Source organism: Microbacterium sp. DWRC1-3, from assembly GCF_049896645.1.
GTDB classification, from domain to species: domain Bacteria; phylum Actinomycetota; class Actinomycetes; order Actinomycetales; family Microbacteriaceae; genus Microbacterium; species Microbacterium maritypicum.
In genome coordinates, this window is sequence record NZ_JAFCUS010000001.1 from 1,698,703 (window position 1) to 1,754,553 (window position 55,851).

Sequence of the window (55,851 nt, forward strand, 5' to 3'; positions counted from 1 at the left end):
GGTGACCTCGAGGGCATCCTGGCGCGGCTCGCACGTACCGGTGACCGGCACGACGAAGGCCAGCGACACGGCGTGCTGCCGGTCGTCATGGAAGGCGCTCACGCCGGGCATCGGGAAGTACTCCGCGACGGTGAAGGGCAGCGGCTGCGGCGGCATCAACGGGAAGGCCATCGGACCGAGGTCGTTCTCGACATGCCGGAACAGGGCGTCGCGCACCGTCTCCCCGAAGCGGACGCGCCCCGACACGATCGTGCGCGTCATCTCCCCCATCGGCGTGGAGCGCAGGAGGATGCCGATCTCAGTCACCTGGCCGGAGCCGTCGGTGCGTACGGGAATCGCCTCGACGTAGAGCATCGGCAGACGGCGTCGCGCCTCTGCGAGCTCGAATTCGCTCAACCAGCCGGGGTTCGCATCCGGGGAGGGCGGGTTCGACTCCCGGAAAGCGCCGAGACCTTCGTCGTCGGGCTCCGGCTCGGGATCAGGTGTGCGGACCGCCATGTGTCCTTTCTACCAGCCGCCTTCCTGAACCGACACCGTGTGCACGTCGGTCGCCCCTGGCAGGATGACGATGTGAGCGAGAACCTGACGATCGACGACACCGCGACCAGATGGTCATCCCCCGACCGCGGCGGGATGCCGCTGCTGGTCCTGCTCCACGGCTACGGTGCCGACGAGCACGACCTGTTCGGACTCGTCCCCTACCTCCCCGAGGGCATCGCCGTCGCATCCGTCGCTGCGCCCCTCGCACCCCCGTGGCCGATGCCAGGGCGCTCGTGGTATCCGATCGAGGGACTCGACGGGCGCAGCTCCGCTGCCGTCACCCTCGCGGCGGAGTCCTTCCTGCGCTGGCTCGACACGGCGGCGACCGAGGCTCCCTCGATCGCGCTGCTCGGCTTCTCGCAGGGCGCGGCGGTGTCGCTGCAGGCCCTGCGGCTGGCACCCGAGCGGTTCGGCGCGGTGGTGGCGCTGAGCGGCTATGCGTCCCCGGGAGAGCTTCCGAACGACGACGCCCTGGAAGAGCTGCGCCCACCCGTGTTCTGGGGCCGAGGAACGCACGACGACGTCATCCCACCCGCGCTGATCGATCACACCGCGCAGTGGCTGCCCACGCACTCAGAGCTGTCGGGCCGGGTGTACACCGGGCTCACCCACAGCATCTCCGAGGAGGAGCTCATCGACGTGCACCGGTTCCTCACGAAGTGGCTCGACGGGGTCGCCGCGAGCTAGCCACATCGTCGTCATCGACGACCGAGTCACGAACCGACACGCCCGGGGTTGCGGGAATGCGACACGCCCGGGTATCGTCGGGGAGTCCTGTCCGCCGTGTCTGGAAGTCCTTTGATCTGATCCGTCGCCTCCGCGCTCTTCTTCCCGCGCGCTGACCCGACGATCGCCGACTCCACGGCAGACCCTCCCCTCCGCATCCTGTGACGCGTGTCACGAGCCGGTAGGGCTCGGTGTCAGTGCACCCATGCACTCGACAGGAGACACTCATGTCAACCCCCACCGCTCTTCACCCATCGGTCGTGCTCGACCGACTCACCTTCACCTGGCCCGACGGCTCGATCGCGCTCGACGGCGTCTCGGGCGCGTTCGGCTCGGGACGCACCGGCCTCGTAGGTCGCAACGGCGCGGGCAAATCCACGCTGCTGCGGCTGATGGCAGGCTCGCTCGAAGCCACATCGGGTGCCATCACGGCATCCGGCGAGGTCGCGTACCTTCCGCAGCAGTTGACTCTCGACGTCGACCGCCGCGTCGCCGAGCTCCTCGGCGTGTCCGCGGCACTCGACGCCGTGCGGGCGATCAGCGCGGGCGACGTCGACCCCGTCCACTTCGATGCGGTCGGCGACGACTGGGACATCGAGGCGCGCGCCGAGGCGTCGCTGGCGGAGGCCGGGCTCGCTCCGGAGTTCCTCGACCGCAGGGTCGGGGAGCTGTCCGGCGGCGAGGCCGTGCTCGTCGCGATCGCCGGCATCCGCCTGCGCCGTGCACCGATCACGCTCCTCGACGAGCCGACCAACAACCTCGACCGCGACGCCAGGACCAAGCTCGCGGCGATGGTGCAGGCCTGGAAGGGCACGCTCATCGTCGTCAGTCACGACCTGTCGTTGCTCGAGCTGATGGATGACACCGCCGAGCTGTACGCCCAGACGCTGAGCGTGTTCGGTGGCCCCTATTCGCAGTGGCGCGCCTGGCTGGACGCCGAGCAGGATGCTGCGAGACAGGCCGAGGTCACCGCCGCCCAGGCGTTCCGCAAGGAGAAGCGCCAGCGGATCGAGGCCGAGGTGAAACTCGCCCACCGCACCCGCACCGCGAAGAAGGCGGAGATCGAGAAGCGCGTCCCGAAGATCGTCGCGCACGGCCGCAAGATGGCCGCCGAGGTCTCAGCGGGCAAGCTCCGCACCGAGGTCGGGGCGAAGGAGGATGCCGCACGATCGGTGCTCGACGAGGCCGGGCGACGTGTGCGCTCCGACGCCTCGATGAAGATCGAACTGCCCGACCCGCAGGTGTCGCGCAGCCGCCGTATCGCGACGATCGGCGATCACGAACGGGCCTGGGTGATCCAGGGGCCGGAGCGTGTCGCGTTGATCGGCCGGAACGGTGCCGGGAAGACCACGCTGTTGGAGCGGTTGATCGCCGCCGGTGTTCACGACTCAGGGGAAATGACCCCCGTCAGGCCGCAGGGGCGGGAAGGAAGCGGATCCGAGACGGAAGTCCTGAGGTCCGTACGGCCAGCCCTGCATGCCGAAGCCCACACCGATCTGATCGGCTACCTGCCGCAACGCGTGGACGGCCTCGACGAGCGGCGGTCGGTGTTCGAGAACATCGCCGCCGCGGCGCCGCACGTGCCGGAGAAGGAGCTGCGCAACCGGCTCGCCCGTTTCCTCATCCGCGGGGCCACCGCGGAGCGTCCGGTCGCCGCCCTCTCCGGCGGCGAGCGCTTCCGCGTCGCGCTGGCGAAGCTGCTGCTCGCCGACCCCGCACCGCACCTCGTGGTGCTCGACGAGCCGACCAACAACCTCGACCTCGACACGGTCGACCAGCTCGTCGAAGCCCTCCGCGCCTACCGGGGCGCGGTGCTCATCGTGAGTCATGACGATGCGTTCCTGCGGCGGCTGGATCTCGACCTAACGCTCGAGATCGATGCGGAGGGCGCGCTCCAGGAGGTCTCACTGGAAGCGTGATGCGCGGGAGATCGGAGAGGCGGGTGTCGGGGAGAGGGCCTTCCCGACACCCGCCTTCGCCGGACCCGTGCTGTCAGACCACCCCGGCCTCGTAGGCGAGGATGACGGCCTGCACGCGGTCGCGCAGATCGAGCTTCAACAGGATGCGGCCGACGTGGGTCTTCACGGTCGACTCGGACACGAACAGGCTCTTGCTGATCTCGGTGTTGTTGTGGCCCTTGGCGATCGCGAGGAACACCTCGCGCTCCCGCTCGGTCAGCACCCCCAACCGCGGATCCACCGTCTCGGACTCCCGGGGCAGGCGTGTGGCGAACAGGTCGAGCATCGATCGGGTCACACGCGGCGAGACCAGGGCGTCACCCGCGGCGATCGCTCGGATAGCGGTGGTCAGCTGCCCGGGAGGCGTATTCTTCAGCAGGAATCCGCTCGCTCCTGCGCGGAGGCTCCCGAACGCATACTCGTCGAGGTCGAAGGTCGTGAGCACCAGCACGCGGCTCGACGGCGTGCCTCTGACGATGCGGCGGGTCGCCTCGATGCCGTCCATCTCCGGCATCCGGATGTCCATCAGGATCACATCGGGTCGCAGATCCGCGGCCATGTGCACGGCCTCCGCACCGGAAACCGCCTCGCCCACCACCTGCATGTCGTCCTCGGCGTCGAGCACCATTCGCATACCGCGCCGGATCAGCTCGTGATCGTCGACGATGAGGAGTCGGATTCGTTCCTCGGTCATCGCTGTTCCTCCTGCTCGGGGATCTCCACCCGCACGCGCCATCCGCCGCCGGGCGCGGGGCCCGCCTGCACGGTTCCGCCTGCGAGTCGTGCACGCTCCCGGATTCCGAGGAGGCCACGTCCCGACCCGACGGATGCCGCTGGCGGGCCCTGCCGTCCGTCATCCGAGACCTCGACCATCAGGACCTCTCCACGGAAGTCGAGGTTCACGAGCACCTCGCGCGGATCCTTCGCGTAGCGCAGCGCGTTCGTGAGCGCCTCCTGCACGATGCGGTGGATCGTGTTCTGCAGAGCCGGTGATGAGGGCGCCGCTCCCTGCGTGCGCACCGTGACCGGCAGCCCGGCCGTGCGGAAGGTCTCGACCAGAGCGGTGAGCTCGCTCAGCCCGGGATTGGGGCGCAGCGGACTCTGCTCGTCCGCGTCGACGGTGTCGTCTCCGAGGGCTCCCAGCAGCTGCCGCATCTCGATGAGAGATTGCCGACCGACCTCGCCGATCTCCTGAACGGCACTCCGCGACCGCTGGGGGTCCTTTTCGGCCAGCGCGCTCGCACCGTCCGCGAGAGACACCATGACCGACACGCTGTGCGCCACGACATCGTGGATCTCGCGGGTGATCCTCGCACGCTCGGCCAGTGTCGCGATCCTCGCCTGCTGGTCGCGTTCGCGCGCGAGCTGGTTGGCGCGGTCGAGGATCGCCCCGATGTAGCGGCGCCGGTCACCCACGGTCACTCCGAGGAGTGCGGCGATCAGCATCACGACGAGGAAGAGCAGGCTCACCGCCACGGAGAACGAACCGCCGAGATCGCCCCGCCGCAGGCCGTCCAGCAGCGGGAACACGAGGATGCCGCCGAGGACCGTGATCCCGAAGGCGATCCAACCACTGCGGTTCGAGCGATAGACGAACACCGCGTACAGCGCCAGGGCGATGCCGATCGGGTCGGCGGGGGTGTCGATCACGATCGTGATCGCCGCGACGATGACGAACACCGCGAAGGTGATCCAGGGACGATGGCGCCGGACGAGCAGGCCCGCGGCGCCGACGAGCGCGAGGATCAGCGGGATGAGAATCGGTGGGAGCGGCGACCACTTTCCCGACGACAACGGGGTGACCAGCACCCAGAACCCGCTCAGAAGGAGATAGAAGAAGGCGAGCAGCCCGTCGAAGAGCCAGGGGTGACTCCCCCAGAACCGCCGCACCACTCCCGGTGGCCGTGGCAGGTCCACCGCACGGACCCCTCCATCGCCGGCCGGTGCTGACTCTCGCATGTGACGACTCTACGCACCGCACTCGCGGCTCCCTCAGCGGGAGACGGCGACGAGAGAGATCGTTCCCGTGCTGCGCGCGGTGCTCCTGTGGACTTCGACGGCCTGCAGCACCGGCTTCCATGTCTTGCGCCGCACCCGCCGCTGCGCGACCGCGGTGTCCATTCCGAGGATCGCGAGCCACCCCATCCCGATGGTGGTCGCGACGAGTTCGAGGATGCTCCCGATGTCGGTGCGGAACTGCAGGAGCGAGAGGATGCCGCCGGCCGCCGCGATCGCTGCGGTGGAGGCACCGGCGCCGAGCGAAAGCACCCGCAGCGTCCGTCGACCCTCCAAGAACGAGACCTGGAGCATCGCGAAGGCGGCGAGCGCGAAGGCGAGAACGGCGACGGTCGTGTGCACGAGGTCCTGCCACGTGAACGCGGGCCCGACCGGCAGCGGGCATCCGGTCGTGCACGTGACCTGCGAGGCCACCAGGAACAGCGACGACGCCATCGCCACCGAGAACGACGGCGACCAGACGCTCAGCCACGGCACCGTGGAGCGCAGCCCGCGCGCGGCCCAGGCCACAGCGAAGCCCCCGACGACGAGCAGGAGCAGCGCGAGTTCGAACCATCCGGCGGTCGGCTCGCCGTCTGCGCCGAGACCACTCACGTACAGGACCCGATCGATGCTCAACCTGGCGATCCAGATGATGCTCAGCGCGACGGCGACGAGCACGCTTCCGACGATCGAGGCGATGACGCGCAACGCGGTTCCTGCGGGATGGGAGACGGTGTTTCCGGTGGGCATAGGGAGACGGTATGAGCGCAGGCCGCCCCGTCGCGTCGGCCCGAAGTGCCCACTGCGCCGGGGCGTCGTACTGCGGTACGACGCCCCGGCGCAGGTGGCCTGCTCGGCCGGACAGACCTCGGCGACCTCGATGAAGGTGTCGAGGTCGCCCTCCGCCGACATCGTCACGACCCCGATGTCCCCGGCCTGCACGAAGATGGAGGGATGAGCGATGTGCTCGACCGCTTCACCCCCGCGACGCAGGACTGGTTCCGGGGTGCCTTTCCCGCGCCCACTCCCGCTCAGGCGGGCGCGTGGGACGCGATCTCCGCAGGCAAGCACGCCCTCGTGGTGGCCCCGACCGGCTCGGGCAAGACGCTCTCGGCCTTCCTGTGGGCGATCGACAGCGTGTTCCGCGAGCGCATGGCGGAGACCTCCGCGCCTGCGAAGGGCGAGCCGCGCACGCGCATCCTCTACATCTCCCCGCTGAAGGCGCTCGGCGTCGACGTCGAGCGCAACCTCCGCTCCCCGCTCATCGGCATCGGGCAGTCGGCGAGACGGCTCGGAGTGCCCTCGCCTGCGGTGACGGTCGGCGTGCGATCGGGCGACACGACCTCGAGCGACCGGCGCAAGCTCGTGTCAGATCCGCCCGACATCCTCATCACGACCCCCGAGTCGCTCTACCTCATGCTCACGAGCCGGGCGGGCGAGACCCTGCGCGGGGTGCACACCGTGATCATCGACGAGGTGCACGCCGTCGCCGCCACCAAGCGCGGCGCACACCTCGCCGTGAGTCTCGAGCGTCTCGACTCCCTGCGCCGCGCGAACGGCATCGAGAAGCCGGCACAGCGCATCGGGCTCTCGGCCACGGTACGTCCGATCGACGAGGTCGCGCGGTTCCTCGGCGGGTCGGCTCCGGTCGAGATCGTCGCACCTCCCGCATCCAAGACCTTCGAGCTCGGCGTGGTCGTGCCGATGGACGACATGACCAACCCGCCGCCCCCTCCCGGTGTGCCAGGGGATGCGGCCGATGCCGAATACTCCGAGGTCACCGGATCCGTCTGGCCGCATGTCGAGGAGGCGATCGTCGACCGCATCCTGCAGAACAACTCGACCATCGTGTTCGCCAACTCCCGCCGGCTCGCCGAGCGCCTGACGGGCCGACTGAACGAGATCTACTCCGAGCGCATCGGCATCGAGCTGCCGCCGGCGACCATACCCGCCGCCATGATGGCGCAGGCCGGAGCCACCGCGGGCGCCGATCCCGTGCTCGCGAAGGCGCACCACGGGTCGGTCTCGAAGGAGCAGAGAGCTCAGGTCGAAGAGGAGCTGAAGTCGGGGGTGCTGCGCTGCGTCGTGGCGACGAGCAGTCTCGAACTCGGCATCGACATGGGTGCGGTCGACCTCGTGATCCAGGTCGAGGCGCCCCCGTCCGCCGCTTCGGGCTTGCAGCGCGTCGGCCGCGCCGGGCACCAGGTGGGCGAGATCAGTCGCGCCGCGCTCTTCCCGAAGCATCGCGGCGACGTGCTGCACACCGCGATCGTGACCGAGCGGATGCTGGCGGGCAAGATCGAGGCCATCCAGGTGCCACGCAACCCGCTCGACATCCTGGCCCAGCAGACGGTCGCGGCGAGCGCGCTCGGCGCCATCGGCGTGGAGGAGTGGTTCGAGACGGTCCGCCGGTCGGCGCCCTTCCAGGCCCTTCCGCGTTCGGCCTACGAGGCGACTCTCGACCTGCTCGCCGGCCGCTTCCCCTCCGACGAGTTCGCGGAGCTGCGGCCGCGACTGGTGTGGGATCGCGACGCCGGCACCTTGACCGGACGCCCCGGTGCGCAGCGCATCGCGGTGACCAGTGGCGGCACGATCCCCGACCGCGGCCTGTTCGGGGTCTTCGTCGCCGGCGAGACGACCGGAGCACGCGTGGGCGAGCTCGACGAGGAGATGGTCTACGAGTCGCGGGTGGGAGATGTGTTCACGCTCGGCACGACGAGCTGGCGGATCGCTGAGATCACCCACGACCGCGTCAACGTGATCCCCGCCTACGGCCAGCCCGGCAAGGTGCCGTTCTGGCACGGCGACGGCATCGGCCGACCGTTCGAACTCGGCGAGGCGCTGGGCGCGTTCTCCCGCGAGGTGTCGGCGGCCACCCCCGAGAAGGCGGCGCAGCGACTCATCGATGCCGGGCTCGACGAGCAGGCACGGGCGAACCTCATGGCCCACCTGACCGAGCAGCGCGAGGCGACGGGCACGCTGCCCACCGACCGCACCCTGACGGTCGAGCGGGGACGCGACGAGGTCGGCGACTGGCGCGTCATCCTGCATTCCCCGTACGGGATGAAGGTGCATGCCCCCTGGGCGCTGGCGATCAACGCGCGGGTGCGCGAGCGTCTCGGCGTCGAGGGGTCGGCGGTCGCGAGCGACGACGGCATCATCGTGCGCATCCCCGACGCCGAGGCCGAGCCGCCCGGCGCCGAGCTGTTCGTGTTCGACCCCGACGAGCTGGAACACCTGGTAACCGAGGAGGTGGGCGGTTCCGCCCTGTTCGCCTCCCGGTTCCGCGAGTGCGCGGCGCGCGCGCTGCTCATGCCGCGCATGAACCCGAACAAGCGCACGCCGCTGTGGCAGCAGCGGCAGCGGTCGGCGCAACTGCTCGAGGTGGCCAGACGTCATCCGACGTTCCCGGTGATCCTGGAGACGCTGCGCGAGGTGCTGCAGGACGTCTACGACCTCCCCTCACTGCGCACACTCGCGACGTCGATCGCGGATCGCCGCATCCGCCTGGTCGAGACCGAGCCCGGGCAGCCGTCGCCCTATGCCCGCGACCTGCTGTTCGGCTACGTGGGCGCGTTCATGTACGAGGGCGACTCCCCTCTCGCCGAGCGCCGAGCGGCCGCGCTCTCGGTCGACCCCGCGCTGCTGGGCGAGCTGCTGGGCACGGTCGAGCTGCGCGAACTGCTCGACCCCGATGTGATCGCCCAGTTCGAGCGCGAGGCCCAGCGTCTCGACCCCGATCGCCGGGCACGCGGGCTCGAGGGCGTCGCCGACCTGTTGCGGATGCTCGGGCCGCTCGACGCCGACGAGGTGGCCGCGCGCCTCGACCCCGAGTCGATGGCCGACACCTCGGCCGGAGCGCTGCTCGACGAGCTGATCACCGCGCGCCGGGCGATCCCCGTCACGATCGCCGGCACGAGCCGCGTCGCCGCGATCGAGGATGCGGGGCGTCTGCGCGATGCGCTGGGAGCGGCGCTGCCCACCGGCATCCCTGTGGCGTTCCTCGAACCCGTCGCCGATCCCCTCGGCGACCTCGTCGCCCGTCATGCCCGCACACACGGCCCGTTCACCACGGATACCGTCGCCACGCGGTTCGGACTCGGCGCCGCCGTCGCCCGGCACACGCTGCAACGCCTCGAGACCGCAGGGCGGATCACGAGCGGGTACTTCCTGCCCGAGGCGGCCGGCAGCGCAGACGCCATCGAATGGTGCGACACCGAGGTGCTGCGCCGCCTCCGGATGCGCTCGCTCGCCGCGATCCGCGGATCGGTCGAACCCGTCTCCCCCGAGGCATATGCCCGATTCCTGCCGGACTGGCAGCACATCGGACGACCGCTCGAAGGCGTCGACGGCGTGCTCACCGTGATCGAGCAGTTCGCGGGCGTGCCGATCCCCGCGAGCGCGTGGGAGTCGCTCGTGCTCCCCTCCCGGGTGCGCGACTACTCGCCCGCGATGCTCGACGAGCTGACGGCCGCCGGAGAGGTCATCTGGTCAGGCCACGGCACGCTGCCGGGGCGCGACGGCTGGGTGTCGCTGCATCCGGCAGACCTCGCCCCTTTCACCCTGCCGGAGCGCGACGCCGAGATCGCGTCCGATTCCCTGGAGTCGCGCATCCTCGTCGCCCTCGACGTGGGCGGTGCCTACTTCGCCGGGCAGTTGAAGGAGATGGCGGCGGCCGAGAACGAGCAGTCCGTGCTCGAGGCGCTGTGGTCGCTGACGTGGTCGGGCCACGTCACCAACGACACGTTCGCCCCGATCCGCTCCCTTCTCGCGGGCGGCTCGCAGGCGCACAAGGTCAAACGCCGCGCTCCCCGTGCCCGCACCTACCGTGGCGTGTCCTTCACGGGTGCCGCAGCTCCCCGGCCGCCCTCGATCGGCGGGCGTTGGTCGCTGCTGCCCGCACTCGAGACCGATCCCGCCCGCCGGGCGACCGTCACCGCCGGGCTCCTGCTCGACCGCTACGGCGTCGTCACCCGCGGCGCCGTGCAGGCCGAGGGCGTTCCCGGTGGTTTCGCCCAGGCCTACCGGGTGCTCGCCGGTTTCGAGGAAGCCGGCCACTGCCGCCGCGGCTACGTGATCGAGAAGCTGGGAGCCGCGCAGTTCGCCGCCTCCGGAACGGTCGATCGTCTGCGCACCTACGCCGGACTCGCCGACCCGCCTCCCCGCAAGGCCGTGACCCTCGCGGCGACCGATCCCGCGAACCCCTACGGTGCTGCGCTCGGCTGGCCCAAGCTCGACGGGGTGTCGCACCGCCCCGGGCGCAAGGCGGGCGCTCTGGTCGTGCTCGTCGACGGCACCCTCGTGCTCTCCCTCGAACGCGGCGGCCGCACGGTGCTGTCGTTCAGCGACGATCCCGAGGTGCTGCGCGCCGCAGCCGCCGACCTCGCGACCACCGCGCGCAGTCGCCGCCTCGACACCCTGACCGTCGAGAAGATCAACGGCGAGGGCGTCTATGGCACGGGACTCGCCCTCGCCCTGCAGGAGGCCGGCTTCGTGGCGACTCCGCGCGGGTACACGCTCCGCAAGGCCGTCTGAGCGATGCACCTACGCTGGAAGCCATGATCCGAGAGTTCGCGACCGGCATCCGCACCCTGCTGCGCGGGTTCGGGCTGTGGCGCACCAGGCCCGGTCTCATGATGCTCGGGCTGATCCCCGCGATCATCGCCGTGGTCGTGCTCGCGGCCGCCCTCATCCCACTGGTGCTCAGCATGCCGTCGCTGTCCGTCTGGCTGACCCCGTTCGCCGAGGGGTGGTTCGAGCCGTGGAGGGGTCTGCTGCGCGCCGCCGTGGGTCTCGTGATCGTGGCGGCCGCACTCGCGCTCGCCAGCGTCGTCTTCAGCGCCCTGACCCTGACCATCGGCGACCCCTTCTACCAGCGCATCTGGCACGCGGTCGAGGTCGACCTGGGCGAGGCGCCTCCGGCGGACGGCGGCAGCTTCTGGACAACGCTCGGCGAGGGGCTCCGGCTGATCCTGCTCGGCATCCTGATCGCGATCCTCGTGCTCCTGATCGGCCTCATCCCGGCGGTCGGCGGGTTCCTCGGCGCCATCTCCGGTGTGGTGCTCACCGGTCGGCTGCTCGCCCGCGAGCTCACGGGGCGCGCCTTCGACGCGCGCGAGCTCAGCCCGGCCGATCGCGCCGCCCTGTTCTCGGGCAGCCGGGCGCGGGTCCTCGGTTTCGGCGTCGCGACCCAGCTCTGCTTCCTGATCCCCGGCGGCGCGGTCGCGATCATGCCCGCAGCCGTCGCCGGCAGCACCATGCTGGCGCGGGACATGCTCGCCCGCACGGGCGCCACCGCACCGAGCCTGCCGGCAACTCCGCCACCACCCGCAGCACCGCAGGCACCGCAGGCACCGCACCCGCCCCACGCGCCCCTCGGAGCGCCCTGATGCCCGAGGGTGACACCGTCTTCCGCACCGCACGGCGCCTCGACGAGGCCCTGTCGGGTGCGGAGGTCACCCGATTCGACCTCCGGGTCCCCCGGTTCGCGACCCTCGATCTGACCGGACAGCCGGTGCACGGTGCACTCGCGCGCGGCAAGCACCTGCTGCTGCGTGTGGGCGACAGCACACTGCATTCGCATCTGCGCATGGACGGCGCCTGGTTCGTGTACCGACCCGGCGAGAAGTGGCGCCACCCGGCCTTCAAGGTGCGCGCGATCGTCGGCACGGCGGACCGCGAAGCCGTCGGCGTGGACATCGCCGAGATCGAGGTCGTCCCCACCCGGGACGAAGACCAGCTCGTCGGTCATCTGGGTCCGGATCCCCTCGCCGCCGACTGGGATGCGGCAGAGGCGGTCCGGCGCCTCGGGGCCGACACCCGCAGCATCCATGTCGCCCTGCTCGATCAGCGCAACGTCGCGGGATTCGGAAACGAGTACGCCGCAGAACTCCTGTTCCTGCGGGGAATCCTGCCGACGACGCCGACGCCGGAGGTCGATGTCGCCGCCCTTCTCGACCTCGGCGTGCGCACGATCCGGGCGAACCGCGATCGCGCCGACCGTACGTTCACCGGCGTCAATCGCGGCGGCCAGACCACCTGGGTGTACGGCCGCGCCGGACGCCCGTGCCGACGCTGCGGCACCCTCATCAGACGCGGTGAGCAGGGCGCAGATCCGACCCGAGAGCGCGTCACCTTCTGGTGCCCGTCCTGTCAACGCTGACAACATCCATCCGCGGGAATGAATCCGACCTCGCCGTGGTTGTTGGTATATCCGGAGAACTCCGGAGCACGGGAGGAATCGTGGGCAAGAACTACGTCGACATCGAGAACGACCAGGGCGCGACGCTGCGGTACCGCAAGCACGCGAACGGCCGGGGTCTCGTCGCGCATGGCGCGAAGGTGCACCCGAAGGCGCATATCGAGGCGGGTGCCTATATCGAACCGGGAGCGCGCGTCGGCGCCGGCGCGACGATCGCGCGCGGCGCCTGGATCGACGAAGACGCAGTGATCGGCGAGGGCGCGTTCGTGGACGCGCACGCGCACGTCGGCCACGGCGCGGCGATCGGCGATCACGCCTACGTGGGCGTGCGCACCGACATCGGCGCCGGGGCGCGCATCGTGCGCGGCGCGAGGATCGGCGACGACGAGACGGTTGCCGCCGGGCTCACCATCGCGACGGATCAGAAGGGTCTGTGGCTCGCCGCCTGAGGCGTCCGACCGCGGAGCCGGCTCACAGCAGGCGCCGCTCCGAGGCCCAGGCCGTGAGTTCGTGACGCGACGACAGCTGCAGCTTCCGCAGCACGGATGACACGTGTGTCTCGACCGTCTTGATCGAGATGAACAGCTCGGATGCGACCTCCTTGTACGCGTAGCCCCGGGCGATGAGGCGCATGACCTCCTGCTCGCGCGCCGAGAGCCGGTCGAGTTCGTCGGTCGCCGTCGCTGTCTCGCCGGCCACCGCACCGAACGCGTCCAGCACGAAGCCGGCGAGCCGCGGAGAGAACACCGCATCCCCGTCGGCCACTGCGCGCACCGCGCTGCTGACCTCCACACCCGACGACCCCTTGGTGATGTAGCCCCTGGCGCCGGCGCGGATCACGCGCACGACATCGGCCGCCGCGTCCGACACGCTCAGCGCGAGGAACCGGGCGGCGGTGGGAGACGAGCCGCGGATCACGGCCTCGCCTCCGGCCGCATCGTCTCCGCTGCCCCCTGGCAGGTGCACGTCGAGGAGCACGACATCCGGCTGCGTCTCGCCGATCACCGCGATCGCGGACGGCACGTCGGCGGCCTCTCCGACCACGTCGACGCTCGCGTCGAGGTCGGCGCGCAGCCCGGAGCGGAAGATCGAGTGGTCGTCGACGATCACGACCCGGATGCTGTCAGCCATGGTTCTCCTCCCGCGAAGAGGTCGGGCGCGGCGCCGGTCGATCCTGGAGCGCGCTCGTGGTGATGCGAAGGCGCACCTCGGTGCCGTTCCCATCGCTGCGTACCTCTCCGGTGCCGCCCGCACGGCGCATCCGGCCGATGATCGACTCCCGCACTCCCAGGCGATCGCTGGGCACATCGTCGAGTCGGAATCCCGCCCCCCGATCGCGGATGAACACGTCCACCCCCGAGGCGCTTCCCTCGATGTACACGGAGATCTCCCCACCCGCGTGCCGGGCCGCGTTCAGGATCGCCTCCCGCGCCGCCGCGGCGAGCTCCCCGCTCGCCCGCTCGGTCGACAGCCCGGCCGAGACGACGTCGATGCGCACGGGGTAGTCGAGTTCGAGCGCTCCCGCATAGTCGCGCAGATCGGTCGGAAGATCACTGTCGGCGGGGGCATCGCCGTCGTACAACCACGCGCGCAGCTCGCGCTCCTGCGCCCTGGCGAGCCGTGCGGCTTCGCTGGAGGCCCCCGCCCTGTTCTGGATCAGCGCCAGTGTCTGCAGCACCGAGTCGTGCAGGTGGGCGGCCATCTGACTGCGCTGCTCCTCCCGGATGCGGCGCACCCGTTCACCCGACAGCTCCCGCCACCGCGGGATCAGCGTCGACGACACCACGGCGGCGAGCCCGACCAGCGGGAGGAGCACCAGCGCCACACCCGAGCGCGCCACCGGCCAGGACAGCAGAACCGTGACCAGCAGGGCGAGCAGCAGGATCGCGAGGATCCGGATGCTCAGGGTGTGCCGGGGCCCGCGCGCGGTGTCGGTGCGATCTATGAGCGTGGCCCAGAGACCGGCACCCGTCGCGAAGGCCACGGTGCCACCGACGACGACGGCCGCGGTGCCGGGCGGGATCGATCCGCTCAACCAGTCGCTGCCTCCTCGCCAGACGAGGACGACGAGCATCCCGACCGCGGCAGGGGCGAGCAGCAGCCAGGCCACCGGCATCCGTCTGGTCGGCGCGCTCTCGCCCTCCGCCCAGGGCGTGAACATCCAGCACCATGCATAGAGGAGGATGCCGGCGCCGCCGCACAGCGTGAGGGCGATGAACAGCGCCCGCACCAACGACACCCGCACACCGAGATGGCGGGCGAGCCCCGTGCTGACGCCGGCCACCAGGCACTCACGATCCCGGGTCAGCGGCGGGCGCGGTGGAGCGGCCACGCGCGGGGGCCGCGCAGGAGCGTGCGCCGAAGAGGACATGGGGCAATCCAATCACCCGCGCGCCCGCTCGGGGTGCTCCCCTGCCCAGAATCAGGGGCCGCTCAGGGGTTCCCCCCATGGCAGGCATCCCCCCGCGGCCGCCAGGATCGAAGCATGACGATTCCGACTGCGCCCCCGCCCCCTGCCGACCCCGCCGCTCCGGCCGGTGGCGCTGAGGGCACCGATATCCCGCGCGGCGCCGATCGCTTCCTGCTCTGGGTCGCCGGTCTCGGCGTCGCCCGCTCCGAGGGCTGGCTGGGCGGGGTCGCCGCTGGCATCGCCGCGCGCCTGCGCATCGACCCGCTGATCGTGCGGGGGGTGCTCGTGGTCGCCGCACTGTTCGGACTGCCGGTGATCTTCCTCTACGCCGCCGCCTGGGCGCTGCTGCCGGACGTCGACGGGCGGGTGCACGTGCGCGACCTGCTGTGCCGCGACTATCAGCCCGTGCAGTGGGGCATCCTGGCGATGGCCGTCATCGGCCTGTTCCCCACGGCTCCGCTCGCGGGCCGCCTGTTCGGACTCGGATACGACGGCTGGTCGGCTCTCTCCCTCATCAGCTGGATCCTCGGGCTCGTGCTCGTCGCCAGCCTGCTCTTCCTGATCGTGCGTGCTGCCAGCCGCACCCCGGGTGCTTCCGCGCCGGATCTGCCGATGGCTTCCGCAGATCAGGCGGCCCCGGCCGCATCCGCCCCCCTCGCCGGTTCGGGTACCGCCGAGGGGGCGGATGCCACTCTCCCGATCGAGGCAGACGCCGCGGCCGACACCGTCGCGGAGCCTGCGGCACCGGATGCCTCGCTCGGCCTCACCCCGCCCGCACCGCCGGTTCCGCTGCCGCCCGGTTCTCAAGACCCTGCGGCCCTCGAGGCCTGGCGCGCTCAGCACGCCGCCTGGAAGGAACAGGATCAGGCATGGCGGCGCCAGCAGCAGGATGTCGAACGGGCTGCCCGTGACCAGCTGCGCCGCGAGCGCCAGGCCGAGGCCGCGGTGTTCGCCGCAGAGGCGGCCGAGCGCCGTCGCATCCGCCGGGCATCGAACCCGCGGGCGGGCTTCGCCTTCGCCGCGACCATGATCGGTCTCGCCATCATCACGGGTGCCGCCGTCGGTCTCGTCACCGGCGGTGAGTCCCTCGGCGGAGCGCTGGGACTACTCGCCGCCGCACTCATCCTCGCGCTCGGCATGATCGTCGCCGGAGCGTTCCGTCGCCGCAGCGGCTTCCTGGCCTTCGCGACCGTGCTCACGCTGATGGGCGGACTGGTGGCCGGTGCATTCTCGACCCTTCAGGGCTTCACGCTCGGCTGGGCGTCGATCTCCAACAACCGGGCGGAGCACATCCGTCAGCCGTTCGGAGACCTCTATCTCTCGCTGAACCAGCATGACGGCGCGCCCCGGCCGATCGTGATCGAGAAGGGTTCCGGCACCACCGAGATCTACGTCGATGCGGGAGTGGAGCTCGAGCTTCGCGCGACGCTCGACACCGGGACGGCGCACTGGACGCGGGTGGAGGGTGAGACCGCGACCATCATCGACAGCGGCGTCTGGTCCTTCGAGGACCGCGGCGGCGAGTCCGTCATCGTCCAGGACATCTCGTCGGACCGTGTGTCTGCGACCACCGTCCAGCCCGTCACCATCGATCAGACCAGTGGTGCCATCAACGTCACCATCTACGAGCCCGTGAAGGAAGACCAGTGATGAGCACGCCCACGATCATCGAACCGGCCACCCCGCCCCGCACCCGCTGGGCCGCCATCATCTGGGGCCTCCTGTTCTCCTCCGTCGCGGCGAGCGCCCTCTGGATGCTCGCCGACGCCGATCGGCGCGAGACTCTCGCAGACGGGCTGCTGGCCCTGACCCCGACCACCGTGAACATGATCCTCGTGTTGACGATCGGTGTGCTGCTGCTCGTCGGCGGAGCCGTCGGGCTGATCCGCCGCGCCCAGCGCACGCTCGCTGCCACGGCACCGGCGCCGCTGCACGAGGTGCCGGAACCGCTCGCCGAGTAACCTTGACCCCATGGCGAATCAGGGAAGACGGCCCGCGAAGGGCGCAAGCAGGGGCACGCCGGTGCGCCGGAACAAGGCCGCCCCCGCCGAGCGATTCCCCCCACAGAAGCCGAAGAAGCCGACGGCCAAGGTCGTCTTCGACGCTCCTCAGCCCGAACCCGAGGCACCGCGCACCTTCCGGCTGGGCGCGGTGCCAGGGGCGACACCCGGCAAGTGGATCGATGCGTGGAAGCAGCGGATGCCACGAGTGCCGCTCGAGCTCGTTCCGATCGAGGCCGCTACACAGCGGGCCGCGCTCGACGGGGTCGACGCGGCGCTGGTGCGTCTGCCTCTCACGGACGAGTCGCTGCACATCATCCCGCTGTACGACGAGCTCCCGGTCGTGGTCGCGGCAGCAGACTCGCACCTGATGGCGGCCGCTGAGCTCACGGGCTCCGACCTCGAGGGCGAAGTCGTGATCGGGCTGACCGACGACGTGCTCGGCCCGCTCGATCTCCCCGGGACTCTCCCGGCGACCTTCGCCGCGCTCCCGACCGGCGAGGCAGTCGCGACGGCGGCATCCGGAGTTGGCATCGTGGTCGTCCCGATGTCCCTCGCCCGCCTGCACCACCGCAAGGATGCCGATCACCGGGTGCTCGCGGACGGACCGACATCGACGGTCGCCCTGGTCTGGCCGCGCGAGCGCACCACGCCCGACGTCGAGACTTTCGTCGGCATCGTCCGCGGTCGCACGACCAACTCCTCGCGGTGACCGCGTCGGCCCGGCCTCGCGCGATCGTTAGAATCTCCTGATGGCCTCGCTTCTCTACGTCTGCGTGCGGCCCGAGATCGGGGCGGCGGATGCCGAGCATGCCTCTTTCCGCCGGGCCCTCGGTGTCGACGTGGTCGATCGGCTCGATCTGCTGCAGACGCCGCTGCACATCGAGCGTCTGCAGGGGTACCGCGGAATCGTGGTCGGGGGCTCGCCGTTCAACGTCTCCGACACGGTGAAGACCGCGGAGCAGCTGCGGGTCGAAGCCGACCTCCGCACACTGGCGGACGCGGCGATGGCGGCCGAGATCGCGGTGTTCTTCACCTGCTTCAGCATCGGCGTGGTGACCCGCATGCTCGGGGGCGAGGTCGTGACCGACACCCCTGAACCCGCGAGCGCCACCGTGATCGACACGACCGCAGCCGGTGCAGCCGACCCCGTGTTCGGCCCCAGCGGCTCGGCTCTCACGGTCTTCACGGCGCACAAGGAGAGCGCAGCGAGCACCCCTCCCGGTGCCGTGCTGCTGGCGACGAACGAGGCCTGTCCGGTGCAGGCCTACCGCGTGGGCACGCACCTGTACGCGGCGCAGTTCCACCCCGAGCCCACTCCGCGCGACTTCGCCGACCGCATGACGTTCTACCGCACCACCGGCTACTTCGACCCCGACGAGTTCGACGCGGTGCAGCAGCAGGTGCTCGCGGCATCGGTGACCGAGGGCGCAGCGCTCCTGCGCCGCTTCGCCGAGACCTTCGCCTGAGTCGGGGAACCCGCGTCAGCTCGCGGCCGCGTCCCGCAGCAGCGCCACACGCTCGCGCAGATATGCCTCCAGCGGCATGAAACCGCCCGCGGTGCTCCAGCGCACGGACGGCACCCCGTCGATCAGGGCGAGCGGCCCGGAGGAGCCTCCGGCATCCACCCCATCGACGTCGATGACGCTCCACCCCACGTGCACGACCTCGCCCTCGCCGAATCCACCGCGCAACGCCTCGGCTCGGCGCTCGGCACGCTCCCTGGCCGACTCCGCGGTGTAGCCGCGGCGCCCGGGGTCGGCCGCGCGCAGCACCTCTGCCGTCGCCAGCGCGTGCGTCTCTGTCAGCAGCAGCACGCCCAGGTGCCAGGCGTCTCCGACCCGCACGATGCGACGCCCGCGCCACCGGGAATCGCGCTGCTCGCCGAGTCCCTCCTTCGGCGCGTCCTGCAGGTCCTTCACGGCCTGGGTCAAGAGTGCGGATGCGGTGGTCACAGTTCTCCCTGCGTGGACTCGGCGGCCCGCTCCGGCCCGACGACCTCCGCGCGGTCGCCGCGGAGAGTCATGCCGATGAGCGGATACAGCAGCACCGACAGCATGCCGGCGCCGACCAGCGCCGCGGCCGTGCCGGTGTCGATCATGTCCTGGTCGACACCGATCGCCGTCACGGCGACGATGATCGGCAGACCGGTCGCGGCGAGGAGCCCCAGGGCGGCGCGATCGCGAGCACTCGCTCCGGGCGGGGCCGACAGCTGCGCCGCCGATCCGCGGATCACGAGCAGAGCGATCAGGAAGATCGGCACCAGAGCCAGCGCCGACGGCGATGTGAGCAGCGCCTGCAGGTCGAACGTGACACCCGTGTAGAGGAAGAAGATCGGCACGAGGAATCCGAAGGCGATCGCCTCGATCTTGCTCTCGACCTCTTCCGCATCCTTCTTCGGCGCGCGCGCCATGATGATGCGCCAGATCGCGCCGGCCACGAACGCTCCCAGCAGCATGTCGAGGTCGAGCATGACGCTGAGCCCCACGAGGGCGGCGATGAGGAGGATCACGAAGCGCACGCCGAACTGATCCGAGGTGTGCAGGGTGGCGCGGACGATGCGGTGCAGCCGTCCGTGCGACACGCGCGTGGCCAACAGCACGGCGAGACCGGCGAGCACGACGAAGGTCAGGAGCACAGCGGTGGCGATCGGAGTGGTCCGCGTGCTCAGGAAGATCGAGATCGCGATGAGCGGCAGGAACTCGCCGACCGCACCGATCGCGCTGATCGCACGACCGAAGGGCGAGTCGAGCTCTCGGGCGTCGCGCAGGATCGGCATCAGCGTTCCCAGCGCCGTCGAGCTGAGGGCGATCCCGATCACCACCATCCCCTCACCCGGCGCGAAGAAGAAACCCAGGCCGATGCCCAGCAGCACGCTGAGCAGCCACCCGAGCGATGCCCGGGCGAGCGGCTTGCCCGCGACCTTCGTGAAGTCGATCTCGGTGCCCGCGACGAAGAACAGCAGCGCCAGGCCGAAGTCGCTGAGCTTCTCCAGCAGCGGTCCCGTCTCGACCCAGCCGAGAACCGCGGGACCGATGAGGATGCCGAGAACGAGCTCGAACACCACGATCGGCACCCGGACCACCGGCCGCACGCCACGGGCGAGCAGGGGTGCGGCGACAGCCAGCAGGGGCACCAGCACCAGGCCGAGGTCGCTCGCTTCCATGCTCTCAGGGTAGGTGAGGCGGCCGTCGCGCGGGTGCAGGGCATCGCGCGGTGCTCTCGCGATTCGCCCGCTCGGCGCATCCACGGCAGAATCGATGCACACCCTCGAGGAGTCCCCATGTCTCAGCCCGATACCGCCCGCCTGCTCATCGCCTGCGACGATCAGCCCGGCATCGTCGCCGCCGTCGCCGGCGTGCTCGCTCAGCACGGGGCGAACATCATCTCCCTCGACCAGCACTCGACGGACTCCGAGGGCGGACGCTTCTTCCAGCGCACCGTCATCCACCTCGACGGGCTCTCGGCCGCGCGCCCCGCGCTCGAAGCCGACATCGCCGGCGTCGCCGAGCGCTTCGGCATGGAGTGGTCGCTGCACGACGTGGCCCGGCGCAAGCGCGTCGCGATCTTCGTCTCGAAGTACGACCACTGCCTGATGGAGCTGCTGTGGCGCACTCAGCGCGGGCAGCTCGACATCGACATCACGATGGTCGTCTCCAACCACCCCGACCTGGCCGAGGCCGTCCGGTCGTTCGGCGTGCCGTTCGTGCACATCCCCTCCGGCGACAAGGCCGCCATGGAGGAGCGCCAGCTGGAGCTGCTGCGCGGCAACGTCGATCTCGTCGTGCTCGCGCGCTACATGCAGATCCTCACCGACGACTTCATCACCCGGCTCGAGGCCCCGGTGATCAACATCCACCACTCGTTCCTGCCCGCCTTCATCGGTGCGAACCCGTATGCGCGGGCCAAGGATCGCGGCGTCAAGCTGATCGGTGCGACCGCGCACTACGCGACGGCCGACCTCGACGAGGGGCCGATCATCGAGCAGGACGTCACGCGCGTGACCCACTCCGAATCGGCCGCCGAGCTGCAGAGCCGCGGCGCCGACGTCGAGCGTCTGGTGCTCGCGCGCGCCGTGCAGTGGCATGCCGAGGATCGCGTGATCGTGCACGGCAAGTCCACGGTCATCCTCTAGAGGAGCGAGCGTACCGCCTCGCGAACACAGAGAATCCTCATCGGGGCCGCGTCAGGATCGGGCACCGATCACGTCGACTGCGAGCCCGTGGGAAGCAGCTGCGAGGCGTCTGTCGTTCGTCCACAGTTCGGTGCAGCCCGCGATCTGAGCCGCAGCGAGATGCACGGCATCTGGCGTCTTCAACCCGAAATCCGCCCGGAGTTCCGCGGAACGGATGAAGACCGTCGCGTCCAGCGTCACTTCTTCGAGGTGTTCGAACATCGCGAGGTAGCGGTCGCGCAGCTCGGGATTGCGCCCGCGCAGCGGGCCGACCAAGCACTCCTGAAGCGCCAGAGGGCTCGAGGCCACCGCGACGTCCACCTCTCGGAGTACGTTTCGGACGGCGTCACCCCGAGGCCCGTCGTCTTCGATGGCGTAGATCAGGATGCAGGAGTCGAGGTAGATCATTCCCAGGCGTCTCGGCTTTCCGCGATCTGCGCGTCGAGCTCGGCAGCCGAACGGGCCAGCCGCCCGGGCAACGGGTCGCTCTCGAGCCACTCGACGAGGAGCCGCCCGCTGCGGACGAGATCGACCGGCCCGATCGGGACGAGCTTCGCTACCGGCTTCCCTCGCTTGGTGATGACGACATCTTCGCCCGCCTGAGAGTCCGCGATCAGCCTCGAGAGACTGTTGCGCGCGTCGAGAACATTGTGACTGCTCATATGTCCATGTTAGCCATGAACCTGGCTATGTTGACACTCAGTGCGCCTTCGCCTCCAGGCAGTCCCTTCACGCTCTTGTTCGTCGATGAGCGTCAGGGAGCGACCGGAACCCCCGCGACCAGTTCGGCGAACACGTCCGCGGCGGTCTCGTGGCGCACGAGTGGCGCGCCCTGCCCCATCCACAGCGACTGCAGCGCGCCCAGGTTCTGCTCCCCCGCGGCAGCGCGGAAGCGACCCGTGAGCCAGTTCTGCATCGGGAACGGCGCGATCGTGCCGCTGGCTTCGATGGCGCGCACGACGCGGTTGCGCGCACCACGGGCCAGACGCCCGCTCATCGCCAGCGTGAGCACGGTCTCGTCGGCAGCGGTCGAGCGGATCGCGTCGCGGTGCGCCTGGTTGGCCGCCGACTCCGAGGCGGCGAGGAAGGCCGTCCCGACCTGCACGCCCGCGGCCCCGAGAGCGAACGCCGCGGCCGCACCGCGTCGATCGGCGATGCCTCCGGCCGCGATCACGGGCACGTCCACCGCATCGACGACCTGCGGGATCAGGGCGAAGGTCCCGACGAGCGACTCCTCGGCAGGGCGCAGGAACGACACCCGATGCCCGCCGGCCTCCGCCCCGGTCGCGACCACGGCATCCACTCCCGCTGCGGCGAGCGCGACCGCCTCGGCCACGGTGGTCGCCGTGCCGACGATCCGGATACCGCGATGGTGCGCCTCTCGGACCACATCGGCGGACGGCACCCCGAACACCACGCTCAGCACCGTGGGCTCGATCTCCCAGATCGCGTCGAGCTGCTCCTCCAGGGCGGGGGTGTAGCGCTCCGGTCTGCTCGGCACGTCGAGACCCACGGCCTCGTAGAAGGGTTGCAGCGCCTGGGCGAACACCGTGTGCTGCGGGTTCGGTTCGACCTCGTCGCCCGTGGGAAGCCAGATGTTCACCGCGAACGGCCGATCGGTCGCCGCACGCAGCTCGGCTCCGGTCGTGCGGATGCGGTCGCCCTCGTAGCCGTACAGGCCGAATGAGCCCAGTCCGCCGGCGTTGCTCACCGCCGCGGTGAGCGCGGTCGAGGAGAGCCCGCCGAACGGGCCGAGGATGATCGGATGCTCGATCCCGAGCAGGGCGCGAAGGTCACTCATGCTTCGACGTTACGCCCGCGCCGCACCCCCGGGGTCGACCGTGACGGGTCCGACCTGCAGACCCCGGTGATACCCTCGCTGCAGGAGGGAGAGCGCACATGAGCGAGTGGTTCGGGCAGATGCTGAGCTTCGTCGCGACCGCGCTCGGGCTCGTCTCGATGCCCGATGCGGCAGCTCTCGGCCTCGCGATCGCGGTGCTCGCGGTCACGGCCCTCACGCTCGCGATCGTGCTGAGCGTGCGCCCCGAAGCCACCGCAGACGCCCCGCATCCGCTGCGGGCGATCGACATCGGCACCCTCCTCACGCAGAGCGATCCTGATGCCGCAGGCCACCCACGGCCTCGGGCGCCGGGAGTCGCGAGCGCCGCGTAGTCCGTTCACACGACGGGATCACGCGGCCTTCGCCGACCCTTCCCGACGCCACGAACGGACTCTTGCATGGACATCTTCGCCTTTCCCCCTCTCGCCGCCCTCCTCGACGCCGCCTACGGCGCCCTGACCGGGCTCTCCGACCTGCTCACCCCTCTCGCCGGAGCCTCGGCCGCCGCCCTCGCCGTCATGCTCGTCACCCTGCTGGTGCGGGCGCTGCTCATCCCCGTCGGCATCTCCCAGGCCAAGGCCGAGCAGACCAGGGCGCGCCTCGCGCCGAAGCTGCGCGAGCTCCAGCGCCGCCACAAGAAGAACCCCGAGCGTCTGCAGAAGGAGACGATGGCGCTGTACCGCGCCGAGAACACCTCGCCGTTCGCGGGGATGCTCCCGGTGCTGGCGCAGGCCCCCGTCGTCGGCATCCTGTACACGCTGTTCCTGCGCCCGGAGATCGCGGGACACTCCAACGAGCTGCTCGCGCACGACCTGTTCGGCGCACCTCTGGGCACGAGCCTGATCGCGGCGCTCTTCGGCGGCACGGCGACTGCGGCCACGTTCCTCGTGTTCGGCGTACTGCTCGCCGTGATGATCGCGGTCGCCGAGGTCACCCGCCGCGTGTTCCGCCCGACACCGGCCGATGCCGACGACTCCCCGCTGAACTCCCCCACCATGCTGCGCGTCGTCTCGGCGATGCACTACGTGACCGCGGTCTTCGCCGTGTTCGTGCCGCTCGCCGCCGCGCTGTACCTCACCGTCACGGTGGTCTGGACTCTCGTACAGCGCATCATCCTGCGTCGGCGGTTCCCGCTGCCGACTCCGGTGGTCAGTCGGGCAGCGGTATCGGCGCGGTGAAGGGACCGGAGGGACCTCCGTCGCGGCGGTCCCTCCGCACACCGAGCGTGGTCCCCACGCTCGCGGCGATCACGAGGGCGATGGCCAGCAGTCGCAGCGGGGTCGCATCCTGCCCGAGGATGAGCCATCCGGCGAGGGTAGCGAAGGCGGGCTCGAGGCTCAGCAGCACGCCGAACACTCGTTGCGGCAGACGGCGCAGCGCCGCGAGCTCGAAGCTGTAGGGGATCACCGACGACAGCACCGCGGTGATCGCCGCGAGCAGCAGGAGCTGCGGATCCATCGCCACCGTCGATGCGGCCGGGATGCCGACCGGGATGAGCAGCACCGCGGCGACCACGAGCCCCATGGCCAGGCCGCTGCTGCCGGGGATGAGCGCGCCGACGCGGGCGCTCATCCGGATGTACATGGCCCAGAAGCCGGCCGCGATGAGGATGAAGACCACCCCGAGCGGGTCGAGCGGTTCGGCGCCGATCAGGCCGTCGATGCCCAGCACGACCATGCCGAGCAGGGCCACGCCGACCCAGGTGAAGTCCGAGAGCTTCCGGGTGAGCACGGCGGCGAGCACCAGTGGCCCGAGGAACTCGATCGCGACGGCAGGACCCAGGGGGATGCGATCGATCGCGGCGTAGAAGAAACCGTTCATCGCGGCGAGGGAGACGCCGAAGAGCACGGCGGCCAACCACTGCGGGCGGGTCCACTTCCGCGGCCGCGGCCGCACGATGACGACCAGCAGGACCGCGGCGATCGCGACGCGCAGCGAGGTCACGCCCCAGGGCCCCAGAACCGGGAACAGCTGAGCGGCGACCGCGGCCCCGAAGGGAAGAGAGAGGCAGGAGCCGATGACGAGTGCGACCCCCACGAGGGGGCTGGACGCGGCGGGCTTCTGCACCAGACAAGCTTAGGCGGCGGCCCCTCTCCGGGCCGCCGCCTCGGCGCGGATCAGAGGGACTTGCCGCCGGTGACCGCGATGACCGATCCGGAGGTGTACGACGATTCCGCCGACGCCAGGTAGACGTAGGTACCGGCGAGCTCCGTGGGCTGCCCCGCCCGCCCCAGCGGGGTGTCGGCACCGAAGGTCGCCAGCCGTTCGGCATCCCATCCGGTCGCCGGGATCAGCGGCGTCCAGATCGGGCCGGGTGCGACGGCGTTGACGCGGATGCCCCGCGGGCCCGCCTCTTCCGCGAGGGCCTTCACGAACGCCACCTGCGCGGCCTTCGTCATGGCGTAGTCGATGAGTCCCGGTGAGGGGTTGTAGGCCTGGACGGATGCCGTCACGATGATGCTCGCTCCCGGCGGGAGGTCGGGATAGGCCGCCCGTGCCGAGAACAGCATGCCGGCCAGGTTGGTGTCGAACACCCGGCGCATCCGCTCCGTCTCCAGCGTCTCGAAGCCGTCGATGTCGTGCTGGTAGCCGGCGTTCAGCACGAGCACGTCCAGTCCGCCGAGTTCGCGCCGCGTCCGGGCGACGATGTCGGTTGCGAACGTCTCGTCGCGCAGGTCACCCGCGAAGCCCACTCCTGCGCGCCCCGTCTCGCGCACCAGGGCGAGCGTGTCCTCCGCGTCGTCCTGCTCCTCGGGCATGTGCGCGATGGCGACGTCGGCGCCCTCCCGCGCGAAGGCGATCGCGACGGCTCGTCCGATGCCCGAGTCTCCGCCCGTGATGAGGGCGCGGCGTCCCTCCAGACGACCATGGCCGACGTAGGTCCGTTCGCCGTGGTCCGGTTCCGGGCGGGTCTGTTCGGTCAGGCCCGGCTGATCCTGGTGCTGTGCGGGAAAGCCCTCTTCGCGGTGCGCGTGGCGGGGGTCGGTGGTGTCGTCGGTCATGGGTCCCACCCTCTCCGATCGTCTCGTGCTCCGTCAGGGGGTTGACAGCTCCGGCCGACCGACCAGCTCTCGTCGACACCCATGCTCGACGACGAAACCCACCGGTGGACGCGCGTCCACGAGTGGGTTTCGACGATGCAGGTGGGTCTCGAGGCGAGCTCGAAGGTCAGAGAGGAGGGGTGACCGGGACCTCGCCGGCGCCGGGCTCCTCGCCCGCCTCGGCGGGCTCGGGAACGAGGTAGAGACCGCTGGGCGCGTTCGCGGTGAACGCGAGCGCCTCGATCCAGGCCCGGTTGATGGAGGGCTGACGGCTGCCGAAGTACTTGAACACGAGAGAGCTGCCGGGCTGGATCCACACGGTGGTGCGCCCGCCGCCCACGCTCGCGTCTTCGCGCCAGCTGAAGGGGAAGGGCTCCCCGCGCCGCAGCTTCGCGGTGATCACGAGCTGCAGGTGGGTGAGGGCGCGGTCCTCGATCTCGGTCTTCACGCCGCCTTCGTAGACGAACTTTCCCATTGGTGGTGCTCCTTGGTCGCTGTCTGGCCGGGACGACGGCTTCGCTCCATTCTCGCGCACTCCGCCGCCGGATACCTCCTGTCCCCGCGGTCGCGCCCGATGCCCACTCGACGCCCCGAAGTCAACCCCCTCGGCGAGACGTCGCCCGGAGCCTAGCCTCGGGACACTCGACTCGAAGGGCACTGCCATGAACGACCGACACATCGACGACCGTCCCGACGAGGGCTACACGCCCACGACCACGCACGCCGCCTGGGGCGCGGGCAACCCCCGACTGCGCATCACCAGGGACGACGAGCGCACCGAGTTCGCGCTGAGCGACGACGTGGTGCGGATCGGCTCCGCCGAGGACAACGAGCTGCGCCTGGCCGACACCGATCCCGTGCATGCCACGATCACACACGACGACCGCGACGAGTACGTGCTGACGCTGCACGGCGAGGGTGAGACGAACGCGAGCCTGGGCGTTGACGCGACCCACGCCGACGAGAACTCCGAGACGCTGCGCACCGGAGCGCACTTCACGGCGGGCCCGTGGACCCTGGTCTTCGCACGCGAGGAGTTCGCCGATCACGGACGGCCGTACGGAGGCCGTGCGGGTGGGGAGTACTCCGACCAGCCGTTGCAGCCGCCGCGTCCGGACTACGACGAGGGCGAAGAGCGATGACCACCGCGCGCGACCTCATGACTCCGAGGCCGCGCTGCATCGGGGTGAACGATTCCTTGCGCATCGCCGCCTCGGTCATGGCGGATCTGGATGTCGGAGCCCTGCCGATCTGCGGCGAGGACGGCAAGCTGAAGGGCATGCTCACCGACCGCGACATCGTGGTGGGTGCGATCGCCCTGGGCATGGACCCGGAGACCACCCCGGCGTCAGCGCTCGCTAAGGGCAAGCCGGTCACGGTGGATGCGGATGACGACATCCGCGTGGCCCTCGACCGGATGCAGGAGAACCAGGTGCGACGGCTGCCCGTGATGACCGACCGTCGTCTGGTCGGCATCGTGAGTCAGGCCGACGTCGCACGCTCGCTGTCCGCATCGACGACCGGCAAGACCGTGGAGAGCATCTCGCGGTGACCCTGCACGACGACACCCCCGATGCTGCGCAGGCCCCCGGCGCCGAGGCGATGAGCGGCCCCGATACGCGCGGCCACATCGCACGGCTGAGCGAACTCGCCGCCGCGCGGGGGCTGCGCATCGCCGTGGCGGAGTCACTCACCTCGGGCATGCTCGCGCACACGATCGGCGCCGGCGACGGTGCCTCCGAGTGGTTCGCCGGCGGCATCGTCGCCTACATGACCGCCGTGAAGGAGCGCGTTCTCGGGCTGAAGCCCGGGACGGATCCGTGCTCGGCGGCATGCGCGGAGCAGCTCGCCGTGGGGGCACGTCGCCTGTTCGACGCCGACCTCACCGTGTCGACCACGGGCGTCGGCGGCCCCGACGCGCAGGGCGGGCATCCCGCAGGGACCGTCTTCCTGGGCTGGGCCACCGCCGAGGACCAGGGCCACCGCAGGCTCGCCCTGGTCGGCGACCCCGAGGAGATCCTGACCGCGACCGTCGATGCGGCCGTCAGCCTGCTCGCCTTCCACGCCGAGGGGCTGCGCCCACTCGGCCCCCGACGAGGGCAGGACGACGGCGTCTAGGGCCTGTGTCCCGGGCGCATCACTGCCCCGGAACGAGTCCGATCCGAAGAGGAGCCCCCGGGGAGGCCGCCTCCACGAGCGCCGCGTCGATCTCGAAGAGTCCGCGCACCGCGCCGACCGCGTCCGCGAACGGGTAGGCCCGCCCTCGTCCGGCGAGGAAGGCCACGGCTTCGGCGAGTTCGGCCCCCGTGTAGTTGTGGATGCCGGCGACGGTGACCAGGCGCCGCACGATGCTCTCGGCGTCGAACGGCACCGGATCGGCCGGGAACACACTGCCGACGAGCACGACGGTTCCCCCGACCGCGACGCCCGAGAGAGCCTCGCCCACCGCGTGCCCCGAGGCTTCGATCACGACGTCGGGCTCGCCGTCGAGGCCGGTCGCACCGAAGCGTGCGGCGAGGGCACGTCGCTCGGGGTTGGGGTCGAGCACCTCCACGGTCGCACCCTGCTCGGCGGCGATGGCCGCGGCGGAGAGTCCGACCAGTCCCGCGCCGTGGATCCGCACACGCGCTCCGTCGAGATCGCGGTCCTTCGCGGCCCTGGCCACCGCAGCCCAGGCTGTCGCCGTGGCGCAGGACGCGGGCGCGAGAACGGAGGCGGGGAGCGCCTCGGGAACCCGCACGATGGCCGTCCCCTCTCGCAGCTGCACGTGACTCGCGAAGGCTCCGGTGAGGTCGCCGTGCGCCCCGACCTTGTCGTGCCCGTACTTCCCCAGGTCGCGGCACTTCTGCGGCATCCCCTGCAGGCACCGGTCGCAGCTCGCGCACGACACCGTCACCGACCAGACCACCCGGTCGCCGATGCGCAGCGGAGTACCGTCGACCGTGTGCGCCCCGCCGTCACCGGTCGCGATGACCCGTCCGACGCTCTCGTGTCCGAGCACCAGAGGAGTCGGGGCCGAGCGGCGCCCCTGCACGGTGTGCACATCCGAGCCGCAGATCGTCGACATCTCGACGGCCACGAGCACGTCGCCGTCACCGAGCGCGACGCCCGGCACGGCGATCGTCTCGTGCGGATGGCCTTCGCCGACCCACACCATCGCGGTCGCGGCAGGGCGCAGCGCGACGTCCCGGCGATGGCCGGGAGGACGGATCAGCAGCGTTCCCATGTCGAGTCCTCTCAGGAGGTCGCGACGAGCGGGAGCAGGTCGCGCTGGGCGAGCACACCGCGCAAAGCGGTGACGTCGCTCAGCACGGCATCCGCCCCCGCGGCGCTCAGAGCCGGGCGATCGTGCGCGCCGGTCAGCACACCCGCGACGAAGCCGGCGCCGGCCCGACGTCCCGACTCGACGTCGCTGACGGTGTCGCCGGCGACCGCGACCGCGTGCACCGACGAGGTCTGCGTGCGCAGCAGCGCCGTCAGCACGAGGTCGGGTGCGGGACGCCCGCGACCGGCATCGATCGGCGACAGGGCGAGGTCGATCAGCTCGCGCCAGCCGAGTCCGTCGAGCAGGGCGTCCCGGGTCACCGGAGCGAAGCCCGTGGTGAGCACGACCATCAGCCCGGAATCCTTCAGCCCCTGGATCGCGTCGGCGGCGCCGGGGATCTCGGAGACGCCCTGCTCGGAGACGATCTCGGCATAGGCGCCCTCGAAGGCGGCCGTCGCCCGTGCTGCCGCCTCGGCATCGCCGCCGGAGAGGTGCGTGAAGACGTCGATCTTCGACTGCCCCATGGTCACGCGCACGTAGTCCAGCGCCTCGTCCCACGGCATCCGGGCCGCGACGCCCGTGCGCTCGGCGGCGCGCTGGAACGCCTGCTCGACGACGCCGTCGTCGAGCACTGTGGTTCCCGCCATGTCGAGCACGACGAGTTCGAGAGGAGTGGTCATGATGTTCCTTCCATTGCTGCCGCCCACCCGAAGGCGGCGGCGAGGTTCTCTTCGGCAAGTCCCAGGCCCGTGGTCATCCCGATGCCGGTGGTCGCGGCGAGCACCAGCACGCCGTCGTCGCCACGATCGATCAGGAATTCCTGCGGCCCCTTCGCGTACACGCCCTGCCAGCGCTCGATCACGCGCGGCGCCGGGGCGTCGAACAGCGCTTCGGCCTCCGCGAGGAAGGCGGTGAACGCAGCCTCGGGCTGGAACGGCGCCGGGGCCGTGGCGGTGGAGTGCGAGTCGCCGATGATGAGCGTCCCGTCGGGAAGCTGCGTGTACATCTGGTTGAGGTCGATCGCGGCGAGGTCAGGGCGCTCGGCGTGCAGGCGCTCGCGCAGGGCCCCGGCTTCCGGCCCGTCGGCGAAGCGGCCGTACCGCACGAGGGACCAACCGGTGAGCAGGGGAGCTGCGAGCGGATGCCGGAACGACACGGCCGCCCGCATCATGTCGAGGGCGCAGCGCACGACCCCGTGCCGCTCTGCGACGTCGGGGAGCAGCTGATCGATGTCGTGGTTCACGGCGACGACGACGCTGCCGCAGGTGATCGGACCGCGCGTCGTGTCCACGTGCCCCTCCCCCACGGCGGTCACCGCGGTGCGGAACCGGAAGTCGACGCCGAGCCCCGCGAGGTGGCGCACGATCGCATCGGCGGCCGTGCGGGGGTCGGTCTGCAGGTCGCTCTCGATGTGCGCTCCACCGACGAGGCCCTCGGCGCGCAGCGGAGCGAGGCGCCGCAGCTCGGCCGCCTCCAGCAGTCGGATCCCGCCCTCGCGGGATGCGGCGTCGAGCACGGCGAGCTCGTCATCGTGCCGGGCGGCGACCAGCGTGCCCGACTCGCGCAGCCAGAAGCCCGCGTCCTGAGAGAGACGCAGCCACAGCTCGCGGGAGACGTCGGCGTAGTGCCGCGCCTGCCCGCCCTGCGCGCCGATGCAGAGGTGTCCGAAGTTGCGGATCGTCGCCCCGACGGGAGCATCGGTGCGGTCGACGACGATCACGCGCAGGCCGCGCCGGACCGCCGCGTACGCCGCTCCGAGCCCGACGATGCCGGAGCCGACGACGACCACATCCGCCGTGTCGAGAGGGCGGTTCATCGGAACACCTTCCGCATCCACATCGCGAGTCCTTCGACCACGAGCACGGTGGCGAGGATCATCAGCACGATCGCCGTCACGGTCTCGTAGCGGGAGCCCTGGCTGGCGTTGAGGAGGTAGTAGCCGACCCCGCCGCCGCCGACGATGCCGAGGATCGTCGCCGCGCGGATGTTCGTGTCGAGCATGTAGAAGCTGTGACCGATGAGCGCCTGCATCCCCTGCGGCACGGTGGCCGAGGTGTAGGTCTGCAGACGTGTCGCCCCCACCGCGCGCAGCGCCCGCTCCGGTCCGCGATCGACCTCTTCGAACGAGTCGGCGATGAGCTTGCCCAGCAGTCCGATACCGCCGATCGCGAGGGCGATGACACCCGCCTGGGCCCCGAGACCGGTGATGACCACGAGCACGATGGCGAGGATCAGCTCCGGGATGCCGCGGATGCCGACGAGCAGGAGTCGCGCCGTCCCTCGGGCGCCAGAGCTCGGGGCGACGTTGCGCGCCGCGAGCGAGCCGAGCAGGAGCGAGGGGAGCAGGGTGAGCACGGTGGCGGCGAGAGCGATCGCGACGGTCTCACGCATCGCCTGGAACATGGCGCTGGCGTCATAGTTGCCGAACGACGGGGGCCAGAACTTCCCGGCGACCTCGGGCAGCTTGGCCCAGAAGGTGATGAGGTCCATCCAGTTGATCTGGCTGACGACCACGCTGCCGATCACCACGAGCACGGCGACGACACCGGCGATGGTGTGGCGCACGCGCTGTGCGGTCCAGGGCCGGCGCACCGCCGTCTGCGGGCTCGCGGCCCAGGCGGGGCGGCCGACGGCTGCGGACGCGGAGCGGCTGCTGAGGCGCGGATGCAGGATCCTGTCGATCCACGACCGGGTGTGCGCCTGCTCCCCGAGCATCGCCCCGCGGACCATGCTGGAGACGATCTCCATCGCGACGCACAGGATGAAGATCACCAGGGCGATTCCGAGGCCCTTGCCGTAGTTCAGCGACTTGAACGCGTACGACATCTCGAGGCCGAGCCCGGCGACGCCGACGTAGCCGAGCACGACACTGCCCCGCAGGTTGATGTCGTTGCGGTGCAGTACGGTGGCCACCCAGCTGGGCAGCACCTGCGGCAGGATGCCGGAGGTGAACTCCTGCATCTTCGAACCGCCGGCGGCGCGGATCGCGAGGCGCGGCCCTTCGTCGATCTGCTCGATCGCGTCGGCGAACATCTTCGAGATCATGCCGATGGAGTGGATGCCGATGGCCAGGATGCCGGGAAGGGTACCGAGGGAGAACATCAGCACGAACGCCATCGCGAGGACCACGTCGGGCAGAGCCCGGGTGAGCACGCCGATGAACCTCGCGGCGGCTCGCCATCCGTTGCCCGGGGTCGTGTTGGAGGCGGCGAGGTAGGCGATCGGCACCGACAGCACGGCCGCGAGCAGTGTGCCGACGAGCACGAGACCCACCGTGAGCGCGATCAGCCAGGCGAGGTCGCCGGGAGCCGGGAAGCTGAGTCCGCCGACGCGGGCCATGAAGTTCTCGGCATTGCCCCAGCTCTGCACCATCGCCGGGATCGAGATGTCGACGTCGCGGACGGCGAGGATGCCGAGCACCACGAGGGCTATGAGCGTGAGGGAGGCGGCGATCCGCTCGGGCGAGATCGGGCGCCGGGGGGCGCGTTCGGCGACCGTCGGTCCGCTCCCCTGGTGGGACGATCCGCCACCGCGGGTCGCGGCGGAGTCGGTCGACGCGTCGAGCGCCGTCATGATGCGGCCACCTGCGCCGCGGCCTCGACCAGTTCCTCCTGCACGGCGCGGATCTCGGCCGTCGTGGTGGCCACGCGACCGTAGATCTCCATGACCTCGGCCTTGGTGAGGTCTCCGGTCGGGGTGTCCAGCACCACTTCCCCGTGGCGGAGCCCCACGATGCGGTCAGCCCACGAGATGGCGAGGTCGACCTGGTGCAGGCTGCACACCACGGTGAGCCCCTCATCGGCGGCGATCTCGCGGATCAGGGCCATGACCTGCTCGCTCGACTCGGGGTCGAGCGAGGCGACCGGCTCGTCGGCGAGCAGGATCGCGGGCTTCTGCATGAGAGCGCGGGCGATGGCCACGCGCTGCTGCTGCCCGCCCGAGAGGGTGTCGCTGCGCTGGTAGGCGCGGTCGAGCAGACCGACGCGGTCGAGGTGCTCGAGTGCGGTGAGCTTCGCTGCTCGCGAGTAGCCCCAGAGGCCGAGGCGCGGCCCGCGCACACCCGACAGCGAACCGGTGAGCACGTTCTCGAGCACGGTCAGGGAGGGCACGAGCTCGAACTGCTGGAAGATGAAGCCCACGCGGCTGCGGAGGTCGCGCAGCGCCCGCCCCTTCAGCGTCGGGACCTGGGAGCCCAGCACCTCCACCGAGCCGGAGGTGGGGATCTCCAGGCCGTCGAGGTGGCGCAGCAGGGTCGACTTCCCCGAGCCGGAGAGGCCGAGTAGCACGACGATCTCGCCGCGGGACACCTCCAGAGAGGCCCCCTTGAGTGCAGTGGTCGTCCCGAAGGTCTTCGTCACGCCGTCGAGGCGGATGAGGGCGTCGGATGCCGAGGCGGTCATGTCGTAGCTCCTGTCGTGTCGTGAGTCGTGCGGTGGTGCCCTCCGTCTCGCCCGCACGAGAGGCGGACGAGACGGAGGGCGCCGTGTATGGCGAAGGGGTCAGGCCGGGCTCAGCCCTGGCACTGCTCCGCTTCGGTCTCCTTGCAGATGTCGCGGATCAGGTCGTAGTACGCGTCGTCGACCGGCTTCGTGGCGTAGAAGACGCTGCGGAAGGCATCGGTGTCCGCGCCGTCGACCCCGGCGGCGATGATGTCGTCGATCGTGATCTCGGAGAGACCGTCGATGAGCTTCTTCGAGACGTCATCGGGGAGCGTCGACGAGTAGACCAGCGGCGCACCGGGGACCATCGTCTCGTCGATGACCTTGACCTTGTCCGACTTCTCGACCTCGGAGTCCTCGGCGAAGCCCGCCTCGCACTCGACGCCCTCGCCGACCTTGGTGACGCTGACATCGTGCTTGCCGGCGAAGACCGGGGTGATGTCGGTCTTGGGGTCGATGCCGGCCTTGAGCAGGTTGTACGACGGGAACAGGTAGCCGGAGGTCGAGGACGGGTCGACGAAGCAGACCTTCTTGCCCTTGAAGTCCTCGATGCTCGTGATGTCGCTGCCCGCGGGCACGATCGCCTGCGAGTAGTAACCGGGCTCCTGGCCCTCTTCGGTCACGATCGAGGAGATGGGGGTGAGCTTGGCGCCGTTGTTGGTGGCGGTGACGTAGGTGAAGCCGGAGAACGACGCGACGTCGACCTTGCCGGCGACGGCGGCCTCGATCAGGGCGGCGTAGTCGGTGGACTCGTGGTACTCGACCGTCTTGCCGGTGATCTCGGCGATGTAGTCCATGAGCGGCTGGTAGTTCGTCTCGGTGTCGACCGAGTCGGGCACGACGCCGAAGACGAGCGTGTTCTCATCGACAGCGAATCCGCTGGCGGAGGACGACTCGTCGGCGCCGGGAGTGCCGGCGGCATCTGCCGAGCCGGAGCACGCGGCGAGGCCGAGGGCGAGGAGCGCGGCGCCGGCGAGGGCGGGGAGAGCGCGAAGCTTCATGAGGACCTTTCAGGGTGTGAGGGGTGATCCACGGAAGACTCTCTCAGGTGCCGAGGCGAGATATGTACCTAACTCGGAAGAGTTCAGGGCTCGTTTACCGAGCATTCTTCTGGATGAACACTCCCGGAACGCGGTCGCGCTGCTCGAACTGACGAAGTAATGTACCTATGTGGCTGAAGCTGTGTACACCCAGATCGCCGATGACCTTCGCGCGCAGATCGCTGCGGGCGCGCTGCGTCCCGGCGACGACGTCCCGACCGAGGCCGACCTCGCCGAGAGGTGGCATACCTCGCGCGGGCCGATCCGCAACGCCCTGGCCGCGCTGCGCGGCGAGGGCCTGATCGAGACGAGCCGCGGCAGACCCGCTCGCGTCGTCGCCCGCAAAGCCAACCAGGCCGTCGACGTGTCGGTGCCGTTCACGCGGTGGGCGCGCGAGCTGGGCGTCACCCCCGGCGCCCAGACGCAGGAGTTGAGCCTGCGCCGTGCCGGAGAGCTGGGAGCGGCGCTGGGCGTCGACGCGAGCGACACGATCGTGAGCGTGGTGCGGCTGCGCCTGCTCGACGGCAAGCCCACCATGTTGGAGCGCCTCAACTACACCGAGGTCGCCGGACGCCGGCTGTTCGAGGTGAACCTCGACGAGGTCTCCATCACGGAGTACCTGTCATCGGTCGGGCATCCGATCGTCACCCTGCAGCACGTGATCGATGCCGTGGCCGCCGACGATCAGGATGCCGCGCTGCTGCGAGTGCCCCGGGGCACGCCCATCCTGCGTCTCACCCGCACATCGCGCGACGCGGAGGGACGGATCTTCGAGGCTTCGGAGGATCGGTACCTCAGCGAGGTGGTGCGCTTCACGGTCGCAGCCTCGGGGATCTCCACGGACGGCCACTACATGCGAGCGGTGGGCGGCTAGCCGGGCATGCGGAACCCCGTGGCGGGAGGCCGGAGAATCGGCCCTTAACGCAGAAGGCGATCGCGAGCGCGCAAAGTGTTTCAGAAGCCAGAAAGACCGCGCCCGCGATCGCAGCGCTGGGGACGCTTTATCTGGGGAGCTTTCAGACTACGGCTGATCGCAACGCGTTCCACAGGGTCGAACGTCGAGACTTCTCTAGACTTTCGTCTAGGCTCTCGCGGATCGTGGAAAGGGTGCTCACACACTCTAGAGCATCAGACGACGGGAAGTCGGGCCGACACGACCCAGAATCCGTCGACTTCGCCGGCGCTGAACTCGCCGCTCGCTCCCATCACCCGCTCCGCCATCCGGCCGAGGCCGGTGCGACTGGAGGAGAGCTCGCGGCGTGGGGTAGTCGGGAGGGGGCTGCGCAGCGTGAGGTGCGCGACCTCGTCGTCCACGGCGAGGTCGATCTGCACCTCGCCGGGGCCTGCGTATTTGAGGATGTTGGTGGCTGACTCGCGCACGATGCGCGCGAGGACGATCTCGACCGCACGCGGGATGCGCTCGTCACGAGGGTCTCCCTCGCGGGCCACGGAGTGACCGGCCGATTCGAACTCTCCCTGCGCCTCGTCGATCGCTGCCGCGAGGTCGCCGGTCTGCACACTGGAGGACTGCGGACCGTCGTCCGCGAGTTCGATCACGAAGCGGAGATCTGTCATCGCCTTGCGCGCGGCGACGCGGATCGCTTCTTGCGAGTCGTTGCTGGTCTCGGGGTCTTCGAGCATCTGCACGTGCAGCGCCACCACCGTGAGGTGGTGCGCGATGCTGTCGTGCAGCTCACCGGCGATCCATCGCCGCTCGGCGAGTACGGCCTGACGTTCCTGCTCGGCTCTCTCCTCGAGCTCGCGCTCGAGACGACTCCCCCGGGCGAAGGCGAGCCGAAGGGCGAACCCGACAGCTCCTGCCACGGTGGCGAAGATGAGATACAGCGCGACGTTGACGCCGGAATCGGCGTCGCCGTTGGCCACGATGGCCGCCGCGACCAGGAAAACGCCGGTGTAAGAGAGGATCAGCGATGTCCACCCCAGTCTCATGACGAAGCCGGCCGCGACTGCGGCGGCTGTCAGGACCTGGAGCTCTGATCCGGTGAGGAAAGACGATGCGAACACGACCCCGAGGGCACATGTCGCGATGAGTGGCTTCCAGAGGTAGAGGACGAACGCTGCAGTGGATGCAACGCTCACCAACAGTGCGACCGGGTTGACACCCGGTGTGGTGAAGAAGCCTATGAGGTCCGTGGCGACGGTGATGGTGACGATGACCAAGACGACGATGCGCTCGATCGCGCTGAGCTTCTCACCGCGGGTCAAGCGGAGCGTATCCGCCGATCCTCGAGTGGATTGGTCGAAGGCCATGGTTCACTATCTCCTTTTCGCCAGGTACTCTAGCGGTGAAGACCGAAGAACTTGCCAACCTGCTGCCAGAAAGTCATTACATTCACCTCCATTATGTAGTCGTTTGTCGATGTCTGTATTCATCTTCTCGGCGATCTGCGTGGCGCACATCTGTCTCACGTCCAGAGGTTTTTGGCCAAAGGTCTACATGACGTCGTCCGGGCGCCCGCGCCGTTAGGCTTCCCCCTATGCAGGAAATCCGTGTCGTGATCGTCGACGATGATCCACTGGTCCGTTCGGCGTTGTCGCACTTCGTGTCGCGCGACCCGGAGATCACCGTGGTCGCACAGGCGGAAGACGGCGTGGAGGCGATCGCCACCGTCGAACGCGAGCAGCCCGACGTGGTGATGATGGACGTGCAGATGCCCGAGATGGACGGCATCGAAGCCACCGGTGTGATCGCCGAACGCTGGCCTCACGTTCGTGTGCTCGCCGTCACGACGCTCGATGGCAGCGACACGGTGCTTCCGATGCTGAGCGCCGGCGCCTCCGGCTACCTGCTCAAGGACTCCAGCGCCGACGACATCGTCACCGGCGTCCGCGAGGTGCACAGCGGTGCCAGCTCGCTCTCCCCTCGCATCGCCTCGATGCTCATCAAGCACGTGCGCGACTCGACCCCCGTGGCGGCGGATGCCGCCGCACTCGAGCCGCTCACCGAGCGCGAGGTCGAGGTGCTGCACTGCCTGGCACAGGGCATGTCGAACGCCGAGATCGCCAAGGCGCTCATCGTCTCCGAGGGCACGGTGAAAGCCCACCTCGGACGCATGATGTCCAAGTGGCACCTGCGCGACCGCGTGCAGATCCTCGTGACGGCCGCGCACGCGGGTCTCGTCAGCTTCCGCTGATCACCACGCGAGCAGCACGATCCCGGCGACCACGACGAGCGACGCCGCGATCCGCCAGGCCGGGCGCGACTCCCGCAGCACGAACACCCCGAACAGGCTCACCAGTACGACGCTGACCTCACGCAGCGGCGCCACCAGCGCGACCGGGGCGATCTGGATCGCCGTCAGCACCAGGATGTACGACAGCGGCGACAGGATGCCGAAGGCGAGGATGCGGCGCCACTGCGTGCGCCCGAGCGCGCGGACCGCACTCCAGCGCCTGCGCACCGCGATCGAGTAGAACGGGATCTGCAGCAGCGTGGTGCCGACCATGAAGGCGACCGGCGAGAGGTTCCAGGTGCGCACGGCGTGCGCATCCCAGATCGTGTAGACCGCGATCGCGACCCCGGTGAGCAGACCGAACACGATGCCGGGATCGAGTCGGCGTGCGCCCGCTCCTCTCCCCCTGTCGACGAGGCCGATGGCGACGACGCCCACGATCACGGCGGCGACGCCGACGAGAGCGACCAACGACGGCCGCTCGCCGAGCAGCAGCACCGCCACGATCACCGAGAGGAACGGACCCGTGCCCCGGGCTGTCGCGTACACGGTGGAGAGGTTGCCCTCGCGGTAGCCGCGCTGCAGCACCGCCATGTACCCGACGTGCAGCACCGATGAGACGACGACACCGAGGGCGAACGACCACAGATCATCGGCGCCGAGACCACCGGTGAACGGCACGGCGCCGATCCAGACGACCGTGCTGGCGACAGCACCCCACCACAGGAACGGAGCGCCGGCCCTGCTGATGCCGTGGGCGATGATGTTCCATGCCGCGTGGGCGATGGCCGCACCGAACACCAGGACGAATGCGAGTGAGGACATGACGAGACCCTTCCGTCCGACGCACGGCGCGACGAACAGGGTCCTCCGGGCTTTTGTCCTGTCAGATGACGACTCTCCTGCGGAGGAGTGCCGTGGCGCCGCTCGGACCAGACGGGTGCGAACCCCGGAACCCTAGGCGCTATCGGGACGACCCTATCGCGCCAGGATGAACACCGGGGAAACGACGAAGCGCCCCGCTCGATCATCGGGCGGGGCGCTTCGTGCGGATGGTGCGGGATCAGACGCCGATCTCGCGACGACGCACACGGGCGATCAGCAGCACCAGGGCTCCGACCGCCAGCAGTGCGAGCGCCCACCCGATCCCGGTGATCACGCCACCCGTGGCCGCCAGCCCGTTCAGGTCGACCGTGGCGGTCGCGGCTGCCGTGACCGTCACCGCCCCGCCGATCGCGCTCGCTGTGGCGACGTTCACGACCGTGCTCGCCGCGACGTCCGCCGTGGTGAGGCGGTAGGTGACCGGGCCGCAGTTCGCGGTCGCACCGGGCGCGAGATCCGGGATCACGCAATCGAGGGCGCCGCCCAGCTTCGGATCGTCGATCTTCACGTCGGTCAGGGTCACCGCTCCCGTGTTGGTCACGGTGAACCGGAACGCGATCGTGTCCCCGGCGTTCATCTTCCCGTTGCGATCGACGTCGACGTAGTCGCCGCCGGTCTTGGTCAGGGCGATGGCCGGCTGCGCCACGAGCGGCGTCACCACGGTGTCGGTGGCCACGGGCGGGATCTCCGAGGTGCCGGTGCCCGTCGCGGTCGCCGTGTTCTCGATCTCCCCGGCATCGATCTCCTCCTGCGTGAGCACCGCGGGCGATCCAGCCGAGCAGACGGTCGATTCCCCCGGGGCGATCTCGGTCGCATCGCAGGTGATGACCCCGGCGAGACGCGGGTCGCTGACGGCGATGCCCGTGAGGGTCGTGGTTCCCGTGTTCGTCACGGTGAACGTGTAGGCGATCGTGTCACCGGCATCCGTGCGTCCGTTGCCGTTGGCGTCGACCACGGCAGCGGCGGACTTCAGCAGGGAGATGTCGTCGGTGCCGACGACAGGGACGTCGACCTCATCCTCGTCCTCGGCGCTGCCGTTGCGCGACTGCCCCACGACGGTGGCCACGTTGTGCACGGTCCCGTCGTCGACGTTCTGCTGCGTGAGCGTGTAGTCGACCGGCCCGCAGGTGACCTCGTCGCCCGGGTTCAACGCGAGGCCGTCGAGCGCGGCGCAGTCGACCGCACCGCCCAGGAGCGCATCGTCGAGCACGATGTCACGGAGCACCGTGGTGCCCGCGTTGCGGATCCCGAACGTGTAGCCGACCGTGTCTCCGGCGCCCACCCTGCCGTCCGCTCCGAGCACGATCGCTCCGGCCGTCTTGGTGAGCTCGATGGCGCTCGTGCCCGTGATCACGACATCAGCCGAGGCGTCGTCGGCGACCGGTCCGAGCGGGCTCGTCCCCGTCGTCGTCGCCGTGTTGCGCACGATCTCTGCCTCCACGTCGGCCTGCGTCAGCGTGTACGTGAGCGGACCGCAGTCGGCCGCTGCGCCCACGGCGAGGGTGCCGATCGTGCACAGTGTGCCGGCGCCCAGCAACGGGTCCGAGATCACCACACCGCTGAGGGTTGTGGTGCCGCGGTTGCGTACCGAGAAGGTGTAGTCGACGGTGTCACCCGCGCCGATGAAGCCGTCGCCGTTGACGTCGAGCACGCGCCCGACGTTCTTGAGCAGCTCGATCGTGGCCGTGCCGGTGATGTCGACGTCGGCCTGCGCGGTGTCGGTCACCGTTCCGATCGGGGCGTTCGCGGTGACGGAAGCCTCGTTGTGCACCAGGCCGCCGTCGACGTCCTCCTGGGTGAGCGTGTAGGTGATCGGCGTGCACGACACCGACTGCCCCGGTGCGAGTTCTACTGCGCTCAGCTCGGGGCACGTGACGGTTCCGCCGAGCATGGCGTCGGTGATCACGGCATCGCGCAGCGTCGTGGTTCCGTTGTTCGTCACGGTGAACGTGTAGTCCACGGTGTCACCGGCACCGACGGCGGTGTCACCGTCCACATCGACCACGGTCGAGGGGGCCTTGGCGAGGCTGATGCTGTTGGTCGCCGCGATGGTGACGTTCGCCTCGGCATCGTCGGTCGCGGGCCCCTGGGAGGACTGCGCGGTCACCGACGCGGTGTTGCGCACCGTTCCGGCATCCGCGTCCGCCTGTGTGAGCGTGTACGACACCGGCGCACACGTGACCGAGCCGCCGGGCAGCAGCGGAGCGGAGAACGCCGCACAGGCCACAGCGCCGCCGAGGAGCGGATCGGTGATGGCCGCGCTCGTGAGCGTGACATCACCGGTGTTGCGGATCGTGAAGGTGTAGGCGACCGTGTCGCCGGCACCGATGCGCGCATCCCCGTTGGTGTCGGTCGGGATACCCGCGCTCTTCACGAGCTCGACCTGCGGCGCACCGGAGACGGGGACGGTCACGGTCGAGGTGTTGTCGCTCGGGTCGGGATCGGGCGTGCTCGAGGTGACCGTCGCGGTGTTCGACAGTGTCGCACCCGAGGTCGACGGGTCGACCGTGCCGGTCACGGTCACCGTGAAGGTGGCATCGACGGCGAGCGTCGGCCGCGTGCACTCGAGCTGCGATCCCGTGACGGTGCATCCGGAGGTGGCGGTCGACGGGTTCAGCAACCCGGCGGGGAGCGCATCGGCGACCGTGACGGCGGAGGCGACGCTCGGTCCGTTGTTGGTCACGACGATCGTGTAGGTCACGGCGCCGTTGAGCGGAGCAGGGTTCGCCGAGATCGTCTTGACGATCGCGAGGTCGGCGGACGGCGTGACGGTCACGGTCGCCGTGCCGGTGTTGTTCGACGTGTCGGGATCCGGCGTCTGCGAGGAAGCGACGGCCGTGTTGACCAGCTGCCCCTCCACGTGGACGGTCGCGGTCACGGTGATCGACGCCGATTCTCCGGGAAGCAGCGTCCCCACCGTCCAGCGCGCATCCTCCATCGACCAGGTGCCGACCGACGGCGTGGCACCGGTGAGCATGAAGCCCGCGGGCATGAGCTCGTTCAGCACCACGCCGGAGGCGGCAGACGGGCCCTCGTTGGTCACGGTCACCTCGAACGTGGCCGTTCCGCCGAGCGGGACGGACGGGGTCGAGGTCGTCTTGACGACGCGCACATCGGTGTTCGGCGCGAGCGTGACGTCGACGGTCGAGGTGTTGTCGCCGGTGTTCGGATCGGGGGTCGCCGATGTGGTCGTCGCCGTGTTCGAGACGACCCCGGTGGCCGTCGTGCTCCAGGTGCCGGTGACCTGGACGACCACCGACCCACCAGGGGCGATGTCGCCGAGTTCGCACCCGACGGTTCCGCCGACGATCGAGCACCCGGAGCCGTTGACGGTGGCATCCAGGAAACCGGCGGGCAGCGTATCGGTGAGCGAGGCGCCACGGGCGACGGATGGACCGCCGTTCGCGACCGTGAGCGTGTAGGTGAAGGCGCTGCCGGGCTCGCCGGTCGCCGGAGCCGTCTTGACGATGCTCAGGTCGGCGCTCTGGACGACCTCGACGTCGACGGAGCTGGCGTTGTTCGTGGTGTCCCGGTCGTCGGCGGGGGCTGCCACCGCCGCGGTGTTCGTCACGGTGCCGATGGGGGCGTCCGCGGCGACGACGGCGTGCACGACGACGTTCGACGGCCCTCCCACGAGGAACGAGGCCCAGTTGCACGTGATCGAGCTCGCGGTGGACGTGCACGTCGCGCCGGGAGGAGCGTCCACTCCGGTCACGGAGAAGCCGTCCGGCATGGTGTCGGCGAGCACGACGTTGACGGCGTCCGAGGAACCGAGGTTGCGCACCGCGAGGGTGAAGTCGATCGCATCGCCCGCCGAGACCTGGGCTGCGGAGGCCGTCTTGACGACGGACATGTCCGCGATGATCTCCGGCTCGAAGCTGGTCGACGACACGTTGTTCGCGGGGTTCGTGTCGGTCGTGCTCGTCGTCACCGTCGCCGTGTTCTGGAGGACGGCTGTGGCACCGGAGGCGACCTGCACCACCACAACGGTCTCGACAGAGGCCCCGGGCGCGAGCGTTCCGATCTGGCACGTGACGACCGAGGCGTCCACAGTGCACGCTCCCTGTTCGGGAGTGGCGCTGATGAAGGTCGACTCGGGGTCGAGGGGGTCGGAGATCACGACGTTGCGCGCCTCGGACGGCCCGGCGTTGGAGACGGACAGGGTGTAGGTCACGTTCTGGCCGGCGACCGGGTCCGACGGGGAGAACGTCTTGATGATCGACACGTCGGTCGCCGTCGTCAGCGTGCCGATGACGCTCGCGGTGTTGTTGCCGAGGTTCGGGTCGGTGCGGGTGCCGGAGACGGTGGCCGTGTTCGACAGCGAGGCTCCGGGATCGCTCGACGGCGAGAGCGTGCCCGTCACCTGGATCTGCACGCTCTGACCGACGGCCATGTCGGGGACGGCGCAGCTGACCGTCGCCGCGACCGTGCAGGTCGCGCCGGGAGAGGTGGCGGAGACGTTCGTGACACCGGAGGGGATCGGGTCCGTCACGGTCACCCCGGTCGCCGTCTGCGGGCCGTTGTTCGTCACGCCGACCGTGAACGTGACCGGCTGTCCGGCGACGAGCGGATCGGTGTCGAGCGACTTGGTGATGGCGAGATCCGCCGCCGCGCCCACGGGCGTCTGGGTCTCCGGGCTGACCGAGGTGCGGTCCTGGCCCACGACGTCGTCGCGGAAGGCGACCCGCGCCTCGTTGACGATGGTGCTCGCCGCAGCCGAGAGGTTGACCTTGGCGTCGAACGTGTAGCTGGTGCTCGCGCCCACACCGATGGCTCCACCGGCGGTGGCGGTGCCGCCGGTGCCGAGACGCACCTGCACCGTGCGGTTGCCCGAGGTGTACGAGCCCCGGTCGTCGCCGGCGGCATCGGTGAGTGTGCCGGCGCCCGCACCGCTGATGATCTTGAGGGAGCCGGGCACGAAGTCGATCCCCGAGGCGAGCACGTCGGACGACACCGACTGCAGGGCCGGGTTTCCGCCGCCGTTGTTCGTCGTGACCGTGTAGCGCAGCGTGTCTCCCACTTCGGCGGTGGTGCCCCCGCGCGTGAGGTTGGTCACCGACTTGGTCGTGAGCAGGCACGGCCCTGTTCCGAAGGTGATGTCGTCGAGGAAGTTGCCGACGGAGGAGACGCCCCCTGCCGAGCTGACCGCCTGGAAGCCGAAGCGCGTCACCGTCTGCCCTGCGGGGACGGTGTAGGTGCCGGTGTGGGAGCCCCAGGCCGCACTCCCGTCCGAGAGGTTGGGGCCGTTCTGCACGAGAGTGCCGGTGGGCGACCCGATCACGACGCGCATCACATCGGTCCCGCTGCGTCCTCGGTGCTTCAGCGACCAGGAGAGCGTCTGCCCCGGGGTCGTCGCGACGTCCTGGAAGAGCCTGCTCGGAGAGTTGGCGTTGAGCTCGGCGAACTGCCGACCCGCGGCCGCGGTGACGCCGTTGAAACCGCTGCTCCAGAGCTCGATCTGGTTCAGGCTGTCGGTGGTCGACCACCCGGGAACCAGCGGGGCCGACGTGAGCGACACCGAGGCGTTCGGGAGCACCGGCGCCTCGAAACCGCCGTTGACCAGCGCCACCGTTCCCTGACAGCTCGTCGGGTCCTGCGCGGCCGAGGCCGGTGTCGGTGCGATCGCGTCGGTCACGACGGTGAGGCCTGCTGCCAACAGCAGTGCTGATGTGGCGCCCGCGACGGCGCGCCGAATGGACAGACGTGTGTTCGCACGCATGTGAAAGCTTCTCCCCGAATACCGGAGACCCCGAACCGGTGTCTCCCCCAGTGGAAGGCTAACCCGGGCGAGCGCGAAAACGATAGCGCCGTTGCCGAACGGAGACCGCGACTACGCTCGAAGGACCGCGCTCTTCAGGAAGGTCACGACATGCCCGTCACCCCCGCAGCCCTCGCCCACGCCGAGGATCTCGCCGACTTCGTCGCCGCGTCGCCCTCGAGCTACCACGCGGCGGAGGAGGTCGCGCGACGGTTGGCAGCCGCAGGGTTCACGCGGCTGCGCGAAGAGGATGCCTGGCCGACACCGGCCGGCGGTCGGTACGTGGTCGTGCGCGACGGTGCGGCGATCGCCTGGGTCGTGCCAGCGGATGCCGTGGCGACCACACCCGTGCAGATCTTCGGTGCGCACACCGACTCCCCCGGTTTCAAGCTCAAGCCCCAGCCGACCACCGGTTCGCGCGGCTGGCTGCAGGCCGCCGTCGAGGTGTACGGTGGCCCGCTGCTGAACTCGTGGCTCGACCGCGAGTTGCGCCTCGCCGGGCGACTGGCTCTGGCGGACGGCCGTGTCGTGCTGGCGGACACCGGTCCGCTGCTGCGACTGCCGCAGCTGGCGATCCACCTCGACCGCGGCGTGAACAACGGCCTGGCCCTCGACAAGCAGACAGAGACGCAGCCGGTGTGGGGACTGGGAGAGGCGACGGACGCCGACATCCTCGCCGAACTCGCCGCGTCTGCGGACGTCTCCGCCTCCGAGATCCGCGGCTACGACGTGGTCGTCGCCGACTCCGCACGCGGAGCGGTCTTCGGCAAGGACAGCGCGTTCTTCGCCTCGGGCCGCCTCGACGATCTCGCCTCGGTGCACGCCGGTGTGGTCGCCCTCGAGGCGCATGAACCGGCACCCGGAGCGCCGATCGCCGTGCTCGCCGCGTTCGACCACGAGGAGCTCGGCTCGGAATCGCGCTCGGGCGCCGCCGGCCCCTTCCTCGAAGACGTGCTCGAGCGCCTGTACGCGGGACTCGGCGCCGACGGATCCGCACGGCGCCAGGCCTATGCCTCGTCGTGGTGCCTGTCGAGCGACGTCGGCCACTCGGTGCACCCCAACTACGCCGCCAAGCACGATCCCGTGGTGCAGCCGGTGCTCGGCTCCGGCCCCATCCTGAAGATCAACGCCAACCAGCGCTACGCGACGGATGCGATCGGCACGGCGTCGTGGCGGACCTGGTGCGAGCGCGCCGGCGTCGCGACGCAGGAGTTCGTGTCGAACAACAGCGTGCCGTGCGGCTCGACGATCGGCCCGATCACGGCGACCCGCCTCGGCATCCGCACGGTCGACGTGGGCATCCCGATCCTGTCGATGCACTCCGCACGAGAGCTCGCCGGGGTCAGCGACCTTCACGATCTGGCCCGCACGGCGCAGTCGTTCTTCGCCGGCTGACCCCGGCGGCGGATCCACCCCCTCACGAAAGCCACCCGGCCGCTCCCCGGCAGTGCCAGGATGTGAGGATGACGGACATCAAGCCGGCCCTCATCGAGCGTGCGGGCATCGAGATCATCCCCGAGTCCGAGCGCACCGCGAAGCCTCGCGACCTCTTCTGGCCGTGGTTCGCCGCGAACGTGTCGGTGTTCGGCATGTCGTACGGGTCGTTCGTGCTCGGCTTCGGCATCTCGTTCTGGCAGGCGACCATCGTCTCGGTCATCGGCATCGTGGTGTCGTTCCTGCTCTGCGGGCTCATCGCCATCGCCGGCAAGCGCGGCTCGGCGCCGACCATGGTGCTCTCCCGCGCGGCGTTCGGCGTGCAGGGCCAGAAGGTGCCGGGCATCGTCTCGTGGCTGACCTCGATCGGGTGGGAGACGTTCCTCGCGATCCTGGCCGTGCTCGCCACCGCGACCGTGATCACGCAGCTCGGAGGCGACGGCGACAGCGTGTGGCTCAAGGTCGTCGCGACCGCGATCGTCGCCGCACTGATCGTCACGGCATCCGTGCTCGGCTATCACACGATCATGAAGCTGCAGTCGGTGCTCACGTGGATCACCGGCGTCGTGACCGTGCTCTACATCATCCTCGCCGCACCGGCGATCGACCTCGCCGCCGTGCTGGCCCGACCCGACGGCGGCATCGGCCAGGTGATCGGGGCGCTCGTGATGGTGATGACCGGATTCGGCCTCGGCTGGATCAACATCGCCGCCGACTGGTCGCGCTACCAGAAGCGCACGGCATCCGACGGAGCGATCGTCGCCTGGAACACGATCGGCGGATCGGTGGCACCGGTGATCCTCGTGGTGTTCGGTCTACTGCTGGGCGGATCCGACGAAGATCTCATGAACGCGATCGCTGCGGATCCGATCGGCGCGCTCGCCTCCATCCTGCCGACGTGGGTGCTCGTGCCCTTCCTGCTCACCGCCGTGCTCGCGCTCGTCTCGGGAGCGGTGCTGGGCATCTACTCCTCCGGTTTGACGCTGCTCAGCCTCGGCATCCGCATCCCCCGTCCGTCGGCCGCGGCGATCGACGGCGTGATCCTCACGATCGGCACCGTCTTCGTGGTGTTCTTCGCCACCGACTTCCTCGGTCCGTTCCAGAGCTTCCTGATCACGCTCGGTGTGCCGCTCGCCTCGTGGGCCGGAATCCTGATCGCCGACATCCTGCGCCGGAAGAAGGACTACGACGAAGAGGCCCTGTTCGATCAGAACGGTCGCTACGGCGCGTGGGACTGGACCTCGATCGGCACCCTGGTCGTGACGAGCGTGATCGGCTGGGGCCTGGTCGTGAACAACTTCGCCGAGGATGCCGCGTGGAACAACTGGCAGGGCTACCTGCTGTTCCTCATCGGCGGCAGGGACGGCGAGTGGGCGTATGCGAACCTCGGGGTGTTCTTCGCGCTGGTGCTGTCGTTCCTCGTGACCTACTTCGCCAGGGCCGCGAAGATCCGGCGCCAGGAGGCGGTGTGAGCGCTCCGGCGACCGGCGACACCTGGCTCGTGGTGATCGATCCGCAGGCGATCTTCGCCGCGCCCGACTCCGCGTGGGGTTCACCGTTCTTCGGCGAGGCGATGCCACGCATCCGCGCCCTCGCGGACGCGTTCGGCGACCGTGTGCTCGTCACCCGCTGGATGCCGACGGCCGATCGGTCCACCTCGTGGGGTGACTACTTCGCGGCATGGCCGTTCGCCGACCAACCGCCGAGCGACCCGCTGTTCGCCCTGGTGCCCGAAGCCGCCAGCCTCTCCCCGCATCCGAGCATCGACCTGCCGACGTTCGGCAAGTGGGGGCCCGAGCTCGAGGCGATCGTCGGACGCGGAGGGCATCTCGTGCTCGCCGGGGTCTCGACCGACTGCTGCGTGATCTCGACGGCACTGGCCGCCGCCGACGCCGGCGCTCACGTCACGATCGCGGCCGACGCGTGCGCCGGATCGAGCGCCGAGAACCATGCGGCCGCCCTGCAGGTGATGGGGCTGTATCCCCCGCAGATCATCGTCAGCGACACCGATACCGTGCTCGGCACCCCCTGACCGCGAGCGTCAGGCCGAGGCCCGCACCGCGGCGGCGATGTCGGCCGGGGAGCCGTGCCAGGGCGCTCCGTGGCCGGGAAGCACCCACGATGCCGAGACTCCCGCCAGTTTGTCGAGGGAGGCGAGCGCCCGCTCCGGCTCGTCGGTGAACGGCGCGGGCTGAGCCCCGGTCCGCCCTGTCAGCACGTGCCGGGTGGTCAGCGCATCGCCGACGAACACCGCGTCGACGGCCGGCACGTGCACCGCGATGCTCCCCGGCGAGTGGCCGGGCATTCCGATGACGACCGGAGCACCGGGCAGATCGAGCACGTCGCCGTCGGCGACTTCCGTGACGACGGACACGTGCGGTGTGCGCAGGGCGCTCTTGCGCAGGCCGTAGGCGAAGAAGCCGAGCGTGGGCCCGATCCTCGCCGGTCCCATCGCGGTCTTGGGCTTCTCTCCGGTGCGGACTCGATGCGCGTCGGCCGTGTGGATGTACACCGGCACCTCCGCCTCGGTGCGCAGCCGCTCGGCGAAGCCGATGTGATCGCCGTCGCCGTGGGTCAGGACGAGGCCGCGGATATCGGACAGCGGACGACCGATCAGTTCGAGCTCGCGCTGGAGGTCGCGCCAATGCCTGGGAAGGCCCGCATCGATCAGGGTGATCCCCTCCGGCAGGTCGATGAGGTACGAGGCGACGATGTCGTTGCCCAGGCGGTGCAGGCGGGGTGCGAGCTTCATGACGGATCCTCTCGGGATGATTGCGATGGCTACGTTACGTAGCTATGATGGCTATTGTCAATAGCCATCCAGGAGGATCCGATGCCGACACCCGAACGCACGTCCACCGAGGAGATCGTCGCGGCGGGGCGGGAGATCCTCGAGGTCGCCGGCCCCTCGGGCCTCACGATGCAGGCGGTCGCGGATCGGGTGGGCGTCCGCGCCCCCTCGCTCTACAAGCGGGTGCGGGATCGGGACGCCCTGCACGCCGCCGTCGCCACCGCGTCGATCGACGCTCTCACCGCGCGGCTCGAAGCTGCGGGCGACGACATCGGTGCGCTCGCGCACGCCTATCGCGGCTTCGCACAGGAGCACCCCGAGGGCTTCCGCCTCATGTTCACGATCGCCGCGCCGCACGATGCCCTTGAGCGCTCGGCCGCTCCGCTGATCCGCGCAGCATCCGCCCTGGTCGGCGAAGAGGACGCGCTCGACGCTGCCCGCCTGTTCACCGCCTGGGCGACCGGGTTCCTGCAGATGGAGCTGTCCGGAGCGTTCCGCCTCGGCGGCGACGTCGACCGCGCTTTCGACTACGGCCTGCGTCGACTCACCGCCGGGATGGCCGGCTGAGCCGCAACAGGCACGGGCATGGTCCCACGGGCGCGCGCACCAGCGGCGGCGGGGTTACTTCATCGTGTCGAGGATGCCGACGAGGTCTTCGAACGTGGTGAGCGGGTTCAGGATCGCGAATCGCGTGTTCGGGCGCCCGGCGTGCGAGCTCGGCACCACGAACGCGCGCTGCGAATCGAGCAGCGCCGCCGACCACCGGTCGTAATCGGCGCGCTCCCACCCTTCCCGCTCGAACACGACGATCGACAGCTGCGGATCGCGCACCAGTCGCAGCTCGGGGCGACGGGCGATCTCGTCGGCGATGCGTCGGGTCAGCGCGAGTCCCGCACTCACGGCATCACGGTAGGCGGTGACGCCGTACGTCGCGACCGAGAACCACATCGGCAGGCCTCGCGGGCGGCGCGTGAGCTGGATCGAGTAGTCCGAGGGGCTGAACTCGTCGACCTCGGTCAGGATGTCGAGGTACTCGGCGTGCTGCGTGTGCGCCCGTCGTCCGCTGTCGGGATCGCGGTAGATCAGAGCGCAGCAGTCGAACGGCGCGAAGAGCCACTTGTGCGGATCGACGATGACCGAGTCGGCGCGCTCGACGCCCTCGAAGATGTGTCGCGCCTCCGGTGCCAGCATGGCGGTGAGGCCGTAGGCGCCGTCGATGTGCAGCCAGAAGTCGAACTCGTCCTTGAGGGCCGCGATTCCCTTGATGTCGTCGACGATGCCGAAGTTGGTCGACCCGCCGGTGGCGACCACCGCGCAGATCTCGTCGCCGTGCTCGACGAGGGCCTCGCGCACGCCATCGGCGCGGAGCACGCCGTCGTCGCCGGCCGGGACCAGCAGCACGTCGACGTCCATGATCTTCGCGGCCGACTTGTTGGAGGAGTGCGCCTCGACGCTGCACACGATCTTCCACCGGGTGGGCAGCTCTTTGCCTTCTGCGATCAGCCGGGCCTTCGCGGCCTCGCGTGCGGCGACCAGCGCCGACAGGTTCCCGATCGTGCCACCCTGCACGAACACCCCGCCCGCGTTCTCGGGCAGCCCGAACTCGCTCGCCAGCCACGACAGCACCTCGTTCTCGGCGTGCACGGCCCCCGCGCCCTCGAGCCAGCTTCCGCCGTACAGCCCCGACGCGGAAACGACCAGGTCGAACGCGATCGCGGCCATGGTCGGCGCGGTCGGGATGAACGACAGGTACAGCGGGTGGCTCGTGGTCAGGCAGGCCGGAGCGAGGACGTGCTCGAACACGCTGAGGGCGCGCGCCGCGCCGAGTCCCGCATCGGTGATCGTGGGTCCGACCAGACGGTTCAGCTCCGCCTCGGACTGGGGCTTGTCCAGCGGCACGTCGGAGGCGAGCATGCGGCGGCGCGAATAGTCGAGCACGGCGTCGACGATCGCGGTCGATTCGGGCGAGGCCGCGTGCATGCGCACAGCATCCATGGGCGTTCCTTTACTTGTCATCGGATCGGGGGTCCGTGGGTCGGGGGTCGGGGGAATGCGAGACGGTGGCGCGCGAGCCGGTGACCTCGGCCTCGGGCGTCGCGCTGTCGAGCACCGCAGCGAGCGCCCGCCTGGCGAGGTCGGCACGGTCGCGGGGCGCCCACTTCACCAGTGAGTGCGCGTTCATGCCGTCGACCATCGCGAGCAGCAGCCAGGCTGCGGTGTCGGCACGACCGGCGGCGATGGCTCCGGCCGCAGCGGCACGGGCGAAGATCTGCTCGAGCACACTCTGCCACCCGTCCATCTCCTGCCGCACGCGCGCGGCGAGCGCATCGTTCCGGGCTCCGAGCGCCCAGGCCTGCACCCAGATGAGGGTGACGTCGTCGCGGTCGGCATCGAGGAGCGTCTCGATGAGTCGCAGCAGGCCCTCGCGCAGGTCGTCGGTGTCGTCGAACGCGGCGATCACCTCTTCGCGCTCGGCCGCCACGATCAGCCCGAAGACGTCGGCGACGAAGGTGTCCATCCCCGGCCGGTAGTGCGCCACGAGCGCGGGGGTGACCCCGACGCGAGCCGCGACCGCGCGGACGGTGAGGCTCTCGAGTCCGCTCTCGCGGGCAAGGCCGATCGCACCGTCGAGGATCGACTGATCGCGCTCCTCCGGCGACATCCGCCGAGTGGACGTACCTGTTGACGTGGTCTTCATCAGGGGTTACCGTAACACCTGTTGATCGCATGTTCAATAGACGAACCGGCAGCAGCGAGGAGATCACGATGAGCTGGCGCATGCCCACCGAGACCGCACGTCACGAGCGCACCTGGATGGCGTTCCCCGCGGAGGGCGAGACCCTCGGTGACACCGACGCCGCCCGCGAGGAGGGCTACGCCACCTGGACCGCCGTCGCCCACGCCGTCGCCGAGTTCGAGCCCGTGTCGATGCTGGTCGATCCGAGCGAGGTCGCCAGGGCCCGGCGCATGCTCAGCAGCAGCATCGAGATCGAGATCGCGCCCGTGGACGAGTTCTGGATGCGCGATTCGGGGCCGACCTTCGTGGTCGACGACGAGCGTCCTGGCGTGCTCGGCGCGGTCGACTGGATCTTCAACGGCTGGGGCGCCCCGGAATGGGCCGAGTGGCGCAAGGCCGCACAGCACGCACGCATCGTGGCGGACGCCGTCGGCGCCGAGCTCGTGAGCTCGACGCTCGTGAACGAGGGCGGCGGCATCCACGTCGACGGCGAGGGCACCGTGCTCCTCACCGAGACCGTGCAGTTGGACCCCCGGCGCAACCCCTACGCCGACAAGCAGCGGATCGAGGCCGAGATGGCCCGCACGATCGGCGCGACCACGACGATCTGGCTCCCCCGTGGGCTCACTCGCGACTACGACGACTTCGGGACGAACGGCCACGTCGACATCGTCGCCACCATCGTGTCGCCCGGGCGGCTGCTGCTGCACGACCAGCAGAACCCCGACCACCCCGACCACGCGGTCACGCGCGAGCTGCGCAGCCTGCTCGCGGAGCAGACGGACGCCGCCGGCCGCCGCTTCGAGGTGATCGGGCTGCCCGCTCCTTCGACGCTCTCCGACGATGAGGGCCCTGTCGACTGGAGCTACGTCAACCACCTCGTCACGAACGACGGCGTCGTGGCCTGCGGCTTCGGCGACGAGAAGGCCGATGCCGCAGCGCGCGAGATCCTCGCCGATGCCTACCCCGGACGCCGCGTGGTCACGGTCGATGCGCGCCCGCTGTTCGCCCGCGGCGGCGGCATCCACTGCATCACCCAACAGCAGCCCGCCCTCGACGGAAGCCGCTGATGTTCGACGTGGTCGAGGCGTCCATCGCCGACCTGCGGCGCGCCCTCGACGCCGGAGACACGACCGCCGTCGAACTGGTCGACGCATACCTCGCGCGCATCTCCGCCTTCGACGCCCCCGGCACCGAGACCGCCCTGAACGCGGTCGTCGTCGCCAATCCCCACGCGCGGAGTGAGGCCGCCGCTTCCGACGCGCGTCGCGCCCGCGGGGAGACGCTCGGGCCGCTCGACGGCATCCCGTACACCGCGAAGGACAGCTACCTCGTGCGCGGCCTCACCGCCGCCGCGGGGAGTCCCGCCTTCGCAGAGCTCGTGGCCCAGCGCGATGCCTTCACGATCGAGCGGCTGCGCGCGGGCGGCGCCATCTGCCTCGGACTGACGAACATGCCCCCGATGGCGAACGGCGGCATGCAGCGCGGCGTCTACGGTCGCGCCGAGAGTCCCTACAACGCAGCCTTCCTCACGGCGCCCTTCGCCTCCGGTTCGTCGAACGGCTCCGGCACGGCGACGGCGGCGAGCTTCGCCGCCTTCGGTCTCGGTGAGGAGACCTGGTCGAGCGGCCGTGGTCCGGCTACCAACAACGCGCTGTGCGCCTACACCCCCTCGCGCGGGGTGATCTCGACCCGCGGCAACTGGCCGCTCGTGCCGACCATGGACGTGGTGGTGCCGCACACCCGCTCGATGGCCGACCTGCTCGAAGTGCTCGAGGTCATCGTCGCCGACGACGCCGAGACCCGTGGCGACTTCTGGCGCGCGCAGCCGTGGGTGGCGTTGCCTGCGGCATCGACGGTGCGACCGGAATCGTATCCGGCACTCGCGACAGGCGGCCCCCTCGCCCTCGTCGGCGCGCGTATCGGGATCCCCCGGATGTACATCAATGCGGACCCGGATGCCGGCACTGCCGAGAACCCCGGCATCGGCGGGCCCACCGGCCGGCGCATCGAGACACGGGCGAGCATCATCGAGCGCTGGGAGGCCGCCCGCCGCGACCTCACCGCCGCCGGAGCGACCGTGATCGAGGTCGATTTCCCGGTGGTGTCGAACTACGAGGGCGACCGTCCGGGGGCGCACACCATCGCGACCCGCGGCCTGGTATCGCCGGAGTACCTGCGCCGCGAGATCGTCGATCTCTCGGCCTGGGCATGGGAGGACTTCCTGCAGGCGAACGCCGACCCCGCTCTGCACTCGCTCGTCGACGTCGACGGCGCCACGATCTTCCCCCACCCCCAGGGCGCACTCCCCGACCGCTACACGGGCTTCGACGACGACATCGCCGAGTATCCGGACTGGGTGCGCCGCCACCCCGATGCCTCGTTCACGGACATGCCCGAACTCGAAGACGGCCTGCGCGGCCTGGAGGAGACCCGTCGTCGCGACCTGGAGGTGTGGATGGATGTGCTGCGGCTCGATGCCGTGGTCTTCCCGGCGGTCGCGGATGTGGGTCCGGCTGACATGGACGTGAACCCCGAATCCGCCGACCGCGGCTGGCGCAACGGCGTCTGGATCGCGAACGGCAACCTCGCCGTGCGCCACCTCGGCATCCCGACCGTCACCGTCCCGATGGGGGTGATGAGCGACATCGGCATGCCGATCGGCCTCACCTTCGCAGGTCGGGCGCATGACGACACGCGACTGCTGCGCCTCGCGGCGGCGTTCGAAGCGACAGGCGGCCCTGGCACGCGTCGCACGCCGCCGCCGCGCACCCCCGCACTCTGAGGGACGACGACGCAGAACATATCACTCCTGTGACGCTCGCCACGAAAGTGATATATTCGGCGCATGCACACCGAGAACGAACGCGCCCTGGAATCCGGCATCGTCACCGACCTCTCCGGCCGGATGACGTACGGTTCCTACCTGGCGCTGGACCAGCTGCTCACCGCGCAGCATCCGGTGAGCGAACCGCAGCACCACGACGAGATGCTGTTCATCATCCAGCACCAGACCACCGAGCTTTGGCTCAAGCAGCTGCTGCATGAACTGTCCTCGGCGCGTGAGCTGCTCGCCGGCGACGACCTCCGCGAGGCGCTGAAGCGCATCGCCAGGGTCAAGCGCATCCAAGACGTGATGACGCAGCAGTGGTCCGTGCTCGCGACCCTCACCCCCACCGAGTACGCGCAGTTCCGCGGGGCACTGGGCAACTCGTCGGGCTTCCAGTCCGTGCAGTACCGGGCGGTGGAGTTCGCCCTCGGCAACAAGAACGAGAAGATGCTGAGCGTCTTCGCCGACCACCCCGCCAACCTCGCTCTGCTCACCGCCGAGTGGGAGAAGCCGACGCTCTACGACGAGTTCCTGCGCTTCGCCGCCCGCCGCGGGCTGCCGATCCCGAGCTCGATCCTCCAGCGCGATGTGCGCGAGCCCTACCGGGAGACCCCGGAGCTGGTGCCCGCGATCCGCGAGATCTACCAGGACCCGAGCCGGTACTGGGACCTGTACGAGGCGTGCGAAGACCTGGTCGACCTCGAGGACAACTTCCAGTTCTGGCGCTTCCGACACCTCAAGACCGTCGCGCGCACGATCGGCATGAAGGTCGGCACCGGCGGCTCCAGCGGCGTCGGCTTCCTGCAGCGCGCGCTGGATCTGACCTTCTTCCCCGAGCTCTACACCGTGCGCACCGAGATCGGCAGCTGATGCACGCCGCGACGTTCTTCGACGGAGTCGAGTGGCGCGAGGGCGTCGTCGAGCTCGTCGACGTGCACCTGCGGCTGCGCGATGCGGTGCCCGCGTCGGGAGCTCCCCGGCTCGATGGTGTGATCGTGGGCGGATTCACCGACCACCACGTGCACCTCCAGCTCATCGAGCATGGCGTGCTGGCAGAGTCACGCCTCGGCCGCGTGGTCGACCTGGGCGGAAACCCCGAGGCACTGCGTCTGATCGCCGTGCCGGAACCGGTGTCCGTCCACTTCGCCGGAGGCTTCCTGACCACCCCCGGCGGGTACCCCTCCGACCGCGGTTGGGCGCCGGAGGGCTCGGTGCGCGAGATCGCCGACGCCGCGGCCGCAGCCGACGCCGTCGCGGAGATGGCCGACGCCGGCGCGACCTGCATCAAGGTCACCAGCAACAGTGCCGCAGGACCCGTCCTCACCGACGATCTGTTCCGCACGATCGTGCGGCTCGCTTCCGCTCGCCATCTCCCCGTCGTCGCCCACGCCGAAGGGGCAGGCGAAGCGCGGCGTGTGGTCGGTCTCGGAGCCGCCCGGCTCGCCCACGCCCCGTTCACGGAGCGACTCGACGATGACGAGATCGCGCGCCAGGCCGCCTCCGCCTCCTGGATCTCGACGCTCGCCATCCATGACGACCCCGAGCGTGCGATCGCGATCGACAACGTGCGCCGCTTCCGCACCGCAGGCGGCA

The 55,851-nt window shown here is 70.1% G+C and carries 52 protein-coding genes (2 of these 52 cut by a window edge); 26 read left to right on the top strand and 26 right to left on the bottom strand.

Annotated elements, in window-relative coordinates; genetic code table 11:
• Nucleotides 1–498, bottom strand: the 5' portion of a protein-coding gene (locus ACP699_RS08240; protein WP_017829271.1) for an NUDIX hydrolase family protein. Its footprint begins 108 nt before the window's first position; the window shows 498 of its 606 coding nt (coding positions 1–498); the start codon lies at nt 496–498; the stop codon falls past the left edge of the window.
• Between the two features lie 72 nt (nt 499–570).
• Between ACP699_RS08240 and ACP699_RS08245 the strand changes: the two genes are divergently transcribed.
• A complete protein-coding gene (locus ACP699_RS08245; protein WP_426170510.1) occupies nt 571–1,227 on the top strand; it encodes an alpha/beta hydrolase in 657 nt (218 codons plus the stop codon).
• Nucleotides 1,228–1,493: 266 nt separating this feature from the next.
• Complete coding sequence (locus ACP699_RS08250; RefSeq protein ID WP_426170512.1) at nt 1,494–3,185, top strand: ABC-F family ATP-binding cassette domain-containing protein; 1,692 nt, start codon at nt 1,494–1,496, stop codon at nt 3,183–3,185.
• A 73-nt stretch (nt 3,186–3,258) separates the two neighbouring features.
• Here the strand turns inward: ACP699_RS08250 and ACP699_RS08255 are convergent, their stop codons facing one another.
• From ACP699_RS08255 to ACP699_RS08265, 3 genes are read right to left on the bottom strand one after another with little or no spacing between them, the layout of a single operon-like run.
• Entirely contained in the window at nt 3,259–3,918 is a 660-nt protein-coding gene (locus tag ACP699_RS08255) for a response regulator (protein ID WP_426170514.1), read from the bottom strand.
• Entirely contained in the window at nt 3,915–5,183 is a 1,269-nt protein-coding gene (locus ACP699_RS08260) for a histidine kinase (RefSeq protein ID WP_426170516.1), read from the bottom strand. Before ACP699_RS08260 ends, ACP699_RS08255 begins: the two co-directional genes overlap by 4 nt.
• 33 nt (nt 5,184–5,216) lie before the next feature.
• On the bottom strand, nt 5,217–5,972 hold the full coding sequence (locus tag ACP699_RS08265; RefSeq protein ID WP_426170518.1) for a DUF998 domain-containing protein: 756 nt from the start codon (nt 5,970–5,972) through the stop codon (nt 5,217–5,219).
• A gap of 204 nt (nt 5,973–6,176) precedes the next feature.
• Here ACP699_RS08265 and ACP699_RS08270 point away from each other — a divergent pair, with 204 nt between their 5' ends.
• From ACP699_RS08270 to ACP699_RS08285, 4 genes are all read left to right on the top strand, one after another.
• Complete coding sequence (locus ACP699_RS08270) at nt 6,177–10,757, top strand: ATP-dependent helicase (protein WP_426170520.1); 4,581 nt, start codon at nt 6,177–6,179, stop codon at nt 10,755–10,757.
• 23 nt (nt 10,758–10,780) lie between these two features.
• Complete coding sequence (locus ACP699_RS08275; RefSeq protein WP_426170523.1) at nt 10,781–11,611, top strand: EI24 domain-containing protein; 831 nt, start codon at nt 10,781–10,783, stop codon at nt 11,609–11,611.
• Complete coding sequence (locus ACP699_RS08280; RefSeq protein ID WP_426170525.1) at nt 11,611–12,384, top strand: DNA-formamidopyrimidine glycosylase family protein; 774 nt, start codon at nt 11,611–11,613, stop codon at nt 12,382–12,384. The genes ACP699_RS08275 and ACP699_RS08280 overlap by 1 nt, the downstream gene beginning before the upstream one ends.
• Before the next feature lie 80 nt (nt 12,385–12,464).
• Entirely contained in the window at nt 12,465–12,872 is a 408-nt protein-coding gene (locus tag ACP699_RS08285; RefSeq protein WP_017829277.1) for a DapH/DapD/GlmU-related protein, read from the top strand.
• A gap of 22 nt (nt 12,873–12,894) precedes the next feature.
• Here ACP699_RS08285 and ACP699_RS08290 read toward each other — a convergent pair whose 3' ends face one another.
• Nucleotides 12,895–13,554: a LuxR C-terminal-related transcriptional regulator gene (locus ACP699_RS08290; RefSeq protein ID WP_055865721.1), complete on the bottom strand. Its 660-nt coding sequence runs from the start codon at nt 13,552–13,554 to the stop codon at nt 12,895–12,897.
• Entirely contained in the window at nt 13,547–14,794 is a 1,248-nt protein-coding gene (locus ACP699_RS08295; RefSeq protein WP_426170528.1) for a PspC domain-containing protein, read from the bottom strand. Before ACP699_RS08295 ends, ACP699_RS08290 begins: the two co-directional genes overlap by 8 nt.
• A 114-nt stretch (nt 14,795–14,908) precedes the next feature.
• Here ACP699_RS08295 and ACP699_RS08300 point away from each other — a divergent pair, with 114 nt between their 5' ends.
• From ACP699_RS08300 to ACP699_RS08315, 4 genes are all read left to right on the top strand, one after another.
• Complete coding sequence (locus tag ACP699_RS08300) at nt 14,909–16,483, top strand: PspC domain-containing protein (RefSeq protein WP_426170530.1); 1,575 nt, start codon at nt 14,909–14,911, stop codon at nt 16,481–16,483.
• A complete protein-coding gene (locus tag ACP699_RS08305; protein ID WP_400646800.1) occupies nt 16,483–16,794 on the top strand; it encodes a hypothetical protein in 312 nt (103 codons plus the stop codon). Before ACP699_RS08300 ends, ACP699_RS08305 begins: the two co-directional genes overlap by 1 nt.
• A 61-nt stretch (nt 16,795–16,855) precedes the next feature.
• Nucleotides 16,856–17,545 carry a substrate-binding domain-containing protein gene (locus ACP699_RS08310; RefSeq protein ID WP_141387504.1) on the top strand — a complete coding sequence of 230 codons (690 nt, stop codon included), beginning with the start codon at nt 16,856–16,858 and terminating at the stop codon, nt 17,543–17,545.
• A gap of 40 nt (nt 17,546–17,585) precedes the next feature.
• A complete protein-coding gene (locus ACP699_RS08315) occupies nt 17,586–18,302 on the top strand; it encodes a glutamine amidotransferase-related protein (protein ID WP_426170533.1) in 717 nt (238 codons plus the stop codon).
• A gap of 15 nt (nt 18,303–18,317) precedes the next feature.
• On the opposite strand, the gene ACP699_RS08320 is transcribed toward ACP699_RS08315, so the two are convergent.
• A complete protein-coding gene (locus ACP699_RS08320; RefSeq protein ID WP_055874266.1) occupies nt 18,318–18,788 on the bottom strand; it encodes a hypothetical protein in 471 nt (156 codons plus the stop codon).
• Complete coding sequence (locus tag ACP699_RS08325) at nt 18,785–19,999, bottom strand: cation:proton antiporter (protein ID WP_055866860.1); 1,215 nt, start codon at nt 19,997–19,999, stop codon at nt 18,785–18,787. The genes ACP699_RS08320 and ACP699_RS08325 overlap by 4 nt, the downstream gene beginning before the upstream one ends.
• 117 nt (nt 20,000–20,116) lie before the next feature.
• Here ACP699_RS08325 and purU point away from each other — a divergent pair, with 117 nt between their 5' ends.
• Complete coding sequence (gene purU, locus ACP699_RS08330; RefSeq protein WP_017829285.1) at nt 20,117–20,968, top strand: formyltetrahydrofolate deformylase; 852 nt, start codon at nt 20,117–20,119, stop codon at nt 20,966–20,968.
• Between the two features lie 51 nt (nt 20,969–21,019).
• On the opposite strand, the gene ACP699_RS08335 is transcribed toward purU, so the two are convergent.
• From ACP699_RS08335 to ACP699_RS08345, 3 genes are all read right to left on the bottom strand, one after another.
• Nucleotides 21,020–21,415, bottom strand: coding sequence for a type II toxin-antitoxin system VapC family toxin (locus ACP699_RS08335; protein WP_426170536.1), 396 nt, complete (start codon nt 21,413–21,415; stop codon nt 21,020–21,022).
• Nucleotides 21,412–21,669, bottom strand: coding sequence for a type II toxin-antitoxin system Phd/YefM family antitoxin (locus ACP699_RS08340; RefSeq protein ID WP_055874273.1), 258 nt, complete (start codon nt 21,667–21,669; stop codon nt 21,412–21,414). The genes ACP699_RS08335 and ACP699_RS08340 overlap by 4 nt, the downstream gene beginning before the upstream one ends.
• 92 nt (nt 21,670–21,761) lie before the next feature.
• Complete coding sequence (locus tag ACP699_RS08345; RefSeq protein ID WP_426170539.1) at nt 21,762–22,808, bottom strand: NAD(P)H-dependent flavin oxidoreductase; 1,047 nt, start codon at nt 22,806–22,808, stop codon at nt 21,762–21,764.
• Between the two features lie 98 nt (nt 22,809–22,906).
• On the opposite strand from ACP699_RS08345, the gene ACP699_RS08350 reads away from it, so the two are divergent.
• Together ACP699_RS08350 and ACP699_RS08355 are read left to right on the top strand one after the other, a co-directional pair.
• Nucleotides 22,907–23,179: a DUF6412 domain-containing protein gene (locus tag ACP699_RS08350; protein ID WP_055874279.1), complete on the top strand. Its 273-nt coding sequence runs from the start codon at nt 22,907–22,909 to the stop codon at nt 23,177–23,179.
• A gap of 66 nt (nt 23,180–23,245) precedes the next feature.
• Nucleotides 23,246–24,025, top strand: coding sequence for a YidC/Oxa1 family membrane protein insertase (locus tag ACP699_RS08355; RefSeq protein WP_426170542.1), 780 nt, complete (start codon nt 23,246–23,248; stop codon nt 24,023–24,025).
• Here ACP699_RS08355 and ACP699_RS08360 read toward each other — a convergent pair.
• From ACP699_RS08360 to ACP699_RS08370, 3 genes are all read right to left on the bottom strand, one after another.
• Nucleotides 23,997–24,914 carry an EamA family transporter gene (locus tag ACP699_RS08360; RefSeq protein ID WP_055865756.1) on the bottom strand — a complete coding sequence of 306 codons (918 nt, stop codon included), beginning with the start codon at nt 24,912–24,914 and terminating at the stop codon, nt 23,997–23,999. The two genes, ACP699_RS08355 and ACP699_RS08360, sit on opposite strands and share 29 nt — an antisense overlap.
• Nucleotides 24,915–24,964: 50 nt before the next feature.
• The gene (locus ACP699_RS08365) at nt 24,965–25,849 is read right to left on the bottom strand and encodes an SDR family oxidoreductase (RefSeq protein WP_426170544.1); all 885 of its coding nucleotides are present in this window, start codon (nt 25,847–25,849) and stop codon (nt 24,965–24,967) included.
• 166 nt (nt 25,850–26,015) lie between these two features.
• The gene (locus ACP699_RS08370; RefSeq protein WP_017829293.1) at nt 26,016–26,363 is read right to left on the bottom strand and encodes a hypothetical protein; all 348 of its coding nucleotides are present in this window, start codon (nt 26,361–26,363) and stop codon (nt 26,016–26,018) included.
• A gap of 187 nt (nt 26,364–26,550) precedes the next feature.
• On the opposite strand from ACP699_RS08370, the gene ACP699_RS08375 reads away from it, so the two are divergent.
• The 3 genes from ACP699_RS08375 to ACP699_RS08385 are packed head-to-tail and all read left to right on the top strand — an operon-like array spanning nt 26,551 to nt 28,006.
• Nucleotides 26,551–27,030 carry a hypothetical protein gene (locus ACP699_RS08375; RefSeq protein ID WP_055874289.1) on the top strand — a complete coding sequence of 160 codons (480 nt, stop codon included), beginning with the start codon at nt 26,551–26,553 and terminating at the stop codon, nt 27,028–27,030.
• The gene (locus tag ACP699_RS08380) at nt 27,027–27,440 is read left to right on the top strand and encodes a CBS domain-containing protein (protein ID WP_055865765.1); all 414 of its coding nucleotides are present in this window, start codon (nt 27,027–27,029) and stop codon (nt 27,438–27,440) included. Before ACP699_RS08375 ends, ACP699_RS08380 begins: the two co-directional genes overlap by 4 nt.
• Nucleotides 27,437–28,006 carry a CinA family protein gene (locus ACP699_RS08385; protein WP_426170547.1) on the top strand — a complete coding sequence of 190 codons (570 nt, stop codon included), beginning with the start codon at nt 27,437–27,439 and terminating at the stop codon, nt 28,004–28,006. Before ACP699_RS08380 ends, ACP699_RS08385 begins: the two co-directional genes overlap by 4 nt.
• A 19-nt stretch (nt 28,007–28,025) precedes the next feature.
• On the opposite strand, the gene ACP699_RS08390 is transcribed toward ACP699_RS08385, so the two are convergent.
• The 6 genes from ACP699_RS08390 to ACP699_RS08415 all read right to left on the bottom strand — a co-directional run bounded on the left by ACP699_RS08390 (nt 28,026) and on the right by ACP699_RS08415 (nt 34,593).
• Nucleotides 28,026–29,114 (bottom strand): alcohol dehydrogenase catalytic domain-containing protein, encoded by a 1,089-nt coding sequence (locus ACP699_RS08390; RefSeq protein ID WP_055865767.1) that lies wholly within the window; start codon nt 29,112–29,114, stop codon nt 28,026–28,028.
• Between the two features lie 11 nt (nt 29,115–29,125).
• Nucleotides 29,126–29,833, bottom strand: coding sequence for a phosphonatase-like hydrolase (locus ACP699_RS08395; protein WP_426170550.1), 708 nt, complete (start codon nt 29,831–29,833; stop codon nt 29,126–29,128).
• Nucleotides 29,830–30,969 carry a TIGR03364 family FAD-dependent oxidoreductase gene (locus tag ACP699_RS08400; protein WP_055865773.1) on the bottom strand — a complete coding sequence of 380 codons (1,140 nt, stop codon included), beginning with the start codon at nt 30,967–30,969 and terminating at the stop codon, nt 29,830–29,832. The genes ACP699_RS08395 and ACP699_RS08400 overlap by 4 nt, the downstream gene beginning before the upstream one ends.
• Nucleotides 30,966–32,726 (bottom strand): phosphonate ABC transporter, permease protein PhnE, encoded by a 1,761-nt coding sequence (phnE, locus tag ACP699_RS08405; RefSeq protein WP_426170552.1) that lies wholly within the window; start codon nt 32,724–32,726, stop codon nt 30,966–30,968. Before phnE ends, ACP699_RS08400 begins: the two co-directional genes overlap by 4 nt.
• Nucleotides 32,723–33,553 (bottom strand): phosphonate ABC transporter ATP-binding protein, encoded by an 831-nt coding sequence (gene phnC, locus ACP699_RS08410; RefSeq protein WP_017829301.1) that lies wholly within the window; start codon nt 33,551–33,553, stop codon nt 32,723–32,725. The genes phnE and phnC overlap by 4 nt, the downstream gene beginning before the upstream one ends.
• Before the next feature lie 110 nt (nt 33,554–33,663).
• A complete protein-coding gene (locus ACP699_RS08415) occupies nt 33,664–34,593 on the bottom strand; it encodes a phosphate/phosphite/phosphonate ABC transporter substrate-binding protein (RefSeq protein ID WP_055874302.1) in 930 nt (309 codons plus the stop codon).
• Nucleotides 34,594–34,762: 169 nt separating this feature from the next.
• Here ACP699_RS08415 and ACP699_RS08420 point away from each other — a divergent pair, with 169 nt between their 5' ends.
• Entirely contained in the window at nt 34,763–35,506 is a 744-nt protein-coding gene (locus tag ACP699_RS08420; protein ID WP_400646771.1) for a GntR family transcriptional regulator, read from the top strand.
• 254 nt (nt 35,507–35,760) lie between these two features.
• Here ACP699_RS08420 and ACP699_RS08425 read toward each other — a convergent pair whose 3' ends face one another.
• On the bottom strand, nt 35,761–36,858 hold the full coding sequence (locus ACP699_RS08425; RefSeq protein WP_235562458.1) for a sensor histidine kinase: 1,098 nt from the start codon (nt 36,856–36,858) through the stop codon (nt 35,761–35,763).
• A gap of 272 nt (nt 36,859–37,130) precedes the next feature.
• Here ACP699_RS08425 and ACP699_RS08430 point away from each other — a divergent pair, with 272 nt between their 5' ends.
• Nucleotides 37,131–37,787, top strand: coding sequence for a response regulator (locus ACP699_RS08430; RefSeq protein WP_031205669.1), 657 nt, complete (start codon nt 37,131–37,133; stop codon nt 37,785–37,787).
• Here the strand turns inward: ACP699_RS08430 and ACP699_RS08435 are convergent, their stop codons facing one another.
• Together ACP699_RS08435 and ACP699_RS08440 are read right to left on the bottom strand one after the other, a co-directional pair.
• A complete protein-coding gene (locus ACP699_RS08435) occupies nt 37,788–38,651 on the bottom strand; it encodes an EamA family transporter (RefSeq protein WP_055865784.1) in 864 nt (287 codons plus the stop codon).
• Nucleotides 38,652–38,889: 238 nt separating this feature from the next.
• Entirely contained in the window at nt 38,890–44,427 is a 5,538-nt protein-coding gene (locus tag ACP699_RS08440) for a DUF7507 domain-containing protein (RefSeq protein WP_426170557.1), read from the bottom strand.
• A gap of 150 nt (nt 44,428–44,577) precedes the next feature.
• On the opposite strand from ACP699_RS08440, the gene ACP699_RS08445 reads away from it, so the two are divergent.
• From ACP699_RS08445 to ACP699_RS08455, 3 genes are all read left to right on the top strand, one after another.
• The gene (locus ACP699_RS08445; RefSeq protein WP_055874311.1) at nt 44,578–45,861 is read left to right on the top strand and encodes a M18 family aminopeptidase; all 1,284 of its coding nucleotides are present in this window, start codon (nt 44,578–44,580) and stop codon (nt 45,859–45,861) included.
• A 68-nt stretch (nt 45,862–45,929) separates the two neighbouring features.
• Nucleotides 45,930–47,372 (top strand): purine-cytosine permease family protein, encoded by a 1,443-nt coding sequence (locus tag ACP699_RS08450; protein ID WP_055865793.1) that lies wholly within the window; start codon nt 45,930–45,932, stop codon nt 47,370–47,372.
• Nucleotides 47,369–47,932, top strand: coding sequence for a cysteine hydrolase family protein (locus ACP699_RS08455; protein WP_055865795.1), 564 nt, complete (start codon nt 47,369–47,371; stop codon nt 47,930–47,932). The genes ACP699_RS08450 and ACP699_RS08455 overlap by 4 nt, the downstream gene beginning before the upstream one ends.
• A 9-nt stretch (nt 47,933–47,941) precedes the next feature.
• Here the strand turns inward: ACP699_RS08455 and ACP699_RS08460 are convergent, their stop codons facing one another.
• Entirely contained in the window at nt 47,942–48,652 is a 711-nt protein-coding gene (locus ACP699_RS08460; protein WP_426170560.1) for an MBL fold metallo-hydrolase, read from the bottom strand.
• 81 nt (nt 48,653–48,733) lie between these two features.
• Here ACP699_RS08460 and ACP699_RS08465 point away from each other — a divergent pair, with 81 nt between their 5' ends.
• On the top strand, nt 48,734–49,258 hold the full coding sequence (locus tag ACP699_RS08465) for a TetR/AcrR family transcriptional regulator (RefSeq protein ID WP_055865800.1): 525 nt from the start codon (nt 48,734–48,736) through the stop codon (nt 49,256–49,258).
• Nucleotides 49,259–49,312: 54 nt separating this feature from the next.
• Here the strand turns inward: ACP699_RS08465 and ACP699_RS08470 are convergent, their stop codons facing one another.
• Nucleotides 49,313–50,686, bottom strand: coding sequence for a pyridoxal phosphate-dependent decarboxylase family protein (locus tag ACP699_RS08470; RefSeq protein WP_314473067.1), 1,374 nt, complete (start codon nt 50,684–50,686; stop codon nt 49,313–49,315).
• A 10-nt stretch (nt 50,687–50,696) separates the two neighbouring features.
• Entirely contained in the window at nt 50,697–51,353 is a 657-nt protein-coding gene (locus ACP699_RS08475) for a TetR/AcrR family transcriptional regulator (protein WP_426170563.1), read from the bottom strand.
• Between the two features lie 104 nt (nt 51,354–51,457).
• Between ACP699_RS08475 and ACP699_RS08480 the strand changes: the two genes are divergently transcribed.
• The 4 genes from ACP699_RS08480 to ACP699_RS08495 form a co-directional block, all read left to right on the top strand.
• Nucleotides 51,458–52,498 (top strand): agmatine deiminase family protein, encoded by a 1,041-nt coding sequence (locus ACP699_RS08480; RefSeq protein WP_426170565.1) that lies wholly within the window; start codon nt 51,458–51,460, stop codon nt 52,496–52,498.
• Nucleotides 52,498–54,213, top strand: coding sequence for an amidase (locus ACP699_RS08485; protein ID WP_426170567.1), 1,716 nt, complete (start codon nt 52,498–52,500; stop codon nt 54,211–54,213). The genes ACP699_RS08480 and ACP699_RS08485 overlap by 1 nt, the downstream gene beginning before the upstream one ends.
• A 63-nt stretch (nt 54,214–54,276) precedes the next feature.
• Nucleotides 54,277–55,128: a tryptophan 2,3-dioxygenase gene (locus ACP699_RS08490; protein WP_426170569.1), complete on the top strand. Its 852-nt coding sequence runs from the start codon at nt 54,277–54,279 to the stop codon at nt 55,126–55,128.
• Nucleotides 55,128–55,851 carry the 5' portion of a hydrolase gene (locus tag ACP699_RS08495; protein ID WP_426170571.1) on the top strand. 233 nt of this gene lie beyond the right edge of the window, so only the first 724 of its 957 coding nucleotides appear in the window; it begins with the start codon at nt 55,128–55,130; the stop codon falls past the right edge of the window. Before ACP699_RS08490 ends, ACP699_RS08495 begins: the two co-directional genes overlap by 1 nt.

What these genes read in the sequence shown, in the direction of transcription:
- ACP699_RS08250 (WP_426170512.1), top strand. Translation starts at nt 1,494, where the DNA reads ATGTCAACCCCCACCGCTCTTCACCCATCGGTCGTGCTCGACCGACTC.
- ACP699_RS08255 (WP_426170514.1), bottom strand. Translation starts at nt 3,918, where the DNA reads ATGACCGAGGAACGAATCCGACTCCTCATCGTCGACGATCACGAGCTG.
- ACP699_RS08260 (WP_426170516.1), bottom strand. Translation starts at nt 5,183, where the DNA reads ATGCGAGAGTCAGCACCGGCCGGCGATGGAGGGGTCCGTGCGGTGGAC.
- ACP699_RS08265 (WP_426170518.1), bottom strand. Translation starts at nt 5,972, where the DNA reads ATGCCCACCGGAAACACCGTCTCCCATCCCGCAGGAACCGCGTTGCGC.
- ACP699_RS08270 (WP_426170520.1), top strand. Translation starts at nt 6,177, where the DNA reads ATGAGCGATGTGCTCGACCGCTTCACCCCCGCGACGCAGGACTGGTTC.
- ACP699_RS08275 (WP_426170523.1), top strand. Translation starts at nt 10,781, where the DNA reads ATGATCCGAGAGTTCGCGACCGGCATCCGCACCCTGCTGCGCGGGTTC.
- ACP699_RS08280 (WP_426170525.1), top strand. Translation starts at nt 11,611, where the DNA reads ATGCCCGAGGGTGACACCGTCTTCCGCACCGCACGGCGCCTCGACGAG.
- ACP699_RS08290 (WP_055865721.1), bottom strand. Translation starts at nt 13,554, where the DNA reads ATGGCTGACAGCATCCGGGTCGTGATCGTCGACGACCACTCGATCTTC.
- ACP699_RS08295 (WP_426170528.1), bottom strand. Translation starts at nt 14,794, where the DNA reads ATGTCCTCTTCGGCGCACGCTCCTGCGCGGCCCCCGCGCGTGGCCGCT.
- ACP699_RS08300 (WP_426170530.1), top strand. Translation starts at nt 14,909, where the DNA reads ATGACGATTCCGACTGCGCCCCCGCCCCCTGCCGACCCCGCCGCTCCG.
- ACP699_RS08305 (WP_400646800.1), top strand. Translation starts at nt 16,483, where the DNA reads ATGAGCACGCCCACGATCATCGAACCGGCCACCCCGCCCCGCACCCGC.
- ACP699_RS08315 (WP_426170533.1), top strand. Translation starts at nt 17,586, where the DNA reads ATGGCCTCGCTTCTCTACGTCTGCGTGCGGCCCGAGATCGGGGCGGCG.
- ACP699_RS08325 (WP_055866860.1), bottom strand. Translation starts at nt 19,999, where the DNA reads ATGGAAGCGAGCGACCTCGGCCTGGTGCTGGTGCCCCTGCTGGCTGTC.
- purU (WP_017829285.1), top strand. Translation starts at nt 20,117, where the DNA reads ATGTCTCAGCCCGATACCGCCCGCCTGCTCATCGCCTGCGACGATCAG.
- ACP699_RS08335 (WP_426170536.1), bottom strand. Translation starts at nt 21,415, where the DNA reads ATGATCTACCTCGACTCCTGCATCCTGATCTACGCCATCGAAGACGAC.
- ACP699_RS08340 (WP_055874273.1), bottom strand. Translation starts at nt 21,669, where the DNA reads ATGAGCAGTCACAATGTTCTCGACGCGCGCAACAGTCTCTCGAGGCTG.
- ACP699_RS08345 (WP_426170539.1), bottom strand. Translation starts at nt 22,808, where the DNA reads ATGAGTGACCTTCGCGCCCTGCTCGGGATCGAGCATCCGATCATCCTC.
- ACP699_RS08350 (WP_055874279.1), top strand. Translation starts at nt 22,907, where the DNA reads ATGAGCGAGTGGTTCGGGCAGATGCTGAGCTTCGTCGCGACCGCGCTC.
- ACP699_RS08355 (WP_426170542.1), top strand. Translation starts at nt 23,246, where the DNA reads ATGGACATCTTCGCCTTTCCCCCTCTCGCCGCCCTCCTCGACGCCGCC.
- ACP699_RS08365 (WP_426170544.1), bottom strand. Translation starts at nt 25,849, where the DNA reads ATGACCGACGACACCACCGACCCCCGCCACGCGCACCGCGAAGAGGGC.
- ACP699_RS08370 (WP_017829293.1), bottom strand. Translation starts at nt 26,363, where the DNA reads ATGGGAAAGTTCGTCTACGAAGGCGGCGTGAAGACCGAGATCGAGGAC.
- ACP699_RS08375 (WP_055874289.1), top strand. Translation starts at nt 26,551, where the DNA reads ATGAACGACCGACACATCGACGACCGTCCCGACGAGGGCTACACGCCC.
- ACP699_RS08380 (WP_055865765.1), top strand. Translation starts at nt 27,027, where the DNA reads ATGACCACCGCGCGCGACCTCATGACTCCGAGGCCGCGCTGCATCGGG.
- ACP699_RS08390 (WP_055865767.1), bottom strand. Translation starts at nt 29,114, where the DNA reads ATGGGAACGCTGCTGATCCGTCCTCCCGGCCATCGCCGGGACGTCGCG.
- ACP699_RS08395 (WP_426170550.1), bottom strand. Translation starts at nt 29,833, where the DNA reads ATGACCACTCCTCTCGAACTCGTCGTGCTCGACATGGCGGGAACCACA.
- ACP699_RS08400 (WP_055865773.1), bottom strand. Translation starts at nt 30,969, where the DNA reads ATGAACCGCCCTCTCGACACGGCGGATGTGGTCGTCGTCGGCTCCGGC.
- phnE (WP_426170552.1), bottom strand. Translation starts at nt 32,726, where the DNA reads ATGACGGCGCTCGACGCGTCGACCGACTCCGCCGCGACCCGCGGTGGC.
- phnC (WP_017829301.1), bottom strand. Translation starts at nt 33,553, where the DNA reads ATGACCGCCTCGGCATCCGACGCCCTCATCCGCCTCGACGGCGTGACG.
- ACP699_RS08415 (WP_055874302.1), bottom strand. Translation starts at nt 34,593, where the DNA reads ATGAAGCTTCGCGCTCTCCCCGCCCTCGCCGGCGCCGCGCTCCTCGCC.
- ACP699_RS08430 (WP_031205669.1), top strand. Translation starts at nt 37,131, where the DNA reads ATGCAGGAAATCCGTGTCGTGATCGTCGACGATGATCCACTGGTCCGT.
- ACP699_RS08435 (WP_055865784.1), bottom strand. Translation starts at nt 38,651, where the DNA reads ATGTCCTCACTCGCATTCGTCCTGGTGTTCGGTGCGGCCATCGCCCAC.
- ACP699_RS08440 (WP_426170557.1), bottom strand. Translation starts at nt 44,427, where the DNA reads ATGCGTGCGAACACACGTCTGTCCATTCGGCGCGCCGTCGCGGGCGCC.
- ACP699_RS08445 (WP_055874311.1), top strand. Translation starts at nt 44,578, where the DNA reads ATGCCCGTCACCCCCGCAGCCCTCGCCCACGCCGAGGATCTCGCCGAC.
- ACP699_RS08450 (WP_055865793.1), top strand. Translation starts at nt 45,930, where the DNA reads ATGACGGACATCAAGCCGGCCCTCATCGAGCGTGCGGGCATCGAGATC.
- ACP699_RS08460 (WP_426170560.1), bottom strand. Translation starts at nt 48,652, where the DNA reads ATGAAGCTCGCACCCCGCCTGCACCGCCTGGGCAACGACATCGTCGCC.
- ACP699_RS08465 (WP_055865800.1), top strand. Translation starts at nt 48,734, where the DNA reads ATGCCGACACCCGAACGCACGTCCACCGAGGAGATCGTCGCGGCGGGG.
- ACP699_RS08470 (WP_314473067.1), bottom strand. Translation starts at nt 50,686, where the DNA reads ATGGATGCTGTGCGCATGCACGCGGCCTCGCCCGAATCGACCGCGATC.
- ACP699_RS08475 (WP_426170563.1), bottom strand. Translation starts at nt 51,353, where the DNA reads ATGTCGCCGGAGGAGCGCGATCAGTCGATCCTCGACGGTGCGATCGGC.
- ACP699_RS08480 (WP_426170565.1), top strand. Translation starts at nt 51,458, where the DNA reads ATGAGCTGGCGCATGCCCACCGAGACCGCACGTCACGAGCGCACCTGG.
- ACP699_RS08485 (WP_426170567.1), top strand. Translation starts at nt 52,498, where the DNA reads ATGTTCGACGTGGTCGAGGCGTCCATCGCCGACCTGCGGCGCGCCCTC.
- ACP699_RS08490 (WP_426170569.1), top strand. Translation starts at nt 54,277, where the DNA reads ATGCACACCGAGAACGAACGCGCCCTGGAATCCGGCATCGTCACCGAC.